At 59.8% G+C, this 56,092-nt stretch carries 56 protein-coding genes; 32 read left to right on the forward strand and 24 right to left on the reverse strand.

What is annotated here, in order from left to right; all coding sequences use genetic code 11:
* Positions 1-233 precede the first annotated feature (233 nt).
* Complete coding sequence (locus tag ACRC4F_RS11585; RefSeq protein ID WP_438659447.1) at positions 234-425, reverse strand: hypothetical protein; 192 nt, start codon at positions 423-425, stop codon at positions 234-236.
* Positions 426-439: 14 nt separating this feature from the next.
* On the reverse strand, positions 440-1,741 hold the full coding sequence (locus tag ACRC4F_RS11590) for a phospholipase (protein WP_438659448.1): 1,302 nt from the start codon (positions 1,739-1,741) through the stop codon (positions 440-442).
* Positions 1,742-1,977: 236 nt separating this feature from the next.
* Here ACRC4F_RS11590 and kdgD point away from each other — a divergent pair, with 236 nt between their 5' ends.
* The 5 genes from kdgD (at position 1,978) to ACRC4F_RS11615 (ending at position 8,615) form a co-directional block, all read left to right on the forward strand.
* Complete coding sequence (kdgD, locus tag ACRC4F_RS11595) at positions 1,978-2,889, forward strand: 5-dehydro-4-deoxyglucarate dehydratase (protein WP_046052865.1); 912 nt, start codon at positions 1,978-1,980, stop codon at positions 2,887-2,889.
* A gap of 61 nt (positions 2,890-2,950) precedes the next feature.
* Positions 2,951-4,396, forward strand: coding sequence for an aldehyde dehydrogenase family protein (locus ACRC4F_RS11600; protein WP_438659449.1), 1,446 nt, complete (start codon positions 2,951-2,953; stop codon positions 4,394-4,396).
* A 153-nt stretch (positions 4,397-4,549) separates the two neighbouring features.
* The gene (locus tag ACRC4F_RS11605; RefSeq protein ID WP_438659450.1) at positions 4,550-5,917 is read left to right on the forward strand and encodes an MFS transporter; all 1,368 of its coding nucleotides are present in this window, start codon (positions 4,550-4,552) and stop codon (positions 5,915-5,917) included.
* An 11-nt stretch (positions 5,918-5,928) separates the two neighbouring features.
* Positions 5,929-7,482: a galactarate dehydratase gene (gene garD / locus ACRC4F_RS11610; RefSeq protein WP_438659451.1), complete on the forward strand. Its 1,554-nt coding sequence runs from the start codon at positions 5,929-5,931 to the stop codon at positions 7,480-7,482.
* Between the two features lie 191 nt (positions 7,483-7,673).
* Positions 7,674-8,615 (forward strand): AEC family transporter, encoded by a 942-nt coding sequence (locus ACRC4F_RS11615; protein WP_438659452.1) that lies wholly within the window; start codon positions 7,674-7,676, stop codon positions 8,613-8,615.
* Positions 8,616-8,744: 129 nt separating this feature from the next.
* Here the strand turns inward: ACRC4F_RS11615 and ACRC4F_RS11620 are convergent, their stop codons facing one another.
* The 6 genes from ACRC4F_RS11620 to gatC form a co-directional block, all read right to left on the reverse strand.
* The gene (locus ACRC4F_RS11620; protein WP_376739141.1) at positions 8,745-9,080 is read right to left on the reverse strand and encodes a carboxymuconolactone decarboxylase family protein; all 336 of its coding nucleotides are present in this window, start codon (positions 9,078-9,080) and stop codon (positions 8,745-8,747) included.
* 41 nt (positions 9,081-9,121) lie between these two features.
* Positions 9,122-10,180, reverse strand: a complete 1,059-nt coding sequence (locus tag ACRC4F_RS11625) for a calcium/sodium antiporter (protein ID WP_438659453.1) — start codon at positions 10,178-10,180, stop codon at positions 9,122-9,124.
* A 50-nt stretch (positions 10,181-10,230) separates the two neighbouring features.
* Complete coding sequence (locus ACRC4F_RS11630; protein WP_438659454.1) at positions 10,231-10,605, reverse strand: septal ring lytic transglycosylase RlpA family protein; 375 nt, start codon at positions 10,603-10,605, stop codon at positions 10,231-10,233.
* A gap of 149 nt (positions 10,606-10,754) precedes the next feature.
* Entirely contained in the window at positions 10,755-12,200 is a 1,446-nt protein-coding gene (gene gatB, locus ACRC4F_RS11635) for an Asp-tRNA(Asn)/Glu-tRNA(Gln) amidotransferase subunit GatB (protein WP_438659455.1), read from the reverse strand.
* A 10-nt stretch (positions 12,201-12,210) separates the two neighbouring features.
* Positions 12,211-13,662, reverse strand: coding sequence for an Asp-tRNA(Asn)/Glu-tRNA(Gln) amidotransferase subunit GatA (gene gatA / locus ACRC4F_RS11640; protein WP_438659456.1), 1,452 nt, complete (start codon positions 13,660-13,662; stop codon positions 12,211-12,213).
* Between the two features lie 16 nt (positions 13,663-13,678).
* Positions 13,679-13,966: an Asp-tRNA(Asn)/Glu-tRNA(Gln) amidotransferase subunit GatC gene (gene gatC / locus ACRC4F_RS11645; RefSeq protein WP_438659457.1), complete on the reverse strand. Its 288-nt coding sequence runs from the start codon at positions 13,964-13,966 to the stop codon at positions 13,679-13,681.
* A gap of 214 nt (positions 13,967-14,180) precedes the next feature.
* Between gatC and mreB the strand changes: the two genes are divergently transcribed.
* From mreB to tldD, 8 genes are all read left to right on the forward strand, one after another.
* Entirely contained in the window at positions 14,181-15,218 is a 1,038-nt protein-coding gene (gene mreB, locus ACRC4F_RS11650) for a rod shape-determining protein MreB (protein ID WP_002555108.1), read from the forward strand.
* 140 nt (positions 15,219-15,358) lie between these two features.
* The gene (gene mreC / locus ACRC4F_RS11655) at positions 15,359-16,516 is read left to right on the forward strand and encodes a rod shape-determining protein MreC (RefSeq protein WP_438659484.1); all 1,158 of its coding nucleotides are present in this window, start codon (positions 15,359-15,361) and stop codon (positions 16,514-16,516) included.
* Positions 16,516-17,007: a rod shape-determining protein MreD gene (gene mreD, locus ACRC4F_RS11660; protein WP_109627971.1), complete on the forward strand. Its 492-nt coding sequence runs from the start codon at positions 16,516-16,518 to the stop codon at positions 17,005-17,007. The genes mreC and mreD overlap by 1 nt, the downstream gene beginning before the upstream one ends.
* A 198-nt stretch (positions 17,008-17,205) precedes the next feature.
* A complete protein-coding gene (locus tag ACRC4F_RS11665; RefSeq protein ID WP_438659458.1) occupies positions 17,206-17,802 on the forward strand; it encodes a Maf family protein in 597 nt (198 codons plus the stop codon).
* A 57-nt stretch (positions 17,803-17,859) separates the two neighbouring features.
* Complete coding sequence (rng, locus tag ACRC4F_RS11670; protein WP_149418143.1) at positions 17,860-19,317, forward strand: ribonuclease G; 1,458 nt, start codon at positions 17,860-17,862, stop codon at positions 19,315-19,317.
* Positions 19,318-19,392: 75 nt separating this feature from the next.
* Positions 19,393-23,196 (forward strand): YhdP family protein, encoded by a 3,804-nt coding sequence (locus ACRC4F_RS11675; RefSeq protein ID WP_438659459.1) that lies wholly within the window; start codon positions 19,393-19,395, stop codon positions 23,194-23,196.
* Between the two features lie 232 nt (positions 23,197-23,428).
* Positions 23,429-24,289, forward strand: a complete 861-nt coding sequence (locus ACRC4F_RS11680; protein ID WP_438659460.1) for a carbon-nitrogen hydrolase family protein — start codon at positions 23,429-23,431, stop codon at positions 24,287-24,289.
* 4 nt (positions 24,290-24,293) lie between these two features.
* Positions 24,294-25,736, forward strand: a complete 1,443-nt coding sequence (tldD, locus tag ACRC4F_RS11685) for a metalloprotease TldD (protein WP_438659461.1) — start codon at positions 24,294-24,296, stop codon at positions 25,734-25,736.
* 48 nt (positions 25,737-25,784) lie between these two features.
* On the opposite strand, the gene yjgA is transcribed toward tldD, so the two are convergent.
* The gene (gene yjgA, locus ACRC4F_RS11690; protein WP_007901505.1) at positions 25,785-26,309 is read right to left on the reverse strand and encodes a ribosome biogenesis factor YjgA; all 525 of its coding nucleotides are present in this window, start codon (positions 26,307-26,309) and stop codon (positions 25,785-25,787) included.
* Positions 26,310-26,417: 108 nt separating this feature from the next.
* Between yjgA and pmbA the strand changes: the two genes are divergently transcribed.
* From pmbA to ACRC4F_RS11720, 6 genes are all read left to right on the forward strand, one after another.
* Positions 26,418-27,764 carry a metalloprotease PmbA gene (gene pmbA / locus ACRC4F_RS11695; RefSeq protein ID WP_438659462.1) on the forward strand — a complete coding sequence of 449 codons (1,347 nt, stop codon included), beginning with the start codon at positions 26,418-26,420 and terminating at the stop codon, positions 27,762-27,764.
* 247 nt (positions 27,765-28,011) lie between these two features.
* On the forward strand, positions 28,012-28,419 hold the full coding sequence (locus ACRC4F_RS11700) for a FagA protein (RefSeq protein ID WP_438659463.1): 408 nt from the start codon (positions 28,012-28,014) through the stop codon (positions 28,417-28,419).
* A complete protein-coding gene (locus ACRC4F_RS11705; RefSeq protein ID WP_438659464.1) occupies positions 28,400-29,776 on the forward strand; it encodes a class II fumarate hydratase in 1,377 nt (458 codons plus the stop codon). The genes ACRC4F_RS11700 and ACRC4F_RS11705 overlap by 20 nt, the downstream gene beginning before the upstream one ends.
* A 27-nt stretch (positions 29,777-29,803) precedes the next feature.
* The gene (locus ACRC4F_RS11710) at positions 29,804-30,232 is read left to right on the forward strand and encodes a hypothetical protein (RefSeq protein ID WP_438659465.1); all 429 of its coding nucleotides are present in this window, start codon (positions 29,804-29,806) and stop codon (positions 30,230-30,232) included.
* Position 30,233: 1 nt separating this feature from the next.
* On the forward strand, positions 30,234-30,845 hold the full coding sequence (locus ACRC4F_RS11715; protein WP_438659466.1) for a superoxide dismutase: 612 nt from the start codon (positions 30,234-30,236) through the stop codon (positions 30,843-30,845).
* A gap of 30 nt (positions 30,846-30,875) precedes the next feature.
* On the forward strand, positions 30,876-31,769 hold the full coding sequence (locus ACRC4F_RS11720) for a ZIP family metal transporter (RefSeq protein ID WP_438659467.1): 894 nt from the start codon (positions 30,876-30,878) through the stop codon (positions 31,767-31,769).
* A gap of 105 nt (positions 31,770-31,874) precedes the next feature.
* Here ACRC4F_RS11720 and ACRC4F_RS11725 read toward each other — a convergent pair whose 3' ends face one another.
* The 10 genes from ACRC4F_RS11725 to ACRC4F_RS11770 all read right to left on the reverse strand — a co-directional run bounded on the left by ACRC4F_RS11725 (position 31,875) and on the right by ACRC4F_RS11770 (position 38,902).
* Positions 31,875-32,150, reverse strand: coding sequence for an HPr family phosphocarrier protein (locus tag ACRC4F_RS11725; RefSeq protein WP_438659468.1), 276 nt, complete (start codon positions 32,148-32,150; stop codon positions 31,875-31,877).
* Positions 32,151-32,165: 15 nt separating this feature from the next.
* Positions 32,166-33,023 (reverse strand): RNase adapter RapZ, encoded by an 858-nt coding sequence (gene rapZ / locus ACRC4F_RS11730; protein WP_438659469.1) that lies wholly within the window; start codon positions 33,021-33,023, stop codon positions 32,166-32,168.
* A gap of 2 nt (positions 33,024-33,025) precedes the next feature.
* Positions 33,026-33,490 carry a PTS IIA-like nitrogen regulatory protein PtsN gene (gene ptsN, locus ACRC4F_RS11735; RefSeq protein ID WP_219095724.1) on the reverse strand — a complete coding sequence of 155 codons (465 nt, stop codon included), beginning with the start codon at positions 33,488-33,490 and terminating at the stop codon, positions 33,026-33,028.
* Between the two features lie 12 nt (positions 33,491-33,502).
* Positions 33,503-33,811, reverse strand: coding sequence for a ribosome hibernation-promoting factor, HPF/YfiA family (hpf, locus tag ACRC4F_RS11740; RefSeq protein ID WP_007941242.1), 309 nt, complete (start codon positions 33,809-33,811; stop codon positions 33,503-33,505).
* Positions 33,812-33,885: 74 nt separating this feature from the next.
* Positions 33,886-35,379 (reverse strand): RNA polymerase factor sigma-54, encoded by a 1,494-nt coding sequence (locus ACRC4F_RS11745; protein ID WP_401356199.1) that lies wholly within the window; start codon positions 35,377-35,379, stop codon positions 33,886-33,888.
* A 184-nt stretch (positions 35,380-35,563) separates the two neighbouring features.
* Positions 35,564-36,289 carry an LPS export ABC transporter ATP-binding protein gene (gene lptB, locus ACRC4F_RS11750; protein ID WP_438659470.1) on the reverse strand — a complete coding sequence of 242 codons (726 nt, stop codon included), beginning with the start codon at positions 36,287-36,289 and terminating at the stop codon, positions 35,564-35,566.
* The gene (gene lptA, locus ACRC4F_RS11755) at positions 36,289-36,837 is read right to left on the reverse strand and encodes a lipopolysaccharide transport periplasmic protein LptA (protein ID WP_438659471.1); all 549 of its coding nucleotides are present in this window, start codon (positions 36,835-36,837) and stop codon (positions 36,289-36,291) included. Before lptA ends, lptB begins: the two co-directional genes overlap by 1 nt.
* The gene (gene lptC / locus ACRC4F_RS11760; RefSeq protein ID WP_438659472.1) at positions 36,824-37,396 is read right to left on the reverse strand and encodes an LPS export ABC transporter periplasmic protein LptC; all 573 of its coding nucleotides are present in this window, start codon (positions 37,394-37,396) and stop codon (positions 36,824-36,826) included. Before lptC ends, lptA begins: the two co-directional genes overlap by 14 nt.
* A 7-nt stretch (positions 37,397-37,403) precedes the next feature.
* The gene (locus ACRC4F_RS11765; RefSeq protein WP_008037377.1) at positions 37,404-37,928 is read right to left on the reverse strand and encodes a KdsC family phosphatase; all 525 of its coding nucleotides are present in this window, start codon (positions 37,926-37,928) and stop codon (positions 37,404-37,406) included.
* Positions 37,928-38,902 carry a KpsF/GutQ family sugar-phosphate isomerase gene (locus ACRC4F_RS11770; RefSeq protein ID WP_403101191.1) on the reverse strand — a complete coding sequence of 325 codons (975 nt, stop codon included), beginning with the start codon at positions 38,900-38,902 and terminating at the stop codon, positions 37,928-37,930. Before ACRC4F_RS11770 ends, ACRC4F_RS11765 begins: the two co-directional genes overlap by 1 nt.
* Before the next feature lie 277 nt (positions 38,903-39,179).
* Here ACRC4F_RS11770 and ACRC4F_RS11775 point away from each other — a divergent pair, with 277 nt between their 5' ends.
* The 10 genes from ACRC4F_RS11775 (at position 39,180) to hisC (ending at position 47,236) form a co-directional block, all read left to right on the forward strand.
* A complete protein-coding gene (locus ACRC4F_RS11775) occupies positions 39,180-39,989 on the forward strand; it encodes an ATP-binding cassette domain-containing protein (RefSeq protein ID WP_109627990.1) in 810 nt (269 codons plus the stop codon).
* On the forward strand, positions 39,989-40,786 hold the full coding sequence (gene mlaE, locus ACRC4F_RS11780) for a lipid asymmetry maintenance ABC transporter permease subunit MlaE (RefSeq protein WP_219095728.1): 798 nt from the start codon (positions 39,989-39,991) through the stop codon (positions 40,784-40,786). The genes ACRC4F_RS11775 and mlaE overlap by 1 nt, the downstream gene beginning before the upstream one ends.
* Positions 40,786-41,253 carry an outer membrane lipid asymmetry maintenance protein MlaD gene (mlaD, locus tag ACRC4F_RS11785; protein ID WP_438659473.1) on the forward strand — a complete coding sequence of 156 codons (468 nt, stop codon included), beginning with the start codon at positions 40,786-40,788 and terminating at the stop codon, positions 41,251-41,253. The genes mlaE and mlaD overlap by 1 nt, the downstream gene beginning before the upstream one ends.
* A gap of 11 nt (positions 41,254-41,264) precedes the next feature.
* A complete protein-coding gene (locus ACRC4F_RS11790) occupies positions 41,265-41,921 on the forward strand; it encodes an MlaC/ttg2D family ABC transporter substrate-binding protein (protein ID WP_438659474.1) in 657 nt (218 codons plus the stop codon).
* Positions 41,918-42,223, forward strand: coding sequence for an STAS domain-containing protein (locus tag ACRC4F_RS11795; RefSeq protein ID WP_438659475.1), 306 nt, complete (start codon positions 41,918-41,920; stop codon positions 42,221-42,223). The genes ACRC4F_RS11790 and ACRC4F_RS11795 overlap by 4 nt, the downstream gene beginning before the upstream one ends.
* 114 nt (positions 42,224-42,337) lie before the next feature.
* Entirely contained in the window at positions 42,338-42,577 is a 240-nt protein-coding gene (locus ACRC4F_RS11800) for a BolA family protein (RefSeq protein ID WP_007912386.1), read from the forward strand.
* 22 nt (positions 42,578-42,599) lie between these two features.
* Positions 42,600-43,865 carry a UDP-N-acetylglucosamine 1-carboxyvinyltransferase gene (gene murA / locus ACRC4F_RS11805; protein WP_010463300.1) on the forward strand — a complete coding sequence of 422 codons (1,266 nt, stop codon included), beginning with the start codon at positions 42,600-42,602 and terminating at the stop codon, positions 43,863-43,865.
* 229 nt (positions 43,866-44,094) lie between these two features.
* Positions 44,095-44,730 carry an ATP phosphoribosyltransferase gene (gene hisG, locus ACRC4F_RS11810; RefSeq protein WP_007901570.1) on the forward strand — a complete coding sequence of 212 codons (636 nt, stop codon included), beginning with the start codon at positions 44,095-44,097 and terminating at the stop codon, positions 44,728-44,730.
* Between the two features lie 125 nt (positions 44,731-44,855).
* Positions 44,856-46,181 carry a histidinol dehydrogenase gene (gene hisD / locus ACRC4F_RS11815; protein ID WP_438659476.1) on the forward strand — a complete coding sequence of 442 codons (1,326 nt, stop codon included), beginning with the start codon at positions 44,856-44,858 and terminating at the stop codon, positions 46,179-46,181.
* Positions 46,182-46,183: 2 nt separating this feature from the next.
* Positions 46,184-47,236 carry a histidinol-phosphate transaminase gene (gene hisC, locus ACRC4F_RS11820; protein ID WP_438659477.1) on the forward strand — a complete coding sequence of 351 codons (1,053 nt, stop codon included), beginning with the start codon at positions 46,184-46,186 and terminating at the stop codon, positions 47,234-47,236.
* 73 nt (positions 47,237-47,309) lie between these two features.
* Here the strand turns inward: hisC and ACRC4F_RS11825 are convergent, their stop codons facing one another.
* From ACRC4F_RS11825 to algW, 4 genes are all read right to left on the reverse strand, one after another.
* Positions 47,310-47,714: a hypothetical protein gene (locus tag ACRC4F_RS11825; protein WP_438659478.1), complete on the reverse strand. Its 405-nt coding sequence runs from the start codon at positions 47,712-47,714 to the stop codon at positions 47,310-47,312.
* Between the two features lie 141 nt (positions 47,715-47,855).
* Positions 47,856-48,575 carry a DUF4198 domain-containing protein gene (locus ACRC4F_RS11830; RefSeq protein ID WP_438659479.1) on the reverse strand — a complete coding sequence of 240 codons (720 nt, stop codon included), beginning with the start codon at positions 48,573-48,575 and terminating at the stop codon, positions 47,856-47,858.
* A 12-nt stretch (positions 48,576-48,587) separates the two neighbouring features.
* A complete protein-coding gene (locus tag ACRC4F_RS11835) occupies positions 48,588-50,693 on the reverse strand; it encodes a TonB-dependent siderophore receptor (RefSeq protein ID WP_438659480.1) in 2,106 nt (701 codons plus the stop codon).
* An 86-nt stretch (positions 50,694-50,779) separates the two neighbouring features.
* Positions 50,780-51,940 (reverse strand): Do family serine endopeptidase AlgW, encoded by a 1,161-nt coding sequence (algW, locus tag ACRC4F_RS11840; protein ID WP_438659481.1) that lies wholly within the window; start codon positions 51,938-51,940, stop codon positions 50,780-50,782.
* 102 nt (positions 51,941-52,042) lie between these two features.
* On the opposite strand from algW, the gene ACRC4F_RS11845 reads away from it, so the two are divergent.
* The 3 genes from ACRC4F_RS11845 to cysN all read left to right on the forward strand — a co-directional run bounded on the left by ACRC4F_RS11845 (position 52,043) and on the right by cysN (position 55,883).
* A complete protein-coding gene (locus ACRC4F_RS11845) occupies positions 52,043-52,801 on the forward strand; it encodes a Nif3-like dinuclear metal center hexameric protein (RefSeq protein WP_438659482.1) in 759 nt (252 codons plus the stop codon).
* Between the two features lie 256 nt (positions 52,802-53,057).
* Positions 53,058-53,975, forward strand: a complete 918-nt coding sequence (gene cysD / locus ACRC4F_RS11850; protein ID WP_109628002.1) for a sulfate adenylyltransferase subunit CysD — start codon at positions 53,058-53,060, stop codon at positions 53,973-53,975.
* 9 nt (positions 53,976-53,984) lie between these two features.
* Positions 53,985-55,883: a sulfate adenylyltransferase subunit CysN gene (cysN, locus tag ACRC4F_RS11855; protein WP_438659483.1), complete on the forward strand. Its 1,899-nt coding sequence runs from the start codon at positions 53,985-53,987 to the stop codon at positions 55,881-55,883.
* Positions 55,884-55,963: 80 nt separating this feature from the next.
* Here cysN and ACRC4F_RS11860 read toward each other — a convergent pair.
* The coding region (locus ACRC4F_RS11860) for an integrase core domain-containing protein (RefSeq protein WP_438657738.1) at positions 55,964-56,092 on the reverse strand (129 nt) is incomplete at its 5' end.

Below are 56,092 nucleotides of genomic sequence, written 5' to 3' on the forward strand. Positions count from 1 at the left end.
CGACCAGAAACGGTTAATCGGGCATTTTTATGAGTGTTCACTCGGGGCCTCCAGGTACTTGGTTTGGTTCGCACCTCCAATTTCCCGGAAAAGCCCCGAGTGAACAACCTACAGAGAGATCACAGCTAGCTCCCACAGGAGATCTCAAGTGAACCCATTATGGATGTTCACCCTCGATTTAATGTGGAAGCTAGCCTGCTAGCGATTTGGCCCGCAGCTTTAGTTCTTAATTGTCAGCCTGAGCGCAGAATCGAACGATCCACCCGCACAGCCAATTCAGCCACCTCGGGCTTGGCATCAAACGTCACATCCCCACGTTCATCCACAATCGCCCGCGCAATCACCACGCCCTTGGACAACAACTCCAGCGGCGCCCCCTTCAGCGATTGCCCCGACGCCAGTTCCAGTTTCAGTTTGATAGTCATCATCGATCTCCTTATCAGGCCACGTTGCCAGTGGGTTTGTAGTCCTTGAGCAGCAAGTACGTGCTCCAGCCCCACCAGTCATCGACGGTGGCGGTGTCGTTCAGGTTGTTGACGTCCTTGCGCCGCAGCACTTTGCTGCCTTCAACCTGGAACAACGGTGAAAAGTTGTTCGCCGGGTTCAGCACGGCTTGCAGATCCGGCGACTTTTTCAAGGCTCCGTAGTCACTGGCCGGTGGAACGCTGCCATAGAGATACGTCGTAAACACTTCGTTCGCCGATGCTTGTACGGCCTGATTCACCTGGACGCGATTGGCGCTGTCGATGGCGTCGAAGTAGCGTTTGTCGCCATACGCGCGCCATTGTTCGCCGTTGCCGTTACGCACATTGAGGCCGAACTTGCTGTCTTCGTCGTGCATGAAGCGGGTAATCAGCGAGCCCAGGTCACTCGGCGTCACCACCGCTGCCAGTTGTTTACGCGGCACGCGCAAATGGCCGGCGGAAAACAGGTCGGTCAGGTAATGATCGGCAAATGCGTTCATCGCGTAGGCCAGTTCGAGCTGCTTTTCATCGCCGCTCACGTGAGCCTTCACTGCTTGTTGCAGCGCTGCGGCATGCCCGGCGATGTACGCCAGCAGCGCCCACTCGGCAAAGTGATCGGCATTGTTGGCGGCCAGTTTCAGATAGCGTCCCAATGGAAACAGCGCCGAGACGAAACTGCCGCCGCCGGTGATTTTGTTCCACTCTTCGGACAACGTATCTCCAAGAGAGTCATACGCCTCATGAGGCTGTTTGCCGTCCTTGATCGCCTGTTTAACGGCGGCGATTTCCTTCTGCATGACGCCGAGGATCAGTTTCGCCTCGGCATTGGACGCAGGCAGCACGGCCAGCGAGTTGAAGGCATCGGTAAACCGCTGGATGCGATCGGCAGCGCTGGCGCCTTCGCTGACCGGTTGATCGGGAATGCCATAAAAATCCCCGCCCAGCGCGACGATCTGGCCATAGGTCAGCGCCAGCCCATTCGGTAAATGCAGCTGTACCTGAGAGGCCGGGACTGCGGGCGCGTCCTTGGTGAAACGCAGCAGCGTGCTGTCACCGATGGCGGTGTGCTCGCCGCCCTCGAACTTCAGCTGCGGCTTGCCTTTCAAGGCTTTGACGGGCGCAGCTTTGATTGTTGGAGGGGCGTCGTGATGTTCGCTGAGCTGCAGCATCAACGAACTGTTGGGGGTGATGGCAATACCGTCTTCGGTAAAAAGATCATCCAGGTTCGCGATGATCTGTTCGGGTTTTTCCTGCGGTTGAGTGTGTAGACCTGACATTTCTGGCTCCTTGATATGTCGTCGGTATGATTCAAAAGTAACTGTATGTGCATACAGTTATTTGGAGCATAGAAGAGAATTTTCCTACGTCAAGAAAACCCCTTTCCGACACAAATTCCGGGGACACCGATGAAATGCAGTTGACGGTTATTATTTAAGTTGTACGATGACCTACAACTCGGCCAAAGGCTGAATGCTTTTCTCACACAAACGTCGCTACCCAGGGTGTTCGAATAATGAATCCACAAGAACTGAAGTCCATCCTCTCTTCTGGCCTGCTGTCTTTCCCGGTCACCGATTTCAATGCCCAAGGCGATTTCCATCGCGCTGGCTACATCAAGCGTCTCGAATGGCTGGCCCCATACGGCGCCACGGCATTGTTCGCCGCGGGCGGCACCGGTGAGTTCTTCTCTCTGGCGGCCAGCGAATATTCGGAAATCATCAAGACCGCCGTCGACACCTGCGAAACCAGCGTGCCGATCCTGGCCGGCGTGGGCGGTTCGACCCGTCAAGCCATCGAATACGCACAGGAAGCCGAGCGTCTGGGTGCCAAAGGCCTGTTGCTGCTGCCGCACTACCTGACCGAAGCCAGCCAGGACGGCGTTGCCGCCCACGTTGAAGCCGTGTGCAAATCGGTGAAAATCGGTGTGGTGGTTTACAACCGCAACGTCTGCCGCCTGACCGCTCCGTTGCTGGAACGCCTGGCCGAGCGCTGCCCGAACCTGATCGGCTACAAGGATGGTCTGGGCGATATCGAGTTGATGGTGTCGATCCGTCGCCGCCTCGGCGATCGTTTCAGCTACCTGGGCGGCTTACCGACCGCCGAAGTCTACGCCGCGGCTTATAAGGCGCTGGGCGTACCGGTCTACTCCTCGGCGGTGTTCAACTTCATCCCGAAAACCGCGATGGATTTCTACCACGCCATTGCCCGCGAAGATCACGCCACCGTCGGCAAGATCATCGACGACTTCTTCCTGCCGTACCTGGACATCCGTAATCGCAAAGCCGGTTACGCGGTGAGCATCGTCAAGGCCGGGGCAAAAATTGCCGGCTATGACGCAGGTCCTGTGCGTGCGCCGCTGACCGATCTGCTGCCAGAAGAGTACGAAGCTCTGGCCGCGCTGATCGACAAGCAAGGTGCGCAATAACACACCCGATTAATAAGGCCGCTGAGTAATCAGCGGCTTTTTGCGTGAGGAGATCTCCCCCGTGGCAGATACAAAGCGTTTCGATAACTACATCAACGGTGAATGGGTCGCGGGCAGTGATTACTGCGCCAACATCAACCCGTCCGAACTGACCGATACCATCGGCGACTACGCCAAGGCTGACCTCGCTCAAGTCCACGCCGCCATCGACGCCGCGCGCGCCGCGTTCCCGGCCTGGTCCACTTCGGGCATTCAGGCTCGCCACGATTCGCTGGATAAAGTCGGTACCGAAATCCTCGCCCGTCGCGAAGAACTCGGCACCTTGCTCGCTCGGGAAGAGGGCAAGACCCTGCCCGAAGCCATCGGCGAAGTGACCCGCGCCGGCAACATTTTCAAATTTTTCGCCGGTGAATGCCTGCGCCTGTCCGGCGACTACCTGCCGTCGGTGCGACCGGGTGTGAACGTCGAAGTCACTCGCGAAGCATTAGGCGTAATTGGCCTGATCACACCGTGGAACTTCCCGATCGCGATCCCTTCGTGGAAAATCGCCCCGGCCCTGGCCTATGGCAACTGCGTCGTGCTGAAACCGGCCGATCTGGTGCCGGGTTGCGCTTGGGCATTGGCCGAAATCATCTCCCGCGCGGGCTTCCCGGCCGGTGTGTTCAACCTGGTGATGGGCAGCGGTCGTGTGGTGGGTGATGCGCTGGTGCAGAGCCCGAAAGTCGACGGCATCAGCTTCACCGGTTCGGTCGGTGTCGGTCGTCAAATCGCGGTCAGCTGCGTCTCGCGTCAGGCCAAGGTTCAGCTGGAAATGGGTGGCAAGAACCCGCAGATCATTCTCGACGACGCCGACCTTAAACAAGCGGTCGAGCTGTCGGTACAGAGCGCGTTCTACTCCACCGGTCAGCGTTGCACGGCGTCGAGCCGCTTCATCGTCACCGCCGGCATCCACGACAAGTTCGTCGAAGCCATGGCCGAGCGCATGAAGTCGATCAAGGTCGGTCACGCGTTGAAAACCGGCACCGACATCGGTCCGGTCGTTTCGCAAGCCCAGCTTGAACAGGATTTGAAGTACATCGACATCGGCCAGTCCGAAGGTGCGCGTCTGGTCAGCGGCGGCGGCTTGGTGACTTGCGACACCGAAGGCTACTACCTCGCGCCCACCCTGTTTGCCGACAGCGAAGCCGCGATGCGCATCAGCCGCGAAGAGATTTTCGGCCCGGTGGCCAACATCGTTCGCGTCGCCGATTACGACGCCGCGCTGGCCATGGCCAACGACACGGAATTCGGTCTGTCGGCGGGCATCGCCACCACGTCGCTGAAGTACGCCAACCACTTCAAGCGCCACTCCCAGGCCGGGATGGTGATGGTCAACCTGCCGACGGCGGGCGTGGATTACCACGTTCCATTCGGAGGGCGTAAAGGTTCATCCTATGGATCACGTGAGCAAGGTCGCTATGCGCAAGAGTTCTACACCGTGGTGAAAACCTCCTACATCGGCTCCTGATACACCGCAATACCTGTGGGAGCTGGCCTGCCAGCGATGGCATCACCGCGGTGTGACTGACACACCGAGGTGTCCGCATCGCTGGCAGGCCAGCTCCCACAAAAACAACATCGTTATTACCCGCATAAAAATAATCAGTGGGAGTACATCTACATGCAAGCGACCAAGCCGACTCACGTCCGCTATTTGATTCTGCTCATGCTTTTCCTGGTGACCACGATCAACTACGCCGACCGGGCCACTATCGCCATCGCGGGCTCCAGCCTGCAAAAAGACCTCGGCATTGACGCGGTCACCCTCGGTTACATCTTCTCTGCATTCGGTTGGGCCTACGTGGCCGGGCAAATTCCCGGTGGCTGGCTGCTGGACCGTTTTGGCTCGAAAAAAATCTACGCACTGAGCATCTTCACCTGGTCGCTGTTCACTGTGCTGCAGGGTTATGTCGGTGAGTTCGGCATGTCCACGGCGGTGGTTGCGCTGTTCATGCTGCGCTTCCTGGTGGGCCTGGCCGAAGCGCCATCCTTCCCCGGCAACGCACGCATTGTCGCGGCCTGGTTCCCGACAGCTGAACGCGGTACGGCCTCGGCGATCTTCAACTCGGCGCAATACTTCGCCACCGTGTTGTTTGCACCGCTGATGGGCTGGATCGTCTACAGCTTCGGCTGGCAGCACGTGTTCATCGTCATGGGCGTGATCGGCATCATTTTCTCGGGGATCTGGCTGAAAGTGATTTACAGCCCGCGCCAGCACCCGATGATCAACGACGCCGAGTTCAAGCACATCGCCGACAACGGCGGCATGGTCGACATGGACCAGGACAAAGGCAAAGGCACCAAGGCTGACGGTCCGAAGTGGGACTACATCCGCCAGTTGCTGACCAACCGCATGATGCTCGGCGTGTATCTGGGCCAGTACTGCATCAACGGCATCACTTACTTCTTCCTCACCTGGTTCCCGGTGTACCTCGTACAAGAACGCGGCATGACCATCCTCAAGGCCGGTTTCATTGCCTCGTTACCCGCGATCTGCGGCTTCATCGGCGGGGTGCTCGGCGGGGTGATTTCCGATTACCTGCTGCGCAAAGGCCATTCCCTGACCTTCGCTCGCAAGGCGCCGATCATCGCGGGCTTGCTGGTCTCCAGCAGCATTGTGGCGTGCAACTATGTCGATGTTGAATGGATGGTCGTCGGCTTCATGGCCCTCGCATTCTTCGGCAAAGGCGTGGGTGCGTTGGGTTGGGCCGTGGTGTCCGACACCTCGCCAAAACAGATCGCCGGTCTCAGCGGTGGCTTGTTCAACACCTTCGGCAACATCGCTTCGATCACCACTCCAATCGTGATCGGCTACATCATCAGCTCCACCGGTTCGTTCAAATGGGCGCTGGTGTTTGTCGGTTGCAACGCACTGGTCGCGGTGTTCAGCTACCTGGTGATCGTTGGTCCGATCAAGCGTGTGGTGCTTAAAGAGCCGCCCGTCAGCGGCCCTGAAACCAACAACAAATTGTCTCAAGCGCATTCCTGAGGAGCGGCGTCATGCAGTTGATTGAACATTCCGACTCGCCGCGCTACATCCGCTTGCACGAGCGGGACAACGTCGTGATCGTGGTCAATGACCAGGGCGTCCCGGCCGGCACCGAGTTTCCCGATGGCTTGGTGACGGTGGACTTCGTGCCGCAGAGCCATAAAGTCACCCTCGAAGACATTCCCGAGGGCGGCCAGGTGATTCGTTACGGCCAGACCATTGGCTACGCGTTGCAGCCGATTCCGCGCGGCAGCTGGGTCAAGGAAGATCAACTGCGCATGCCCACCGCGCCACCGCTGGACAGCTTGCCGCTGTCTACCGAAGTGCCGGCGGCGCAGGCACCGCTGGAAGGCTTCACGTTCGAGGGATATCGCAACGCCGACGGCACCGTCGGCACGCGCAACATTCTGGGGATTACCACGACCGTTCAGTGCGTCACCGGCGTGCTGGACCATGCGGTCAAGCGCATCAAGGACGAGTTGCTGCCGCTTTACCCGAACGTCGATGACGTGGTGGCGTTGACCCACAGCTACGGCTGTGGCGTGGCGATTACCGCCACCGATGCGTACATCCCGATCCGCACTGTGCGTAATCTGGCGCGCAACCCGAACCTGGGTGGCGAAGCCTTGGTCATCAGTCTGGGCTGCGAGAAATTGCAGGCCGGACAGGTGATGCACGAGAACGACAGTTCGGTGGATTTGAGCGATCCGTGGTTGTACCGCTTGCAGGATTCGAGTCACGGTTTCACCGAGATGATCGAGCAGATCATGGCGCTGGCCGAGACCCGTTTGAAGAAGCTCGACCAGCGTCGCCGGGAAACCGTGCCGGCGTCCGAGCTGATTCTCGGCATGCAGTGCGGCGGCAGCGATGCGTTTTCCGGCATCACCGCCAACCCGGCGCTGGGCTATGCCTCGGACCTGTTATTGCGGGCTGGCGCGACGGTGATGTTTTCCGAAGTTACCGAAGTGCGTGATGCGATTTATCTGCTGACCTCCCGCGCGGAGACTGAGGAAGTTGCTCAGGAACTGGTGCGGGAAATGGATTGGTACGACCGCTACCTGGCCAAGGGCGAAGCGGACCGCAGCGCCAACACCACTCCGGGCAACAAGAAGGGCGGGTTGTCGAACATTGTCGAGAAGTCCCTCGGGTCGATCGTCAAATCCGGCAGCAGCGCGATCAACGGGGTGCTTGGCCCTGGTGAGCGCTTCAAGCGCAAAGGGCTGATTTTCTGCGCAACCCCGGCCAGTGATTTTGTCTGCGGGACGTTGCAGTTGGCGGCGGGGATGAACCTGCACGTGTTCACCACCGGGCGCGGCACGCCGTATGGTTTGGCGATGGCGCCCGTAGTGAAAGTGTCGACCCGGACGGAACTGGCGCAGCGCTGGCCGGACCTGATCGACATCGATGCCGGGCGGATTGCCACCGGGCGGGCTTCGATTGAAGACCTTGGCTGGGAGTTGTTCCACTACTACCTGGACGTGGCCAGCGGCAAGAAGCAGACGTGGGCAGAGCAGCATAAGCTGCATAACGACATCACCTTGTTCAACCCGGCGCCGATTACCTGATACCGCGTTTTCGTTCATCGCCAGCAGGCTGGCTCCCACAGGGATCTTCGGTGTTCACGCAGTTTGTGCCACACAGAAGCCCCCCTGTGGGAGCCAGCCTGCTGGCGATGGCGATCTAACAGGCGCCGAAGTTCTCAGTGGCTTATCATTAGCCACCTAACGACGCCCACCCTCAAGGTTCCCCCCCCGGCATGCTGGCTATCTTCCTCGAAACCCTGAACATCACCGCGCCGGTGTTTGCCATGCTGTTTCTGGGGGTGGTGCTCAAGCGCATCGACTGGATCAACGACAATTTCATCCACACCGCGTCGGCCCTGGTGTTCAACGTCACCATGCCGGCGTTGCTGTTTCTGGGCATCCTGCATGCCGACCTGCACGCCGCGCTGCAACCGGCGCTGCTGATCTATTTCTCGCTCGCCACCCTGGCGTGCTTCGCCATCGCCTGGGGCTGGGCGATCTGGAAGTGCCCGCGTGAAGACCGGGGGATTTACACCCAAGGCGCCTTTCGCGGCAACAACGGCGTCATCGGCCTCGCGCTGGCGGCGAGCATGTACGGCGATTACGGGATCTCCCTCGGGGCCATCCTCGCGGCGCTGGTGATCCTGTTTTACAACACGCTCTCGACCATCGTGCTGGCGGTGTATAGCCCGGTGATCAAATCCGATCCGTGGAGCATCTGCAAAAGCGTGATGGTCAACCCGCTGATCATCAGCGTGTTTGCGGCAGCCCCCTTTGCTTATTACAAGATCAGCCTGCCGGGATGGCTGGAAACCTCCGGTCAGTACCTGGCGCAGACCACGTTGCCATTGGCGCTGATTTGCATCGGTGGCACGTTGTCGCTGGCGGCGATGCGCAAGAGCGGCTCGATGGCGCTGAGTTCAAGCCTGGTGAAGATGATCGGCCTGCCGGTGCTGGCAACCCTCGGCGCGTGGCTTTGGGGCTTTCGCGGGGCAGAGTTGGGGATTCTGTTTCTGTACTTCGGCAGCCCGACGGCGGCGGCCAGTTTTGTCATGGCCCGTCAGGCCGATGGCAATCATGAACTGGCGGCGGCGATCATCGTCATCACCACGTTGATGGCGGCTGTCACCACCAATATCGGGATTTTTTTGTTGCAGTGGGGGGACTGGATCTAGCTTCAGAATTTACGGTGACTTATCGGGCCTCATCGCGAGCAGGCTCGCTCCCACATTTGGAATGCATTCCCCTGTGGGAGCGAGCCTGCTCGCGATAGCTATTTATCTAACACCAAAAAATTCTGGCTTTTACTCCGGCTTTTGGTAGGTATCAATCACTTCCTGTGCCGCGCGAAACGCATCGATCGCCGCCGGCACGCCGGCATACACCGCGCAATGCAGCAGCGCTTCGCGGATCTCATCCACGGTGCAGCCATTGTTCAACGCACCGCGCACGTGGCCTTTCAACTCCTGTGGACACTTCAACGCCGTCAGCGCCGCGAGGGTGATCAGGCTGCGGGTTTTCAGCGGCAGGCCTTCGCGATTCCACACGCCGCCCCACGCATGTTCATTGACGAAATCCTGCAGCGGCTGGGTGAACTCGGTGGCATTGCCCAGCGCGCGGTCGACGAAGGCATCGCCCATCACTTGGCGGCGGACTTCAACGCCAGGCTTTTTATTGTCGGTCACGGCATTTCCCTCTTGTGGTGTTGGCGACGCCAGGCGCGCAGCGACGTGAACAGCAGGTACGCCACCAGCGCCGGCAGGACGAAAAATAGCATCAGGTGTTCAAGCTTGCCGGCCAGGGGCATGCCGGTGGTGAACGACACCACGTGCAGGCCGTAAGCGAGATACAAACCCAGAAACAGCAGGCCTTCGGCGCGGGTCACCCGGTAGCCGGTGTAGAACAGCGGCAGACACAGCACCGCGACACCAAGCATCACTGGCAAGTCGAAATCCAGTGCATTGGGCGAGACCGACAGCGGCGAAGGTGCGACCAGCGCAGTCAGGCCGAGCACGCCCAACAGGTTGAACAGGTTGCTGCCGATCACGTTGCCCACGGCAATGTCCCGTTGACCGCGCAACGCGGCGATCAATGAGGTGGCCAGTTCCGGCAGGGACGTGCTGATGGCGACGATGGTCAGACCGATGACCCGCTCCGACAGCCCCAGATCGGTTGCGACCGCCACCGCGGCGCCCAGCAACAAGTGCCCGGCGTAGACCAGCATCGCCAGTCCGGCGACGATCATCAGCACGCTGCTGAACCACGGTGCCCGGGGTGTTCCGTCATGGGAGGGCGGACGGGTCGAATGCCGCGACTGGCGCAGCAGCAAGCCCAGATATAGCGCCAGGGCGCCCAGCAGAATCATGCCGTCGACACGGTTCAGCTCTTCATTCCATGCCAATAGAAACACCAGCAGGCTGGCACCGATCATCAGCGGGATGTCCAGGCGCACCAATTGTCGCGACACCCGCAGCGGAATAATCAGCGCCGAAAGCCCGAGGGTGACGAGGATGTTGAAGATGCTGCTGCCGATCACGCTGCCGACGGCGATGTCGGCGTTTTGCGCCAGGGTGGCTTGCAGGCTGACCGCCATTTGCGGCGCGCTGCTGCCCAGGGCGACGATGGTCAGGCCGATGATCAGCGGCCGCACCTGCAAGCGCGCGGCAAGCCGGACGGCGCCACGGACCATCAGCTCGGCGCCGGCGATCAGCAACAGCAGGCCGCCGAGCAATTCAATCACGCTGATCAGGGGTAAATCGGCAAGTCCGAAAATGGTCGGGGCTCCGTCTGTTAATCGTCGAGGGCTTGCACGCGAACCTTCGCGGTGCCGCTTCGGAGCATACCCAGTTGTTCGGCGGCCTCGTGTGAAAGATCAATCAGGCGTCCACGGGTATGCGGCCCGCGGTCGTTGATACGCACCACGCAGGACCTGTCGTTATTCAGATTGGTGACCTTCACCCGCGTGCCGAACGGCAACTGGCGATGGGCGGCGGTCAGGGAATTCTTGTTGAAACGCTCGCCACTGGCGGTGCGTTTACCTTGGTGTTTGGCGCCGTAATACGAAGCCATGCCGGTCTTGTCGTAGCCATGTGGATCGATGATGTCGTTGCTGGCGCAACCGGCCAGTAAAGTGAGCAGGGCGCAGGCAGTGAGCAGACGCTTCATTCAAAGGTTTCCCGAAAACAAATGTGGGAGCCAGCCTGCTGGCGATTGCGGAATGTCAGACACGGATATGTTGAATGTCAGACCGCTATCGCCAGCAGGCTGGCTCCCACAGGGAGTGGAGCCAGATTTGAAGGCTGGCTCCATTCGCATCAGCCTTCGAGCTTGCTTTTCAGCAGTTCGTTGACCTGTTGCGGGTTGGCCTTGCCTTTGGAAGCTTTCATGGCCTGGCCGACGAAGAAGCCGAACATCTTGCCGCGTTTGGCTTCGTCTGCCGCGCGGTATTGCTCGACCTGCTCGGCGTTGGCCGCAAGCATTTCGTCCAGCACTGCGGAGATCGCGCCGCTGTCGGTCACTTGCTTGAGGCCGCGCTTGTCGATGATCTCGTCTGCGCTGCCTTCGCCGTTGGCCATCGCTTCAAACACCACCTTGGCGATTTTGCCGGAGATGGTGTTGTCCTTGATGCGCAGCAGCATGCCGCCCAGTTGCTCGGCCGAGACTGGCGACTGGTCGATGTCCAGGCCCTGCTTGTTCAACAGGCTGCCCAGTTCAACCATGACCCAGTTGGCCGCCAGCTTGGCGTCGCCGCCGATGCTCACGACTTTCTCGAAGTAATCGGCTTGCTCGCGGCTGGTGGCCAGGACGCTGGCGTCGTATACCGACAGGCCGAACTGCGCCTGGAAGCGCTCGCGTTTCTGCGGTGGCAATTCCGGCAGGGTGGCGCGGACTTCGTCGAGGAACGAGTTCTCGATGACCACCGGCAGCAGGTCCGGATCGGGGAAGTAACGGTAGTCGTTGGCTTCCTCTTTGCTGCGCATCGGACGGGTTTCGTCCTTGTTCGGATCGTACAGGCGGGTTTGCTGGATCACTTTGCCGCCGTCTTCGATCAGTTCGATCTGACGTTGCACTTCGCTGTTGATCGCCTTTTCGATGAAGCGGAACGAGTTGACGTTCTTAATCTCGCAGCGGGTGCCGAATTCAACCTGGCCTTTCGGACGGATCGACACGTTGCAGTCGCAACGCAGCGAGCCTTCGGCCATGTTACCGTCGCAGATGCCCAGGTAACGTACCAGCGCGTGGATGGTCTTGACGTAGGCAACTGCTTCCTTGGCGCTGCGCATGTCCGGCTCGGAAACGATTTCCAGCAGCGGCGTGCCGGCACGGTTCAGGTCGATGCCGGTGGCGCCGTTGAACTCTTCGTGCAGGCTTTTACCGGCGTCTTCTTCCAGGTGCGCACGGGTGACGCCGACACGTTTGATCGTGCCGTCTTCCATGGCGATGTCCAGGTGGCCCTTGCCGACGATCGGCAATTCCATCTGGCTGATCTGGTAGCCCTTCGGCAGGTCCGGGTAGAAATAGTTTTTACGGGCGAACACGTTGTGCTGGCCGATTTCGGCATCGATGGCCAGGCCGAACATCACCGCCATGCGCACTGCTTCCTGGTTCAGCACCGGCAATACGCCGGGCATGCCGAGGTCAACCAGGCTGGCCTGGGTGTTCGGCTCGGAACCGAACGTGGTGGAGCTACCGGAAAAGATTTTCGACCGGGTGGTGAGCTGGGTATGAATCTCCAGCCCGATCACGACTTCCCATTGCATGTGTTTCTCCTCAGAAGCCGGTTGGGGTGCGGGTGTGCCAGTCAGTGTTCAACTGATACTGATGGGCAACGTTCAACAGGCGATCTTCCTGGAAATACGGGGCGAGCAGCTGCACGCCGACCGGCAGACCATCGACAAAACCGGCCGGCATGGACAAGCCCGGCAGGCCCGCGAGGTTGGCGGTGATGGTGTAGACGTCTTCCAGATAGGCAGCGACCGGGTCGCTGTTCTTGGCGCCGAGCTTCCAGGCCGGGTTCGGCGTGGTTGGGCCGAGGATGATGTCGACCTCATTAAAGGCTGCCATGAAGTCGTTCTTGATCAAGCGACGGATCTTCTGCGCCTTCAGGTAGTAGGCGTCGTAGTAACCGGCCGACAGCGCGTAGGCACCGACCATGATCCGACGCTGCACTTCCGGGCCGAACCCTTCGCCACGGGAACGCTTGTACAAGTCTTCAAGGTTTTTCGGGTCTTCGCAGCGGTGGCCGAAACGCACGCCGTCAAAACGCGACAGGTTGGAAGACGCTTCCGCCGGGGCGATCACGTAGTACGCCGGGATCGCGTGCTGCATGTTCGGCAGGCTGATTTCCTTGACCACGGCGCCAAGCTTTTCCAGCTCCTTGACGCTGTTGTGGATCAGCTCGGCGATGCGCGGGTCGAGACCGGCGCTGAAGTATTCCTTTGGCACGCCGATGCGCAGGCCTTGCAGCGAGCTGTTGAGGCTGGCGCTGTAGTCAGGCACAGGCTCGTCGATGCTGGTGGAGTCCTTGTTGTCGAAACCGGCCATGCCTTGCAGCAGGATCGCGCAGTCTTCGGCGGTGCGCGCCAGAGGGCCGCCCTGATCGAGGCTGGATGCGTAGGCGATCATGCCCCAGCGCGAAACACGACCGTACGTCGGTTTCAGACCAGTGAGGTTGGTCAGTGCGGCGGGCTGGCGGATCGAGCCGCCAGTATCGGTGCCGGTGGCCGCTGGCAACAGACGAGCGGCAACGGCCGCAGCCGAACCGCCCGACGAACCGCCCGGCACGTGTTCCAGGTTCCACGGGTTTTTCACCGGGCCGTAGTAGCTCGACTCGTTGGCCGAACCCATGGCGAATTCGTCCATGTTGGTCTTGCCCAGGGTCACGGCGCCGGCAGCGGCGAGCTTGGCGACGACGGTGGCATCGTACGGTGCTTTAAAGTTGTCGAGCATCTTCGAGCCGCAACTGGTGCGGATGCCCTGGGTGCAGAACAGGTCTTTGTGGGCGATCGGCGCGCCGAGCAGGGCGCCGCTCTCACCATTGGCGCGGCGTGCGTCGGCGGCTTTCGCCTGCTGGAGCGCCAGGTCTTCGGTGAGGCTGATGAAGCTGTTGAGCTGAGGATCGAGCTGGGCGATACGCGCCAGCAGGGTTTTGGTCAGCTCTTCGGAAGAAAACTTTTTATCGGCGAGTCCGCGGGCGATCTCGGCCAGAGTCAATTGATGCATTGCAGGCTCTTTCCCTTTAGTCGATGACTTTCGGAACCAGGTACAGGCCGTTTTCGACCGCTGGTGCGATGGACTGATAGGCCTCGCGATGATTGGTCTCGGTCACGACGTCTGCACGCAGGCGCTGGCTGGTTTCCAGTGGGTGGGCGAGCGGCTCGATACCGTCGGTATTGACCGCCTGCATTTCGTCGACCAGTCCCAGAATGCTGTTCAGGGCCGAAGTGATGTGTGGAAGATCGGCATCATTGAGGCCCAGACAGGCCAGATGAGCGATTTTTTCCACGTCGGAGCGTTCAAGCGTCATGGGATTCTCCAGTGGAAGGAAAACAGAACGGATGCTATCCGTGTGTTAGATTGTCGGAACACTACCGCATTTCTACGGTCATAAGGCCGCGATTGTGGGGGTTGGTGCACAGAAAAGCGGCCAATTTAACATATTGGCGCCTTGCCCAAAATCCCTGTCGTTGTTAGAGTTTGCCGCACTTTTTTACCCACGCGTTGCCTAGGGTCCCTTTCCCATGTTCAAGAAACTGCGTGGCATGTTTTCCAGCGATCTTTCCATTGACCTGGGCACTGCCAACACCCTTATTTACGTGCGCGAGCGCGGTATCGTCCTGAATGAGCCATCGGTTGTGGCTATTCGGACACACGGTAACCAGAAAAGTGTCGTTGCTGTCGGCACCGAGGCGAAGCGCATGCTCGGCCGTACGCCGGGCAACATTGCTGCCATTCGTCCGATGAAGGACGGCGTAATCGCCGACTTCAGCGTCTGCGAAAAGATGCTGCAATACTTTATCAACAAGGTTCACGAAAACAGCTTCCTGCAGCCAAGCCCGCGGGTGCTGATCTGTGTTCCATGCAAATCCACCCAGGTTGAGCGTCGCGCCATCCGTGAATCGGCCCTTGGTGCCGGTGCTCGCGAAGTGTTCCTGATCGAAGAGCCGATGGCTGCTGCGATCGGTGCCGGCCTGCCGGTTGAAGAAGCTCGCGGTTCGATGGTCGTCGATATCGGTGGCGGTACCACTGAAATCGCGCTGATCTCCCTGAACGGTGTGGTTTACGCCGAATCCGTACGGGTTGGCGGCGACCGCTTCGACGAAGCGATCATCACTTACGTGCGTCGCAACTACGGCAGCCTGATCGGCGAATCCACTGCCGAGCGCATCAAGCAGGAAATCGGTACGGCCTACCCGGGCGGCGAAGTTCGTGAAGTCGACGTTCGTGGCCGTAACCTGGCCGAAGGCGTTCCACGTGCCTTCACCCTGAACTCCAATGAAGTGCTGGAAGCTCTGCAAGAGTCCCTGGCCACCATCGTTCAGGCCGTGAAAAGCGCACTGGAACAGTCGCCTCCGGAACTGGCTTCCGACATCGCCGAGCGTGGCCTGGTGCTGACCGGTGGTGGCGCCTTGCTGCGTGACCTCGACAAGTTGCTGGCCCAGGAAACCGGTCTGCCGGTAATCGTTGCCGAAGACCCGCTGACCTGCGTTGCTCGCGGCGGTGGCCGTGCATTGGAAATGATGGATAAACACACCATGGATCTGCTTTCCAGCGAATAAGTCGCCGGATCGCCTCTATGCTGTTGAGCGCGCAGGCGGCACTTTGCAGTGCTGCCTGTTTGCGTTTACCTTCTGTCAGTCTGTATCCAGGCCGGTCTGCCGTATGAATAAACAAAACATTTGCCTGGGAGGAGCGGCTTATTAAACCGCTTTTCACCAAAGGGCCTTCACTGGGCGTGCGCTTGTTGGTGCTGGTCGTGCTATCGGTCGCGCTGATGGTGGTCGATGCCCGCTTCACACTGCTCAAGCCAGTGCGTAGCCAGATGTCGCTGGTGCTGATGCAGTCCTACTGGATCACCGACCTGCCGCAGCGGTTATGGCAGGGTGTGGCCAGCCAATTCGGCAGCCGTACCGAACTCGTCGCCGAGAACGAAAAACTCAAGACCGAAAACCTGCTGTTGCAGGGCCGCATGCAAAAGCTTGCCGCCCTCACCGAGCAGAACGTTCGGTTGCGCGAGTTGCTCAATTCCTCTGCGCTGGTCAACGAGAAGGTCGAAGTGGCCGAGCTGATCGGCATGGACCCCAACCCGTTCACCCATCGCATCATCATCAATAAAGGTGAGCGCGACGGTGTGGTCCTCGGTCAGCCGGTGCTCGATGCTCGCGGTCTGATGGGCCAGGTTGTCGAATTGATGCCGTATACCTCCCGCGTGCTGCTATTGACCGACACCACCCACAGCATTCCGGTGCAGGTGAACCGCAACGGGCTGCGGGCGATTGCCAGCGGCACCGGCAACCCGGAACGCCTGGAACTGCGTCACGTCGCTGACACGGCTGATATCAAGGAAGGCGATCTGCTGGTCAGTTCGGGCCTTGGTCAGCGGTTCCCTGCCGGGTATCCGGTGGCGACAGTCAAGGAAGTGATCCACGATTCCGGCCAGCCGTTTGCCATCGTGCGTGCCGTGCCGACTGCCGCGTTGAACCGCAGTCGTTACCTGCTGCTGGTGTTTACTGACGGTCGCACCGCTGAAGAACGCGCCAACGACGCGGCCCAGGCGCAAGAAGCGCTGGATCAGCACGGTGGTGGACCGATCATTCCGGCGACCGTGCCAAAACCAGTGCCTGCGACCGTGGTGGTACCCGCCGCAGCCGCTGCCGCTGCGCCTGCTGCCGCTCCGGCGACACCGGCGGTACCGGCGCCGGTGGCAACCCCGGCCAAACCTGCGCATCCCGCAGCCGCCAAGCCGCCCGCATCGCAACCTGCCGCAACCAAACCGCCAGCCACTCAACCGGCTGCGGTGAAACCTGCGGCCAAACCGCCTGTCTCCGCGCCGGCTTCCACTGGGGGACGAGAATAATGGTCGGTGCTACCGCATCCCGAAATGGCTGGATGATCTGGCTGACGTTTGCCATTGGCCTGCTGCTCAGCGTTTCGCCATTGCCGCAATTCATGGAAATCCTCCGTCCGCTCTGGCTGGCCTTGCTGCTGGCGTTCTGGGCGCTGTATTTGCCGCAGAAAGTCGGCATGGTCACCGCATGGTGCCTGGGCCTGGCCGAAGACGTGCTGTACGGCACGTTGCTGGGTCAGAACGCGTTGATTCTGTGCCTGATCACCTTCCTCGTGCTGTCGTTGCAACAGCGCCTGCGCATGTTCCCGATGTGGCAACAGAGCCTGGTGATCCTGGTGATCTTCGGCCTCGCGCAGCTGGTTCAACTATGGCTCAGCGCCCTGACCGGCAACCGTCAGCCAACCCTGGCACTGGTACTGCCGGCCTTGGTCAGCGCATTGCTCTGGCCATGGATCAGCTACGGTTTGCGCGGGTTGCGTCGACGCTACAAGATCAATTAATTCGGTCAGGCATTTGCCCGCGGTGCCTTGCCTCATAAGTACGTTCCTTTTTGGCGAGTGGCTGTTGTTGCCAGACAAGGCGCCGCGACGAGTCATAGCTCGCTATGGCGAGGAGCGGCAACGCAGTATGGCAACAACAGACGCCGCCAAAAAGGAACAGTACTTGTGAGGCAGGGCACTAAACAGGGAGATGTCTTGATGAGAAAGCTTTACCTCGCCTCAGGCTCGCCGCGTCGGCGTGAACTGCTCACGCAGATCGGCGTGCCGTTCTGCGCCATCAGCGCGGACATCGATGAAACTCCTTTAAAAGATGAATCCCCGTCGGCTTATGTCGAGCGCCTCGCGCGTGGCAAGGCCGAGGCCGGGCGCTGCACGGTCGTGTCCGACGAAGATTTCTGCGTGCTGGGCGCCGACACCGCAGTCGTGCTCAACGGGAAAATTCTCGGTAAACCGGTGGACGAAGCCGATGCGTGCGCCATGCTTATGATGTTGGCCGGTCAGGAACACGAAGTATTGACCGCCATCGCGGTGCTCGACGGTGAACGTTGTGAGTCGCGGGTAGTGCGCAGTCTGGTGCGTTTTCGCAACATCGCCCGCGATGAAGCGGCGGCCTACTGGGCCAGTGGCGAACCCCGGGACAAGGCCGGTGGCTATGGCATTCAAGGACTGGGCGCGGTGTTTGTCGCCGGGCTCAATGGCAGTTATTCGGCGGTGGTCGGATTGCCGCTGTGCGAAACCGCTGAGCTGCTCGGCCATTTCGGCATACCCTGTTGGCAAACCCTTAACGCGCGCTGAGCGTCGTACTGACAAGATGCGGCCATTATCGTGAACATGCCTGAACGAGACCCTGCCATGAGTGAAGAGATCCTGATCAACATCACGCCGATGGAATCGCGCGTGGCGGTGGTCGAAAACGGTGTCCTGCAAGAGGTCCACGTCGAGCGCACGCAAAAGCGCGGGATCGTCGGCAACATCTATAAAGGCAAGGTGGTGCGGGTATTGCCGGGCATGCAGGCGGCCTTCGTCGATATCGGTCTGGACCGCGCCGCGTTCATTCATGCCTCGGAAATTTCCCTGCGCGAAGGCCCGACGGTCGAAAGCATCAGCTCGCTGGTTCATGAGGGTCAGAGCCTGGTCGTCCAGGTCACCAAGGACCCGATCGGCTCCAAGGGCGCACGCCTGACCACTCAGCTGTCGATTCCGTCGCGCTATCTGGTGTACATGCCGCGTACGGCCCACGTTGGCATTTCGCTGAAGATTGAAGACGAAGCCGAGCGCGAACGTCTCAAGCAAGTGGTCACCGATTGCGTGGCCAAAGAAGGCATCAAAGAGGCGGGCGGTTTCATTCTGCGCACTGCCGCCGAAGGGGCCGGCGCCGATGAAATCCTTATGGACATCCGCTACCTGCGCCGCCTCTGGGATCAGATCAACGAACAGATCAAAACCATCAGCGCGCCGAGCGTGATCTACGAAGACCTCGGTCTGGCGCTGCGCACCTTGCGTGACCTGGTGAGCCCGAAGATTGAGAAGATCCGCATCGATTCCCGGGAAACTTTCCAGAAAACCACGCAGTTCGTCGCCGAACTGATGCCGGAAATCGCCGATCGTCTTGAACACTACCCTGGCGAGCGGCCGATTTTCGACCTGTACGGCGTCGAAGACGAAATCCAGAAAGCCCTCGAGCGCAAAGTGCCGCTCAAGTCCGGCGGTTATCTGGTGGTCGATCCGGCGGAAGCCATGAGCACCATCGACGTCAATACCGGGGCGTTCGTCGGCCATCGCAACCTCGAAGAAACCATCTTCAAGACCAACCTCGAAGCCGCGACCGCCATCGCCCGTCAGCTGCGCCTGCGCAACCTGGGCGGGATCATCATCATCGACTTCATCGACATGGAAGACGAAGAGCACCAACGCCAGGTGCTGCGTACGCTGGAGAAGCAGCTGGAACGCGATCACGCCAAGACCAACATCATCGGTATCACCGAGTTGGGCCTGGTGCAGATGACCCGCAAGCGCACCCGCGAAAGCCTTGAGCAAGTACTGTGCGAACCGTGCAGCAGCTGTCAGGGCCGCGGCAAGCTGAAGACGCCGGAAACGGTCTGCTACGAAATTTTCCGCGAAATCCTCCGCGAGGCGCGTGCCTATCAAGCGGAAGGCTATCGTGTATTGGCGAACCAGAAAGTCGTCGACCGTTTGCTCGATGAAGAGTCGGGAAATGTCGCCGAGCTGGAAGGATTTATCGGACGCACCATTCGGTTCCAGGTGGAAACCATGTATTCCCAGGAACAATACGACGTGGTGCTGCTCTGAATCGCTGTGTTTCACCCCTACTAGAACGGCTGGCCTCAGCTTTTTGCAGTATTTTCGCTATGGGAGCCAACTGACATGGAACGTCTGACACGCATTTTGGCCGCACTGACCCGCTGGGGTCTTGGCCTGTGCGCGTTGGTCCTGGTGTTGATGGCGTTATACGTCAGCCTCGGCCGGGAGCTAACGCCCCTGGTGGCCGAATACCGTGCCGACGTCGAAACCAAAGCCAGCGCCGCCTTGGGCATGCCGCTGCAAATCGGCAAGCTGGAAGGCAACTGGAGCGGTTTCGCGCCTATTTTGCTTGCCCACGACGTGACGGTCGGCGAAGGCGCCAATGCCCTGCACCTGGATCAGGTGCGAGCGGTGCCGGACCTCTGGGAAAGCCTGCTGGCTCGCGACGTTCGCATCGCCCACCTGGAACTCAATGGCCTGAAGATCAGCCTCAAGGAAGGCGCGGACGGTCATTGGGCGCTGGAAGGGTTACCGGTGCAGCAGGACCAGCCGCTTGATCCGGAGCAGTTGCTCAACCGCATGCAAATGGTCCAGCAGCTGTCAGTCATCGACAGCCAGGTGACCTTGCAGCCACTCGATCACCCGCCGCTGACCCTGACCTATGTTGGGTTGAATTTGAGAACCGGGGTTACCCGTCAGCGTCTCGATGCCCGCTTGACCCTGCCTGACGGCCAACCGGTGGCCATGAGTGTTCACACGCGTATTCGCGCCAGCCAGTGGAAGGACGGCGAAGCCGAGGCCTACTTGAGCCTGCCGCAAAGCGACTGGTCGAAATGGTTGCCCGAGCGTCTGACCCGGCAATGGAATTTCTCCGAACTCAAGGCCGGTGGCGAGCTCTGGGTAAATTGGGGCAAGGGCGCACTGCAAAGCGGCGCGATTCGCTTGAACGCGCCGCAACTCAAGGGTGCCTACGCCGAGCGCAAGCCGATCCAGATCAACAACCTGGCGCTCAACGGCTATTTCCAGCGCAGCGCCGAAGGCGTGCTGGTGACCCTGGATTCCCTTGCCATGAACGTCGGCGAGACCCGCTGGGAATCGCACCTGCAACTCAGGCAGACCGCCGCTACCGACACGTCGGAAGAACTCTGGCACCTGCAAGCCGACCGCCTCGACCTCACACCGCTGACCCCGCTGATAAATGCCTTGGGGCCGCTGCCCGAGGGCGTTGCTACGGCGGTCGAGCGCCTCAAGGTGACCGGTGTGCTGCGCAATGTGCTGATCGATCTGCGGCCCAATGCCACCGATGACAGCAAGTTCAGCTTTGCCGCCAACCTCGATCAGGTCGGCTTCGATGCCTACCACGGCGCGCCGGCAGCACGAAATGTCAGCGGCAGCATCAGCGGTGACCTCGGTCAGGGCGAACTGCGGATGGACAGCAAGGACTTTGTCCTGCACCTGGACCCGATTTTCGCCAAGCCGTGGCAATACATTCAGGCCAACGCCCGACTGACCTGGAAGCTCGACAAAGAAGGCTTCACCCTGATCGCGCCGTACCTGAAGGTGCTGGGCGAGGAGGGCAAGATTGCCGGTGACTTCCTGATCCGCCTGCATTTCGACCACACTCAGGAAGACTACATGGACCTGCGGGTCGGCCTGGTCGATGGCGACGGTCGCTACACCGCCAAGTACCTGCCGACCATGCTCAGCCCGGCGCTGGACGAATGGCTGCGCACGGCGATTCTCAAAGGCGCGGTAGACCAGGGTTTCTTCCAGTATCAAGGTTCGCTGAACCACGGCGCCGCCGAGACGGCGCGCAGCATCAGCCTGTTCTTCAAGGTCCACGATGCCGAACTGGCGTTCCAGCCGGGCTGGCCGCATGTCAGCAAAGTCACCGGTGATGTGTTTGTCGAAGACAGCGGCGTGCGCATCCTGGCGAGCAAGGGCCAGTTGCTCGACACGCAGGTACGCGATATCTACGTCAATATTCCCCATGCGCCGGAAGGGCAAAGCGTTCACCTGTTCCTCGACGGCGGGTTCTCCGGCGGGCTGGGTGACGGGCTGAAGATTCTTCAGACCTCGCCGATCGGCACCGCTGAAACCTTTGCCGGATGGGAAGGCGAGGGCGATCTGCAAGGCAAGCTGAAGCTGGATATTCCGTTGGTCAAAGGCGAGCAGCCGAAGATTCTCGTCGACTTCAAGACCGCCAAGGCGCGCTTGAAGCTGGCCGAGCCTTCCCTGGAGCTCACGCAACTCAAGGGTGATTTTCGCTTCGACAGCGCCAAGGGCTTGAGCGGCCAGAACATCACTGCGCGCGCTTTCGATAAACCGGTCACCGCGCAGATTTTTGCCGATGGCAGCGCGGGCAACCTCAAGACTCGCGTCACTGCATCCGGCCAGGTCGAGGTCAAGAAACTCACTGACTGGCTGAGCGTCACCCAGCCATTGCCGGTGTCCGGCGTGATCCCCTATCAACTGCAACTGAGCCTGGATGGCGCCGACAGCCAGTTGATGGTCAATTCCAGCCTCAATGGTGTGGCGATCGATTTGCCGGCGCCGTTCGGCATGGCCGCGGATGTCGGCCGCGACACCACGTTCCGCATGACCCTGCAGGGACCGGAGCGGCGCTACTGGGTCACCTACGGTGAGCTGGCAGACTTCACGTTTGCGGCGCCGTCCGGCAATTTTGCCGACGGTCGCGGTGAATTGTTCCTGGGCGGCGGCAATGCTGTGTTGCCCGGCGCCAAAGGCCTGCGAGTACGAGGCGTGCTGTCGGAACTGGACGTCGGCCCGTGGAAAGACCTGGTGGACAAGTACGCCGGCCAGGACCCGGGCGGCAGTGCCAAGCAGTTGCTCAGCAGCGCGGACTTCAAGGTTGGCAAGCTCAGCGGTATCGGTACGACGCTCGATCAGGCATCGGTGCAGTTGAACCGCAAAGCCGCGGCGTGGGCCTTGCAACTCGACAGTCAGCAGGTGAAGGGCAGCGCGAGCATTCCCGATGCGAAAGGCGCGCCGATTGCAATCAATCTGCAAACCGTGCGGTTGCCGGCACCGGACCCGACAGTGCTGGCCGACGAGAACTCACCGGACCCGCTGGCCACGGTGGACCCGACCAAGATTCCCGCGCTGGATATCACCATCAATCAGCTGTTCCAGGGGCAGGACCTTGTCGGCGCCTGGTATCTGAAAGTCCGTCCGACCGCCAAGGGCATTGCGTTCAATACGCTGGACCTGGGTCTCAAGGGCATTTTGTTGCAGGGTACTGGCGGCTGGGAAGGCATACCCGGCAGCTCCAGCAGTTGGTACAAAGGGCGGATCAGCGGCAAGAATCTCGCTGACGTGCTCAAAGGCTGGGGCTTTGCGCCGAGCGTCACCAGTGAAGAGTTCCACATGGATGTCGACGGTCGCTGGCCGGGTTCGCCGGCGTGGCTGGCCACCAAGCGTTTCTCCGGCTCCCTCGATGCATCGTTGAATAAAGGCCAGTTCGTGGAAGTCGAGGGCAGCGCCCAGGCCCTGCGGGTATTCGGCCTGCTCAACTTCAACTCCATCGGTCGCCGTCTGCGCCTGGACTTCTCCGACCTGTTCGGCAAAGGCTTGAGTTATGACCGGGTCAAAGGTCTGCTGGTCGCGACCAACGGGGTTTACGTGACGAAGGAGCCGATCCTGCTGACCGGCCCGTCGAGCAACATTGAACTGAACGGGACCCTGAACCTGGTGGCCGATCAGGTTGACGCGAAACTGCTGGTGACGTTGCCGGTGACCAACAACCTGCCGATTGCCGCGCTGATCGTCGGCGCACCGGCCATTGGTGGCGCGCTGTTCCTGATCGACAAGCTGATCGGTGACCGCGTGGCACGGTTCGCCAGCGTCAAATACACAGTCAAAGGCCCATGGAAAGAGCCGAAAATCACCTTCGACAAGCCTTTTTGACCACGCCACGCCTCGGGCCGATGGAGTAGCATGGCCGTAAGCAGGCTATCTGTAGCAGCTGGCGAAGGCTCGGGCCGCGTTCGGACGTTCGGCTGCGCAGCAGTCGTAAAATCAGTCACTGCGGTCCGTCAGATAAACCGTGCATACCGGATTTACGACTGCTGCGCAGCCGGACGCAGCGTTCGGCAGCTGCTACACAGCTCGGCGTACAGACTTCAAGTAAGGAGGGTCCATGTCTTTTGCGGTGATTCAAATGGTCAGCCAGAGTGATGTGCTGGCCAACCTGGCCCGGGCCCGGCGTCTGCTCGAAGAAGCGGCGGCCGGTGGCGCGCAACTGGCGGTGCTCCCGGAAAACTTCGCCGCCATGGGTCGTCGCGACATTGCCGACATCGGCCGCGCCGAGGCGTTGGGTGAAGGTCCGATCCTGCCATGGTTGAAACAGACCGCCCGCGCCCTCAAGTTATGGATAGTGGCCGGCACTTTGCCGTTGCCGCCGGTGGACCATCCGACGTCCAAAGCGCATGCCTGCTCGTTGCTGGTCGATGATCAAGGCGAGACGGTGGCGCGCTACGACAAGCTGCACCTGTTCGACGTGGATGTAGCGGACAATCGCGGGCGTTATCGCGAATCCGATGACTATGCTTATGGCAGTGGGGTTGTGGTGGCGGACACGCCTGTCGGGCGGGTCGGCCTGACGGTGTGTTACGACCTGCGCTTCCCGGAGCTGTATAGCGAGCTGCGCGCTGCGGGCGCGCAATTGATTACCGCACCGTCGGCGTTTACCGCGGTGACCGGCGCGGCGCATTGGGATGTGCTAATTCGCGCGCGGGCCATCGAGACCCAGTGTTATGTGCTCGCGGCCGCCCAGGGTGGGGCGCATCCGGGGCCGCGGGAAACCTGGGGCCATGCCGCGATCATCGACCCGTGGGGACGCGTGCTGGCCCAACAGGATCAAGGCGAAGCCGTGCTGCTGGCCGAACGCGATAGCAGCGAACAGGCGTCCATCAGGGCGCGGATGCCGGTGTCCAGTCACCGGCGCTTTTTCTCGCAGGGCGCACAGCGACCTGCCCGGAACGACGAATTTAAGGCGTAAACATATGAGCGAGTTGTTGTCCTCCGTCAGTGAACACCTCCTGGCGCCCGGTGGCGTAACGATCGAGAGCCTGCAAGGTGTACTCGGCGATCTGGCCGGCCCGGGCATCGATGCCGCGGACCTGTATTTCCAAGGGCAGATTTCCGAGTCCTGGGCGCTGGAAGACGGGATCGTCAAGGAAGGCAGCTTCAACCTCGACCAGGGTGTGGGCGTGCGTGCGCAATCGGGTGAAAAAACCGGTTTCGCCTACAGCAACGCCATCACCCTCGAAGCCCTCGGTGCAGCGGCCCGTGCAGCCCGTTCGATCTCCCGCGCCGGGCAGAACGGCACGGTGCAGGCCTTCACCACTGCGGATGTCGCCCAGTTGTACGGGCCGGACAACCCGCTGGAAGTGATGAGCCGCGCTGAAAAAGTCGAACTGCTCAAGCGTATCGACGTCGCGACTCGCGCCCTCGACCCGCGTATCCAGCAAGTGACCGTGAGCATGGCCGGGGTCTGGGAACGCATTCTTGTCGCTTCGACCGACGGCAGCCTGGCCGCTGATGTGCGGCCGCTGGTGCGCTTTAACGTCAGCGTGATCGTTGAGCAGAACGGTCGCCGCGAGCGCGGCGGTCATGGTGGCGGCGGTCGTACCGATTACCGTTACTTCCTCGCCGAAGACCGCGCCATGAGCTATGCCCGTGAAGCGTTGCGTCAGGCGCTGGTGAATCTGGAAGCCATTCCCGCGCCGGCCGGTACGTTGCCGGTGGTGCTGGGCTCAGGCTGGTCCGGCGTGCTGCTGCACGAAGCGGTCGGCCACGGCCTGGAAGGCGACTTCAACCGCAAGGGCAGTTCGGCCTATAGCGGGCGGATGGGCGAGATGGTTGCCTCCAAGCTGTGCACCATCGTCGATGACGGCACCTTGGCCGGTCGTCGCGGTTCCCTGAGCGTCGACGACGAAGGTACTCCGACCGAGTGCACCACGCTGATCGAAAACGGCGTACTCAAAGGCTACATGCAGGACAAGCTCAATGCGCGCCTGATGGGCGTAGCCCGCACCGGCAACGGTCGTCGCGAATCCTACGCGCACCTGCCGATGCCACGGATGACCAACACCTACATGCTGGCGGGCGAAAGCGACCCGGAAGAAATCATCGCCTCGGTAAAGCGCGGCATCTACTGCGCCAACCTTGGCGGCGGCCAGGTGGACATCACCAGCGGCAAGTTCGTGTTCTCCACCAGCGAGGCATACTTGATCGAAGACGGCAAAATCACTGCCCCGGTCAAAGGCGCGACGTTGATCGGTAACGGCCCGGAAGCCATGAGCAAGGTGTCGATGGTTGGTAATGACCTGGCGCTGGACAGCGGAGTAGGGACGTGTGGCAAGGATGGGCAGTCGGTGCCGGTGGGTGTCGGCCAGCCAACGCTGAAAATCGATGCGATCACTGTGGGTGGCACAGGATCTTGATGGATGGAGCTTCGGGCGAGTTGCGTGGCAACTCACCCGATTCGGGACTTAACGCAGACCGCGTTGAGTCTCGTCCAGCTCACGGATGTACTTGAAGATTTTACGGCTCGAAGCCGGTGGCTTGTTGGTCGCCAGTTCGTGCTGGGCCTGACGGATCAGGGAGCGCAACTGTTGACGGTCAGCCTCCGGGTAGTCGAGCACGAACTTCTCCAGGACTGCATCGTCGCCCGCGATCAAGCGATCGCGCCAGCGTTCCAGGCCATGGAAGCGTTCGTTGTACTGCCGGGTGGAGGCATCGAGTTGGTCGAGCAAAGTCAGAATGGCGTCAGTGTCCTGATCGCGCATCAACTTGCCGATGAACATAAGGTGCCGTTTACGCGCGATATTCGCGGTGTGCTTGGGCGCATCGGCCAGTGCCCGGCGCATAGCGTCGGTCAACGGCAGTTTTGCCAGCAAGTCAGGCTTGAGCGTTGTAAGGCGCTCGCCGAGGTCAACCAGAGCATGAAGCTCGCGTTTAACCTGGGATTTGCTTTTTTCTCCCGTATCGAGGGAGTCGTCGTAAGAATCAACCATGGTGGCCGTCCGCAAAGAAACGCCGCCATGATAACCAGTCGGGGGCCGCTTGTCCGGCCCGGTCGCTCGAAGGCCCCAGCCGAAAGCAGAATTTGAGTGGAGAACAGCATGAGTGCAGTTGAAAGCGTCGGCCCACAAGCGTTGCCGGCACTGCAAGAACAAGTCGAGCAGATCATCGCTGAAGCCCAGCGCCAAGGTGCCAGTGCCTGTGAAGTGGCGGTGTCCCTGGAGCAGGGCCTGTCCACCTCGGTGCGCCAGCGTGAAGTCGAAACCGTCGAATTCAACCGCGACCAGGGCTTTGGCATCACCTTGTACGTCGGCCAGCGCAAAGGCTCGGCCAGCACCTCGGCCAGCGGTCCTGAGGCGATTCGTGAAACCGTCGCCGCCGCGCTAGCCATCGCCAAGCACACGTCCGAAGACGAAGCTTCCGGCCTGGCAGATGCCGCGCTGATGGCCAGGGATCTGCAGGATTTCGACCTGTTCCATGAATGGGACATCACCCCGGAGCAAGCCATCGAACAGGCGCTGACCTGCGAAGCGGCGGCATTTGCTGCCGACAGCCGGATCAAGAACGCCGACGGCACCACCCTCAGCACCCATCAGGGCTGCCGCGTCTACGGCAACAGTCACGGTTTTATCGGCGGTTATGCGTCGACCCGTCACAGCCTCAGTTGCGTGATGATCGCCGAGGCAGACGGCCAGATGCAGCGCGATTACTGGTACGACGTGAACCGTCAGGGCAACTTGCTGGCCGACCCGGTGAGCATCGGTCAGCGTGCCGCGCAACGGGCCGCGAGCCGATTGGGCGCGCGTCCGGTGCCGACCTGCGAAGTGCCGGTGCTGTTTTCCGCGGAACTGGCCGGTGGTTTGTTCGGCAGCTTCCTCTCGGCGATTTCTGGCGGCAGCCTGTATCGCAAGTCTTCGTTCCTCGAAGGCACCCTGGGTCAGAAACTGTTCCCGGAATGGCTGACCATCGATGAGCGTCCGCACTTGATGCGCGCCATGGGCAGTTCGGCGTTTGACGGTGATGGCCTGGCGACCTACGCCAAACCGTTTGTCGAAAAAGGCGAGTTAGTGTCCTACATCCTCGGCACCTATTCCGGCCGCAAGCTGGGCATGCCGAGCACCGCCAATGCGGGTGGCGTGCACAACCTGTTCGTCACCCATGGCGATGAAGATCAGGCGGCGTTGCTGCGCCGCATGGGTCGCGGTTTGCTGGTCACCGAGCTGATGGGCCAGGGCCTGAACATGGTCACCGGCGATTACTCCCGTGGTGCGGCGGGTTACTGGGTCGAGAACGGTGAAATCCAGTTCGCGGTCCAGGAAGTCACTATCGCCGGGAACATGCGCGACATGTTCAAGCAGATCGTTGCCGTCGGTAATGACCTGGAACTGCGCAGCAACATTCGCACCGGTTCGGTGTTGATCGAGCGGATGACCGTCGCGGGCAGCTAACCCTTTCGGCCCCACAAAAAGGCGCGCCACCCATTAGGTGGCGCGCCTTTTTTATGCGCCTGCATCGGCCCCCTGTAGGAGCGAGCCTGCTCGCGATAGCGGAGTGTCAGGCAACACATATATTGAATATTGGACCGCCATCGCGAGCAGGCTCGCTCCCACAATGGATTTTGATGTGTTTTCTCGGGGTTGTTTTGGTTCTCATTATCATCTAATAATAAATCTCATTACCGAATGAGCCCGGATCATGAGTTCTGCCTTGCACGAGCAGCCTTACCTCGAAAGCTGGCGCTGGATGAGTCGCCAGATCCGTTGCGCGATGGACCCCGACGAACCGCGCCTGATCGAACATTATCTGGCTGAAGGCCGGTATCTGGCGTGTTGCACGTCTACTTCTCCCTGGACTATCGCCGAAACGTCCTTCCGTTTGTTGCTCGACACTGCCGCCGATGTCGCGCTGCCCTGGCACTGGCGGACCTACTGCCTGGACCAGGCCTGGCGCCCGCTGCGCGAACTCGAACGCCTCTCTCTGTGCAAATGCCGCCTCAAGCGCTGGCAAAGCTACACCTGGCAACTGGCGACCTGCGAGTTGCAGCCCTCGATTCCTCTTAAAGAACTGGTGCAAGGATTTTCTGATGACCAAGACACGTATTGAGCGCGACAGCATGGGCGAGCTTCAGGTCCCGGTGGAGGCGCTCTATGGCGCACAGACCCAGCGCGCGGTGGATAACTTCCCGATCAGCGGCAAGCCGATGCCGGTGCAGTTCATCCGCTCGCTGATCCTGGCCAAAGCCGCCGCTGCCCGTGCCAACGTCGAGCTCAAGCAGATCAGCGAATCCCAGGGCAAAGCCATCGTCGATGCGTCACTGGGCCTGCTTCAGGGCGACTTCATGCAGCACTTCCCGGTGGACATATTCCAGACCGGTTCCGGCACCAGTTCCAACATGAACGCCAACGAAGTGATCGCCACGCTGGCCAGCCGTCTGCTCGGCGAGCCGGTAAATCCAAACGACCACGTGAATTGCGGCCAAAGCAGCAACGACATCATCCCGACCACCATCCATGTCAGCGCTGCACTTGCGTTGCATGAGCAACTGCTGCCGGCGCTGGTGGGTCTGGTGCAGGTCATCGAACGCAAGGCCGAAGAGGTTCATCACCACGTCAAAACCGGTCGCACGCACCTGATGGACGCCATGCCGGTGCGCATGAGCCAGGTGCTCAATGGCTGGGCGCAACAGCTCAAGGCCAACATCGGCCATTTGCAGGACCTGCTGCCGAGCCTGCAATCCCTGGCTCAGGGCGGCACGGCGGTGGGCACCGGGATCAACGCGCATCCGCAATTCGCTGCGCGCTTCAGCCAACAGCTGAGTGAGCTGACCCATGTTCAATTCACGCCGGGCAAGGACCTGTTTGCGCTGATCGGCTCCCAGGACACCGCGGTGGCGGTCTCCGGCCAGCTCAAAGTAACAGCGGTGTCCTTGATGAAAATCGCCAACGACCTGCGCTGGATGAACTCCGGTCCGCTGGCCGGCCTCGGCGAAATCGAACTCGAAGCCTTGCAGCCGGGCTCGTCGATCATGCCCGGCAAGGTCAACCCGGTGATCCCGGAAGCTACCGCGATGGTCGCAGCACAGGTGATCGGTAATGACACGGTCATCACCATCGCTGGTCAGTCGGGCAATTTTGAATTGAACGTGATGCTGCCGATCATCGCCCAGAACCTGCTGAGCAGCATCGAGTTGCTGGCCAACGCCAGTCATCTGCTGGGCGAGAAGGCCATCGCCAGCTTCAAGGTCAACGAGGCGCGGATCAAGGAGGCGCTGTCGCGCAATCCGATTCTGGTAACCGCACTCAACCCGATCATTGGTTACCAGAAAGCCGCTGAAATCGCCAAGAAGGCCTATCAGCAGGGCCGGCCGGTGATTGATGTCGCCCTGGAATACACCGACCTGACGCGCAGCCAACTGGAAGAATTACTCAACCCAGAGAAGCTCACCGCAGGCGGCGTGTAATCACCGCTACCGCTTTGGAGGCTCACCATGGAGCACTGGAAACGCACGATCGAAAGGGCCAATCGCCATTTCATGCTGGGCGAATTGGTCGATGCCCGCGAGGCTTACTTGCAGGCCCTGGCTCTGGCCCAGGTGTTGTTCGAGCGCTGGGCAGATGCCGACGAAGCGGTGGCGGCCTGCGTGATTTCCCATCACAACCTGGCAGACCTGCATCTACGTCTGAACCAGCCTGAGGAGAGCGCCGAATATTTGTGCGCGATCCACCAGCGGTTGTTGCAAACCATACAGGACTCGCGCCTGGCCCCGGCCCTGCGTGAAGCTGCGTTGCGTCAAAGCAGCAAAACCTATGTCGAGCTGCTGAATTTCATCAGCGAACACGGTGAATATCCGCGCACACATCGCTTGCTGCACACCGATACCGCATCGCCCGCGCCTCTACATCATGGAGTCCATTGAAATGGCTTTTACCCTGCCTGCCTTGCCTTACGCTTACGATGCCCTGGAACCTCATATCGATGCGCAGACCATGGAGATCCACTACACCAAGCACCATCAGACCTACATCAATAATCTCAACGCAGCGGTCGAAGGCACCGAATTCGCCGAGTGGTCGGTGGAAAAACTGGTCGGCAGCGTTCAGCAGCTGCCGGAAAAGCTCCGGGCGGCGGTGATCAATCAGGGCGGCGGCCACGCCAACCATTCGCTGTTCTGGGAGGTGATGGCGCCTCACGGCGGCGGCAAACCCGAAGGTGCGCTGGCCAAGGCGATTGACGAGCAACTGGGTGGTCTGGAGAGTTTCAAGGAAGCGTTCACCAAAGCCGCGCTGACCCGCTTTGGCAGTGGCTGGGCCTGGCTGAGTGTCACGCCGCAGAAGACCCTGATCGTGGAAAGCAGCGGTAATCAGGACAGTCCGTTGATGAATGGCAACACGCCGATCCTCGGCCTCGATGTCTGGGAACACGCGTATTACCTGCAATATCAGAACCGCCGTCCGGAATACATCAACGCGTTCTACAACGTCATCAATTGGCCCGAAGTCGCTGCGCGGTATCAGGCTGCGCTGGTTTAAGTCCTCTATAAAAACAATCCAAGGCTGACTATGGGCACTGAAACACTGGCGATCGGAAGCGGACGAATGTTTCGTTACGCGTTGGGATCGCTGTTGCTGCTGGCGGGCATGACGTTGTTGGTCGCCCATGGACTGGCGTGGCTCGATCTCGAACCCAAACTGTTGCGCGCACTGCAGGGCGGGGCGATTTGCGCCCTGGGCACAGCGTTGGGCGCGGTGCCGGTGTTGGTGATTCGGCGGATGCCGCAGGCGGTCAGCGATACGCTGCTCGGTTTCGGTGCCGGGGTGATGCTGGCCGCGACAGCGTTTTCGCTGATCGTCCCGGGTATCTCCGCCGCTGAAAGCCTTGGGCTGACACCCTGGGCGGCCAGCGGCCTGATCAGCTTCGGCATCATGCTGGGCGCGTTCGGGCTGTTTCAGGTCGACCGGAAGGTCTCTGGCACCTCGCCGGAAATGCTCGTCGGAACGCTGGAACGGCCGGTCATCCCGCCACGGATCTGGTTGTTTGTGTTTGCCATCATTGCTCACAACATTCCTGAAGGCATGGCGGTCGGAGTTTCAGCCGGTGGTGGGATGCCCGATGCTGACAGCCTGGCCATGGGTATCGCGTTGCAGGATGTGCCGGAAGGGTTGGTAATTGCGCTGGTATTGGCAGGGGCGGGGATGTCGCGGGTCAAGGCTTTCCTGATCGGTGCGGCATCAGGTTTGGTCGAGCCGGTCTTCGCCTTGTTGTGCGCGTGGCTGGTGAGCCTGGCCGAATTGTTGCTGCCGTTGGGGTTGGCACTGGCGGCCGGGGCGATGCTGCTGGTCGTGACCCATGAAGTCATTCCCGAATCGCGACGCAATGGTCACGACAAGCTGGCGAGCCTTGGATTGTTGATCGGGTTTTGTTTGATGATGGTCATGGATACGGCGCTGGCTTGAAACATGATCAAAAGATCGCAGCCTCGTTTCACTCGACAGCTCCTGCAGGTCTATGCGAATTCTGTAGGAGCTGTCGAGTGAAACGAGGCTGCGATCTTTTGACGTTTACTCGCCTTCGTCGAAGAAGTTGTTGATCAATGCAACCAGTGCATCCATTGCTTCCTGCTCTTGCTCGCCTTCCGTGCTCAGATGGATTTTGGTGCCCTTGCCAGCCGCAAGCATCATCATCGCCATGATGCTTTTGCCATCGACCGTTGACTCCGGTGTGCGTCCTACTCTGATCGTACAATCCTTGAACTGGCCAGCGACACCAACGAATTTTGCCGAAGCGCGGGCATGCAGGCCCAGCTTATTGATGATTTCTATTTCCCGAGCAGGCATCGCGATGTGAATCCTTTAGCTGAGGTCGCGGTGGCGAACCTGGACGTTCTTCAGGGATTGTTGCAGGACCTGGCCCAGACGTTCGGTCAGGTAGACGGAGCGGTGATGCCCGCCGGTGCAGCCAATGGCAATGGTGACATAAGCGCGGTTGCTGGCAGCAAAGCGCGGTAGCCATTTGAGCAAGTAGGCGGAGATGTCCTGGAACATCTCCTCGACATCCGGTTGTGCTGCCAGGTACTCGGCCACCGGTTGATCAAGCCCGGACTGTTCGCGCAATTCCGGCTTCCAGTAAGGATTAGGCAGGCAGCGCACGTCGAACACCAGGTCCGCGTCGACCGGCATGCCTCGCTTGAATCCGAAAGACTCCACCAGGAACGCAGTGCCGTTATCTGGCTGGTTCAGCAGGCGCAACTTGATGGTATCGCGTAGCTGATACAGGTTCAGGTTGGTCGTATTGATCTTGAGGTCGGCCAGGTCGGCGATCGGCCCCAGCAAGTTGGTTTCGTCCTGAATCGCTTCGGCCAGCGAGCGATTGGCGGTGCTCAGCGGGTGACGGCGGCGAGTTTCAGAGAAACGCTTGAGCAGGGTTTCCTCATCGGCATCGAGATACAACACATCGCATTTGATGTGCCGACTGCGTACCTCTTCCAGCAACTCCGGAAATCTCGACAGGTGACTCGGCAAGTTGCGCGCGTCGATGGACACGGCGACCAGCGGTTGTGCCAGTTCGGTATGAATCAGTGCGCGTTCGGCCAGTTCCGGCAGCAGGCCGGCGGGCAGGTTGTCGATGCAGTAGTAGCCGTTGTCCTCGAGAACATCGAGTACGGTACTTTTACCTGAGCCGGAGCGGCCACTGACGATGATCAAGCGCATGATTAGTGCCCGTTTTGCTCGTCCAGGACAACCTGATACAAGGCTTCATTGCTCGGGGCGCTGCGCAGTTTTTCGCGCACTTCCTTGCGATCGAGCATGCTGGCGATCTGGCGGAGCAGTTCCAGGTGCGCATCGGTGGCCGCTTCCGGGACCAGCAATACGAACAGCAGGTCAACCGGAGCGCCGTCGATGGCGTCGAAATCGATGGGGGCGTCGAGGTGCATCAGTGCACTGACAGGCGATGTACAACCTTTCAGGCGACAGTGGGGAATGGCGATGCCGTTGCCAAAACCGGTCGAGCCGAGTTTTTCACGAGCGATCAGAGCCTCGAAGACATCTTGCATCTCCAGATCCGGAACTTCTTTATGGATAAGGTTGGCAATTTGCTCGAGGGCTTTCTTTTTGCTGCCGCCCGGCACGTTCACGAGGGAACGGCCGGGGGTCAGGATGCTTTCAAGTCGGATCATGGGTTGGGGGTGTTAACGACCGGTCGCGCCCTGGAGGAGGCTCTGGGTCTTTTCCTTATGCTTTTTGAGTTGTTTATCGAGCTTGTCGGTGAGTGCGTCGATCGCCGCGTACATATCAGTATGTTCCGCGTTGGCGACCACTTCATTCCCGGGAATATGCAGCGTGGCTTCGATTTTCTGCTTCAGCTTTTCGACCGTCATCGTGACCTGCACGTTGGTGATCTTGTCGAAATGTCGCTCCAATCGTTCGAGTTTTTCGCCGATGTAGGTGCGAAGAGGTTCGGTCACTTCCAGTTGGTGTCCACTGATGTTGACTTGCATACAGCTTCTCCTTCGTTGCCAGTGCATAAAGCGGTAGATCAGATGATCTACCACTGGAACGCTGTGGCGTGGCCCTACATCAACCGCTTGCGTTCGCTCGAAGGCGCGATCCCGAGAGATTCGCGGTACTTGGCGACGGTGCGGCGAGCCACCTGAATGCCTTGTGCCTCCAGTAAACCAGCGATCTTGCTGTCACTCAACGGCTTTTTCTGATTTTCCGCGGCAACCAGTTTTTTGATGATCGCGCGGATCGCCGTGGACGAGCATTCACCGCCTTCGGAGGTGCTGACGTGGCTGGAGAAAAAGTATTTCAGTTCATATATGCCCCGAGGGGTATGCATGAATTTCTGTGTGGTCACCCGGGAAATCGTCGATTCGTGCATGCCCACCGCTTCGGCGATGTCATGCAGCACCAGCGGTTTCATCGCTTCGTCGCCGTATTCCAGGAAGCCGCGCTGATGCTCGACGATCTGGGTGGCCACTTTCATCAGGGTTTCGTTGCGGCTTTGCAGGCTCTTGATGAACCAGCGGGCCTCTTGCAACTGATTACGCATGAAGGTGTTGTCGGCGCTGGTGTCGGCGCGGCGCACAAAACCGGCGTATTGGGCGTTGACCCGCAGGCGTGGTACCGATTCCTGGTTCAGCTCGACCAGCCAGCGCTCGTTGTCCTTGCGCACGATCACGTCAGGGACAACGTACTCGGCTTCACTGGACTCGATTTGCGAGCCCGGACGCGGGTTGAGACTCTGTACCAGCTCGATCACCTGGCGCAGTTCATCTTCCTTGAGCTTCATGCGGCGCATCAACTGGCTGTAGTCGCGGCTGCCGAGCAGGTCGATGTAGTCGCTGACCAGACGCTTGGCCTCTGCCAGCCAAGGCGTCTTGGCGGGCAGCTGGCGCAGTTGCAGCAGCAGGCATTCGCCCAGGTTGCGGGCGCCGATGCCGGCCGGTTCGAATTGCTGGATGCGGTGCAGGACGGCTTCGATTTCGTCCAGTTCGATGTCCAGTTCCGGATCGAAGGCTTCGAGAATTTCCTCGAGGGTTTCGTCCAGGTAGCCCTGATTGTTGATGCAGTCGATCAGGGTTACAGCGATCAGGCGATCGGTGTCGGACATCGGCGCCAGGTTCAGTTGCCACAGCAGATGGCTTTGCAGGCTTTCGCCGGCCGATGTGCGGGTGGTGAAGTCCCACTCGTCGTCATCGTTGCTTGGCAGGCTGCTGGCGCTGGTCTGGTAGACGTCTTCCCATGCAGTGTCGACGGGCAGTTCGTTGGGAATGCGCTCGTTCCAGTCACCTTCCTCAAGGTTATCCACCGTGGGTGCGGTTTCCTGGTAGGAGGGTTCCGAAACATCGGCGTTGGGGAGCTGTTCGGCTTTGTCGGCCAAGGGGTCGGCGTTATCGAAGTCGTCGCCTTCTTCCTGGCGTTCGAGCATCGGATTGGACTCCAGGGCCTCCTGGATTTCCTGTTGCAGGTCCAGGGTCGACAATTGGAGCAGGCGGATGGCCTGTTGCAGCTGCGGTGTCATCGTCAGCTGCTGGCCCATTCTCAAGACTAGCGATGGTTTCATGGCAGGGGCTTAACACCTTATTCGCCGGCGCACATGCGCCATCCACTACAGGGCGCCGGAGCGCCAAACATAAGCAAATTATATGCCCGAAACTGCAGTGTTTGCCTAGAGCGCTGTAACAATAAAAAAATGTTGATTTTTTATCGATACAAGCGCTTGGACAATCAGCCAGACACCTTGGTGCTTAAAGGCGGAACTCGTGGCCCAGATACACTTCCTTGACCAGTTCGTTGGCCAGGATGGTGGCGGAGTCACCTTCGGCGATCAGCTGTCCATCGTTGACGATGTAGGCGGTTTCGCAGATATCCAGGGTTTCACGGACGTTGTGGTCAGTGATCAGCACGCCAATGCCCTTGGCCTTGAGGTGGTAGATGATCTGTTTGATGTCGCCCACCGAAATCGGGTCCACACCGGCGAAAGGTTCGTCGAGCAGGATGAATTTCGGGCTGGTGGCCAGGGCGCGGGCGATTTCAACGCGGCGACGCTCACCACCGGACAGGCTCATGCCGAGGTTGTCGCGGATGTGGCTGATGTGGAATTCCTGCAGCAGGCTTTCCAGTTCCTTACGGCGATCAGCCTTGTCGAGTTCCTTGCGGGTCTCGAGGATAGCCATGATGTTATCGGCCACCGACAGTTTGCGGAAGATCGACGCTTCTTGCGGAAGATAGCCGATACCGGCTTTCGCACGACCGTGCATCGGCTGGTGGCTGACGTCCAGGTCGTCGATCAGTACGCGACCCTGGTCGGCCTGCACCAGGCCAACAATCATGTAGAAGCAGGTGGTCTTGCCGGCGCCGTTAGGACCCAGCAGGCCGACGATCTGACCGCTGTCGATGGACAGGCTGACGTCACGCACGACCTGGCGGCTCTTGTAGCTCTTGGCCAGATGCTGAGCTTTCAGAGTTGCCATTACTGCGCCTTTTTCGTGTCGTTTTTCGGCTTCGGCTGGATCACCATGTCGATGCGCGGACGCGCCTCGGTGACCTTGCTGCCCGTAGCACGCCCGGCGCTCGCAAGCTTTTTCTCAGTGTCGTAGACGATTTTTTCGCCTTGGGTGACGTTGTTGTCCTTGTCGACAACTTTTGCCTTGTCGATCAGCACGACGCGGTTTTGCGAGGCGTGGTACTGGATAGTTACACCCCAACCTTGTACAGGTTTGGTGTCGCCAGCGGTCTGCAGCTGCTCGAAGTAGGCGAGGTTGCCCACCGAAGTCACCACGTCAATGTCGCCAGCCGAGGTGCGAGTGATGGTCACGGTATTGCCGGTGACCTTCATCGAACCCTGAGTAATGATCACGTCACCCTTATAGGTGGCAACGCCATTCTTGTCGTCCAGTTGGGCGTCGTCGGCCTGAATGCGGATAGGCTGCTCTTGATCGTTCGGCAGAGCCCAGGCGCTCACGCTTCCCAGTGCTGCGCCCAGACTGAGCAAAATAGGGAGAGTTTTAACGAGCCTCATACTGTCCTCTTACGTTCGATAGCAGGTGTATCCTGCTTTCTTTCAAGTACGCTTTCATTCCGTTGCCTGTCGATACACCGCCAGCGCCGTCGATTCTAACGGGTTGATCGGTCTGCGCATATTGCTCCTTGGGGAACACAGTCATACGGGTGGTGGTAATCAGGGTTTTGCGGTTTTTCTCGTCGAAACGCGTGATGCGGACCGAGTCAATCAGCTCGACCTGCGTGCCGTCCGGGTTGACTTCGCCGCGCTCACTCTGGACGTGCCAGGGGAACTGCGTACCACGAAACATGTTCAGGTCGGGGTTGGTCAGCAACGTCACCTCGCTCACTTTCAGGTGTTCGACCTTGTCGGACGTCATTTCGTACTGCAATTTGCCGTCCGGCAGGTACTGCACGCTGTGGGCGTTGAGGGCGTAATAGTCGATCGCACTTTCATCGACCTTGGCCACTGGCTTGTCGAGGAAGCGTTCCGGGCTGATGTTCCAGTAGCCGACCGCGGCGAACAGCGCCGCGATGCAACCGAACATCAGGATGTTACGAATCTTTTTACTCAGCATATTGGGCTCACAGGTACGCGGCGTTGGCCGCATCGAGGCGGCCCTGGGCGCGCAGGATCAATTCACAGAATTCGCGAGCGGCACCCTCGCCACCACGGGCCTGGGTGATGCCATGGGCGTGTTCACGCACGAAACTGGCAGCGTTTGCTACCGCCATGCCCAAGCCGACGCGGCGAATCACCGGCAGGTCCGGCAAGTCGTCGCCCAGGTAGGCGACCTGTTCATAGCTTAGGTTGAGTTGGGCAAGAAGCTCGTCGAGCACCACCAGCTTGTCTTCACGACCCTGGTAAAGGTGCGGAATGCCGAGGTTCTTCGCCCGCCGTTCGACCACCGGGGTCTTGCGGCCGCTGATGATAGCGGTCTGCACGCCGGCTGCCATCAGCATCTTGATGCCTTGGCCGTCGAGCGTGTTGAACGTCTTGAACTCACTGCCGTCTTCGAGGAAGTACAGCCGCCCGTCGGTCAGCACGCCATCGACGTCGAATACCGCCAGTTTGATCTGTTTGCCGCGTTGCAGCAGGTCCGTGCTCATTACATTACTCCCGCACGCAGCAAGTCGTGCATGTTCAGGGCGCCGACCGGGCGGTCTTCGCTGTCGACCACGACCAGTGCGTTGATCTTGTGGTCTTCCATGATTTTCAGGGCTTCGGCGGCGAGCATCTCGGCGCGAGCGGTTTTGCCGTGCGCGGTCATGACCTGGTCGATGGTGGCGCTGTGAATGTCGATGCTGCGGTCCAGCGTACGGCGCAAATCACCGTCAGTGAAGATTCCGGCCAGTTTGCCATCGGCTTCCAGGATCACGGTCATGCCCAGGCCCTTGCGGGTCATTTCCATCAGCGCATCCTTGAGCAGCGTGCCGCGCTGGACCTGCGGCAGCTCCTGGCCGGCGTGCATGACGTTTTCGACTTTCAGCAGCAGGCGTCGGCCCAGGGCGCCGCCCGGGTGGGAAAAGGCGAAGTCTTCAGCGGTAAAGCCGCGGGCTTCCAGCAGCGCAACGGCCAGGGCATCGCCCATGACCAGCGCGGCGGTGGTCGACGAGGTCGGTGCCAGGTTCAGCGGGCAGGCTTCATGCTCGACGTGAACGTTGAGATTGACCTCGGCAGCCTTGGCAAGGGCCGAGTCCGGGTTGCCGGTCACGCTGATCAACTTGATGCCCAGACGCTTGATCAGGGGCAGCAGGGTGACGATTTCATTGGTGGAGCCGGAGTTCGACAGGGCCAGGATGATGTCGTCGCGCGTGATCATGCCCATGTCGCCGTGGCTGGCCTCGGCCGGGTGCACGAAAAACGCCGTGGTGCCGGTGCTGGCCAGGGTCGCGGCAATCTTGTTGCCGATGTGCCCCGATTTGCCCATGCCGACCACGACCACGCGGCCTTTGCTCTCCAGAATCATCTCGCAAGCGCGTACGAAATCTGCGTCGATATGGGGCAGCAAGCCTTGTACGGCTTCCAGTTCGAGGCGGATGGTGCGTTGTGCTGATTGAATCAGGTCGCTGGATTGGCTCATGTCAGAAATCGTATAGCCTGATGAAAAGGCGGCGATTATAGCGGTAATGATCAAAACCCTCACGCAAGTTCGTCACGCTTTGTCATTCCCTGTTACCTAATCCCCTCCGGACAAGGCTTTTTGCCTGTCATGTTGCTGAACATGGGCCGGCTTGGGCCTTGGGCGCTTGGCCTTTGCAGTGATATAGTTCGCCGCCAGTTCGGCCTGCCCGGGGAGGTATGTGCTTTCGTCAGAAAGCCAGGCGTCCGAGTGTGAGGCTGCATCGCAAGGAGTTTAGATGAGTGCCGATAACGCCTACGCGGTCGAGCTGAAGGGACTGTCCTTCAAGCGCGGTGCGCGCAGCATTTTCAATAACGTCGATATCCGTATCCCGCGCGGCAAGGTCACCGGCATCATGGGGCCTTCCGGGTGTGGCAAAACCACGCTGTTGCGTCTGATGGGCGCACAGTTGCGTCCTACCAAGGGCGAAGTCTGGGTCAACGGCCAGAACCTGCCAAAGCTGTCGCGCAGCGATCTTTTCGATGCGCGCAAGCACATGGGCGTGCTCTTCCAGAGCGGCGCGCTGTTTACCGACCTCGATGTCTTCGAGAACGTCGCCTTTCCCCTGCGCGTTCATACCGAGCTGCCGGAAGAAATGATCCGTGACATCGTCCTGCTCAAATTGCAGGCCGTGGGTTTGCGTGGCGCCATCGACCTGATGCCCGACGAACTGTCCGGTGGCATGAAACGCCGTGTCGCGCTGGCGCGGGCGATTGCCCTCGATCCGCAGATCCTCATGTATGACGAACCCTTTGTCGGCCAGGACCCTATCGCCATGGGCGTGTTGGTGCGCCTGATCCGTTTGCTCAACGATGCGCTGGGCATCACCAGCATTGTGGTTTCCCATGATCTGGCCGAGACCGCCAGCATTGCCGACTACATCTATGTGGTGGGCGAGGGGCAAGTCCTGGGGCAGGGCACTCCCGAGGAACTGATGAACTCGCAGGAACCGCGGATTCGTCAATTCATGACCGGCGAGCCCGACGGTCCGGTTGCATACCACTTTCCAGCGACGGATTACCGCGCAGATCTCCTGGGGAAGCGTTGATGCGCAAGATTTCACTATTAGAACGCGTGCGGCGATTCGGCCACGGCGGCATCGATGTGCTGGCGGTATTCGGGCGTTCGGCGATTTTCCTGTTTCATGCCTTGCTCGGCCGTGGTGGTATCGGCGGCGGGTTTGGCCTGCTGATCAAGCAGCTGCATTCGGTGGGCGTGATGTCCCTGGTGATCATTGTGGTCTCCGGGGTGTTCATCGGCATGGTGCTGGCGCTGCAAGGCTTCAACATTCTGTCCAGCTACGGTTCGGAGCAGGCAGTCGGGCAGATGGTTGCACTGACGCTGTTGCGTGAACTCGGCCCGGTGGTCACGGCATTGCTGTTTGCCGGGCGCGCGGGTTCGGCGCTGACCGCCGAAATCGGCAATATGAAGTCCACCGAACAGTTGTCCAGTCTGGAAATGATTGGTGTCGACCCGCTCAAGTACATCATTGCCCCACGCCTGTGGGCCGGCTTCATTTCCCTGCCGGTGCTGGCGATGATTTTCAGCGTGGTGGGCATCTGGGGCGGTTCATGGGTGGCCGTCGACTGGCTGGGTGTCTATGAAGGTTCCTACTGGTCCAACATGCAGAACAGCGTGACGTTCACTGACGATGTGCTCAACGGCATCATCAAAAGCATCGTCTTCGCCTTCGTCGTGACCTGGATCGCCGTATTCCAAGGCTATGACTGCGAGCCCACTTCCGAGGGGATCAGTCGTGCCACTACCAAGACCGTGGTGTATGCCTCTTTGGCTGTACTCGGCCTGGACTTTATTCTGACCGCCTTGATGTTTGGAGATTTCTGATGCAAAACCGCACCCTGGAAATCGGTGTCGGCCTTTTCTTGCTGGCTGGCATCCTGGCTTTGCTGTTGCTAGCGTTGCGGGTCAGTGGCCTGTCCCCGAGTGCCACCACCGATACTTATAAACTTTATGCCTATTTCGACAATATCGCCGGTTTGACGGTCAGAGCTAAAGTGACCATGGCCGGTGTGACCATCGGCAAGGTCACTGCGATCGATCTGGACCGCGACAGTTTCACCGGTCGAGTGACCATGCAGCTGGAGAAGCGCGTAGATAACCTGCCGAATGACTCCACTGCATCTATCCTGACTGCTGGCCTGTTGGGCGAGAAGTACATCGGTATCAGCGTGGGCGGCGAAGAAGGCTTGCTCAAGGATGGTGGAACCATTCACGACACCCAGTCGTCGCTGGTGCTCGAGGACCTGATCGGTAAATTTCTGCTCAATACCGTTAGCAAAGACGCCAAATGAGGAGCTTTTGAATGATCTCTACCTTGCGACGTGGCCTGTTGGTATTACTCGCGGCCCTGCCGCTGATGGCTAACGCCGTGGCGGCGCCTTCAGCGCACGATATCGTGAAAGACACCACTGATCGGCTGCTCGCCGATCTGGCGGCGAACAAAGAGAAGTACAAGCAGGACCCGCAAGACTTCTACACGGCGCTGAACACCATTGTCGGACCGGTCGTGGATGCCGAGGGCATTTCCAAAAGCATCATGACGGTCAAATACTCACGCAAAGCCACGCCGGCGCAGATGAAGACCTTTGAAGAAAACTTCAAAAAGGGCCTGTTCCAGTTCTATGGCAATGCCTTGCTCGAGTACAACAACCAGGGCATCACCGTCGATCCTGCCAAGGATGAGTCCGGAGACCGTACCAGCGTTGCCATGACAGTCAAAGGCACCAACGGCTCGATCTATCCTGTGTCGTACACGCTCGAGAAGATCAATGGCGAGTGGAAGCTGCGCAACGTGATCATCAACGGCATCAACATCGGCAAGCTGTTCCGCGATCAGTTCGCAGATGCGATGCAGCGCAATGGCAATGACCTGGACAAGACCATCAACGGTTGGGCCGGGGAAGTCGCCAAGGCCAAGGAAGCCAGTAAGACTCAAGCTCCAGAGAAGCAAGCCCAATGAGTGTGTCGGCCATTCGCATGAGCGAAACCGGCGAGCTGCGACTCAGTGGCATGCTGGATTACCGCACCGGCCCCGGCTTGCGCAAGCAGGGGCAGGCGTTGATCAACTCCAGCACGGCTGCCGAAGTGGTGGTCGATTGTTCGGCAGTGTTGAAGTCCAGCAGCGTAGGCTTGTCCCTGCTGCTGTGCTTCATGCGCGATGCACAGGCGGCCGGCAAGGCGCTGAGCATTCGCGGGATGCCAGAAGACATGCGCGAAATCGCTCAGGTCAGCGAATTGACCGAGCTGTTGGCGCATCCCTAACCAGCATCTATAAAGAAGCCCCCCGTCAGAGTCCTGCATCGCGGGGTTCGCAGGCGCGGGGCTTTTTTGTATGATGTCCGACCCGCGCGCACAGGGCGCCGATTGAGGTTGAGCATGCAGGCCGTAGAAGTGAAGAGCTTCCTTGAAGGAAAGCTGCCCGGAACGTTGGTAGAAGTTGAGGGCGAAGGCTGCAATTTCCAGCTGAACGTGATTAGCGATGAACTGGCGGCGTTGAGCCCGGTGAAGCGTCAGCAGCAGATCTATGCCCATTTGAACCCATGGATCACCGATGGCAGCATCCATGCGGTCACTATGAAATTTTTCAGCAGCGCGGCCTGGGCCGAGCGCACCTGAGCCCAAGGGCGTCGAGATTCTTATGGATAAATTGATTATTACTGGCGGCGTTCGTCTTGATGGCGAAATCCGTATCTCCGGGGCAAAGAACTCTGCCCTGCCGATCCTGGCTGCAACCCTGCTGTGCGATGGCCCGGTAACCGTTGCCAACCTGCCGCACCTGCACGACATCACCACGATGATCGAGCTGTTCGGTCGCATGGGCATCGAGCCGGTGATCGACGAGAAGCTCAGCGTTGAAATCGATCCGCGTACCATCAAGACCCTGATCGCACCGTACGAACTGGTGAAAACCATGCGTGCGTCGATCCTGGTGCTGGGCCCGATGGTTGCCCGATTCGGTGAAGCCGAAGTTGCACTGCCTGGCGGTTGCGCCATCGGTTCGCGTCCGGTTGACCTGCACATCCGTGGTCTCGAAGCCATGGGCGCGGTCATCGACGTCGAAGGCGGCTACATCAAGGCCAAGGCGCCAGAAGGCGGCCTGCGCGGTGCGCACTTCTTCTTCGATACCGTCAGCGTAACCGGTACCGAGAACATCATGATGGCCGCCGCTCTGGCCAAGGGCCGCAGCGTGTTGCAGAACGCCGCTCGCGAACCTGAAGTCATCGACCTGGCGAACTTCCTGATCGCCATGGGTGCCAAGATCACTGGCGCCGGCACCGACACCATCACCATCGATGGCGTTGAGCGTCTGCACCCGACCACTTACAAAGTGATGCCTGACCGTATCGAAACCGGCACCTACCTGGTGGCGGCAGCCGTGACCGGCGGCCGTGTGAAGGTCAAGGACACTGATCCGACCATCCTCGAAGCCGTCCTTGAGAAACTCAAGGAATCGGGCGCGGAAATCACCTGCGGCGAAGACTGGATCGAGCTGAACATGCACGGCAAGCGGCCAAAAGCCGTCAACGTGCGGACCGCTCCTTACCCGGCATTCCCGACTGACATGCAGGCGCAGTTCATCTCCCTCAACGCCATTGCCGAAGGCACCGGTGCCGTGATCGAGACGATTTTCGAAAACCGCTTCATGCACGTTTACGAACTGCACCGCATGGGCGCCAAGATCCAGGTCGAAGGCAACACGGCCATCGTCACCGGCACCGAAAAGCTCAAAGGCGCGCCAGTAATGGCCACCGACCTGCGTGCTTCGGCCAGCCTGGTGATCTCGGCACTGATCGCGGAAGGCGACACTCTGATCGACCGCATCTACCACATCGACCGTGGTTACGAGTGCATCGAAGAGAAACTGCAGATGCTCGGCGCCAAGATCCGCCGCGTTCCGGGCTAGTTCCCCGGGGCTGCGAACACTGTCATTGTGGCGAGGGAGCTTGCTCCCGTTGGGCGCGAAGCGGCCCGAAAAATGGGACTGCTACGCAGTCCAGCGGGAGCAAGCTCCCTCGTCACAGTAGGGTGTCTGCTGTTACTGATTTGTTTCAAATCGAGGCTGTAATGGCCTCGATCTGTGTCTGGCGCCAATTGTGACCGGGCACGTACCTTGATAAGGACTGACGTTTCCCATGTTGACCATCGCACTGTCCAAGGGCCGCATCCTTGACGACACCCTGCCGCTTCTGGCTGAAGCGGGCATCGTGCCGACCGAGAATCCGGACAAGAGCCGCAAGCTGATCATCCCCACGACTCAGGCCGACGTGCGTCTGTTGATCGTGCGCGCCACCGATGTGCCGACTTATGTCGAGCATGGTGCCGCGGACCTGGGCGTCGCCGGTAAAGATGTGCTGATGGAATATGGCGGCCAGGGTTTGTACGAGCCTCTGGACCTGCGAATTGCCTTGTGCAAGCTGATGACCGCCGGCCGTGTCGGCGATGTCGAGCCCAAGGGCCGCCTGCGCGTTGCGACCAAGTTCGTCAACGTCGCCAAGCGTTACTACGCCGAGCAGGGCCGTCAGGTCGACATCATCAAGCTTTACGGCTCGATGGAACTGGCGCCGCTGATCGGTCTGGCAGACAAGATCATCGACGTGGTCGACACCGGTAACACCTTGCGTGCCAATGGCCTGGAGCCCCAGGATTTCATTGCCGACATCAGCTCCCGGCTGATCGTCAACAAAGCTTCGATGAAAATGCAGCACGCCCGTATCCAGGCGTTGATCGACACCCTGCGCAAGGCAGTGGAGTCTCGACACCGCGGCTGATTCACCTGCGCGACGTTAAGTCGCGCCGTCTATCCGCCTCATAGCCAGAATTCTCAGGTGCCCAAGCGGATCGAATGTTAGCTTCGGGCGCCTGAGTTTTTTGCCATTCCTATGAGGCTCTCGCTATGACCGCACCGACTGCAATTCGCCGACTCAACGCTGCTGACCCGGATTTCGCGCATCATCTGGATCATCTGCTGAGCTGGGAAAGTGTGTCTGACGACTCGGTCAATCAGCGCGTGCTGGACATCATCAAAGCCGTGCGCGAGCGTGGCGATGCGGCGCTGGTGGACTTCACCCGGCAGTTCGACGGCCTCGACGTTGCGTCCATGGCGGACCTGATCCTGCCGCGCGAACGCCTGGAACTGGCCCTGACCCGGATCACCGTGCCCCAGCGCGAAGCCTTGGAAAAAGCTGCGTCCCGCGTGCGCAGCTACCACGAAAAACAGAAGCAGGATTCCTGGAGCTACACCGAAGCCGACGGTACGGTGCTCGGCCAGAAGGTCACGCCGCTGGACCGCGCCGGCCTGTACGTGCCAGGCGGCAAGGCGTCGTACCCGTCCTCCGTACTGATGAACGCGATTCCGGCCAAGGTCGCCGGTGTGACCGAAGTGGTCATGGTGGTGCCGACTCCGCGCGGTGAAATCAACGAATTGGTGCTGGCCGCAGCCTGCATCGCCGGCGTCGACCGCGTCTTCACCATTGGCGGCGCCCAAGCGGTGGCCGCCCTGGCCTACGGCACCGAAAGCGTGCCGAAAGTCGATAAAGTGGTCGGCCCGGGCAACATCTATGTCGCCACCGCCAAGCGCCACGTATTCGGCCAGGTTGGCATCGACATGATCGCCGGTCCGTCGGAAATCCTCGTGGTCTGCGATGGCCACACCGATCCGGACTGGATCGCCATGGACCTGTTCTCCCAGGCCGAGCACGACGAAGACGCCCAGGCGATTCTGGTCAGCCCGGACGCCGAGTTCCTCGACAAGGTCGCCGCCAGCATCGCTAAACTGCTGCCGACCATGGAACGCGCCGAGATCATCGAAACCTCGATCAACGGCCGTGGCGCGCTGATCAAGGTTCGCGACATGGAGCAAGCCATCGAAGTGGCCAACCGCATTGCGCCGGAGCACCTGGAGTTGTCGGTCGCCGATCCGCAAGCCTGGCTGCCGCTGATCCGTCACGCGGGTGCGATCTTCATGGGGCGCCACACCTCCGAAGCCCTGGGCGATTACTGCGCAGGTCCGAACCACGTTTTGCCGACGTCTGGCACTGCGCGCTTTTCCTCACCGCTGGGTGTGTACGACTTCCAGAAACGCTCATCGATCATCTTCTGCTCCGAGCAGGGTGCGTCCGAACTGGGCAAAACCGCTTCCGTGCTGGCCCGTGGCGAGTCGTTGACCGCCCACGCCCGCAGCGCCGAATACCGCATCGTTGACGAGCAAAAGGGGAACTGAAGATGAGTAAATTCTGGAGCTCGTTCGTCAAGGATCTGGTGCCTTACGTGCCGGGTGAGCAGCCGAAACTGGCGAAACTGGTAAAGCTCAACACCAACGAAAACCCGTACGGCCCATCGCCAAAAGCCTTGGCGGCGATGCAAACCGAACTGAACGACAACTTGCGCCTTTACCCGGACCCTAATAGCGATCTGCTGAAAAACGCCGTGGCGACGTATTACGGCGTGCAAGCCAATCAGGTGTTCCTCGGCAACGGTTCGGACGAAGTACTGGCGCACATCTTCCACGGCTTGCTGCAACACGACAAAGCGGTGCTGTTCCCTGACATCAGCTACAGCTTCTATCCGGTCTACTGCGGGTTGTATGGCATCCAGTTCGACGCGGTGCCGCTGGACGAACAATTCCAGATCAACCCGGCGGACTACGCCAAACCGAACGGCGGGATCATCTTCCCGAACCCGAACGCGCCGACCGGTTGCCTGTTGGCGCTGGACGCTGTGGAGCAAATCCTCAAAGCCAGCCCGGATTCGGTCGTGGTGGTTGATGAGGCTTACATCGACTTTGGCGGCGAGACGGCGATCACCTTGGTGGACCGTTATCCAAACCTGCTGGTGACTCAGACCCTGTCCAAGTCTCGCTCGCTGGCTGGCCTGCGGGTCGGTCTGGCGGTGGGGCATCCGGATTTGATCGAGGCGCTGGAGCGGATCAAGAACAGCTTCAACTCCTATCCGCTGGATCGCCTGGCGAATGTCGGAGCTGCGGCGGCGTTCGAGGATCGCGAGTACTTCGACAAGACCTGCCGGTTGGTCATCGAGCATCGCGAGTGGGTCGTTGCGCAACTGGAAGGGAAGGGCTTTGAAGTGCTGCCGTCAGCGGCTAACTTCATTTTCGCGCGGCATCCGAAGCACGATGCGGCCGGGCTGGCGGCGAAGTTGCGCGAGCAAGGTGTGATCGTCCGGCACTTCAAGCAGGAGCGAATTGCACAGTTCTTGCGGATCTCCATCGGTACACCTGAACAGAATCAGGCACTGATCGACGGCCTCGGCGACCTTTAAATCAACACCATTTTGTGGGAGCGTGGCTTGCCCTTCACACGCTCCCACAAATATCATCATGTGATGTGACAGATCATTTTTGCCAACGAATAGCGAATGTTCCAGTGTAATTTTTACCGTTCTTATCGATGAGTTCAAATGAACCCGTGGCCTCTAGATTGCGTGAGAAACTAACTGTAACTTTCCCTGTTTCTACGTAATGGCGCTCCCCTGCATTATCGAAAACCCACGTAACGTATGGTTTGTTTTGGAAGTCAGCCGGGTAATGATAGGTTTCTGTTGTTTGTGGTTGAGCTTCCTTTGCGTACCCGATCCAGATACCTGCTTCATTACCCCGAATGCCTCTTAAATAACCTCCGTTGTCCTCAGGAAAAGGATGGCGCTGAACATCGGTGAACGTCACTGAGGTCGGGTTGCCTTGAATGTTTACGACGAATTCGCCGACTTGTTGTAAGTTTTCCTGTTTTTCTGGATTCATGTTGGATCTCTCAATGAGTTAACTGCTTTTAGCAGAGTGGCCGTGCTGGAAACTCTGTCCTGGCAAAGTTAATCTCGTTCCTATTGGGGGACTACTGTCAGAAATGACAGTTGATTAGAACTTTTGGAAATAGCTCATTCATCATTCGTGATGCGGTTCGCCCAGGAACGTCAACGAACTAAACACCCCGCGCGTCGCCACATCCGGATTGTCCTTCAGCACAATCTCCATTTGCGCCGAAATCACATTCAACCCCTCATTTCGCACTACCACCTGCGCGCGGCCGTCCTTATCCGTCTCGGTGCTCAACGTGTTCGGTGCACTTCGATAGTCGCCAATCAACTTCACCCCCGCCGCCGGTTTCCCATCGAGTAGCACTCGTACGGGCAGCAACTTGCCCGGCCCGACCGTCAGCGGATCGACCTCCGGCAGAATCAGCAGTTTCATCTGATCAAGCTTCGGCAACTTCGCTCCTGGCTGATAAATCGCCAGGCTGTATTTGAACGTCTGCGTCGACTCGATCGCCCCCGGCACTTTGCTGCGTCCTTCGTTGATCCATTTTTTATCCGCGGTCTGCGACCACATGCCGTTGTCCAGCGCCACCGCCATCACGGCGGGAGGCTTCAGCGGTTGCAGACGGGCGTGATCGGCCAAGCGTTGCACGGTCACCGGGATCATTTTGCCGTTGGCGTCATAGGCCCAGGCACCGCTGATTTTCTGCGCCTTGAAGGCGTTGTCTTCGGCACCATGGCCGTAAATCACTTCGATGTTGCCGCGACGCTGTTCGGTCCAGAGGCCATGGGCCGAGACTTGGGTGGCAAATAGCAGGCCGAGCAGTGCGAGAGGTTTGAGGTGTTGCATGGGCACTTCCTTTTACAGATTGAGGGTGAGGCTGACGGTGAAATTGCGCGGCTCGCCGGGGTTGACCCAGTAATTGCTGTACGAGCGCTCGTAGTATTTCTCGTCGAACAGGTTGTTCAGGTTCAGGCCGACAGTGACGTTTTCGCTGGCCTTGTAATGGGCCAACAGGTCGATGGTGTGGTAAGCCGGTAGCTCGAAATCGCTACCGGATTCGCCCGAGCGATCGCCGACGTAAGTGAACGCCGCGCCGACGTCCGAGCCTCGTAAACGGCCATCCTGAAATTCATAAACGCCCAGCAGACTGCCGCTGTGCTTGGCGACGCCGAGGATGCGGCTGCCGGTAGGAATCACCTTGTCGCCTTGAGTGACCTCGGCGTCGATGTAAGCGAAGGCTCCGATCACCCGCACGGCGTCGGTCAATTGCCCGGTGACTTGCAGGTCGAATCCCTGGCTGCGGGCCTTGCCCATGGCGCGGCTGGTGTCGGTGGCCGGGTCGAGTGCGAGGACGTTTTCCTTTTCGATATGGAAGGCGGCGAGGGTGGTGCTCAAGCGGTCGTCGAACAGTTCGCTCTTGATCCCGACTTCGTAACCGACACCTTCTTCCGGGTCGAAGGATTTGCCACCGGCGTCCAGGCCGTTGTTCGGTTTGAACGAGGTGGAGGCGTTGGCGAACAGCCCGACTTCGGGTGTCAGTTGATAAAGCAGGCCGGCTCGCTGGGTCAACGCATCGTGGCTCTGGCGGCTGGTGGCGCCGCGGCTGTGATCGTCGATGCGTTGCTCAAAGTGTTCGAAACGAGCACCGAGCATGCCGCGCAGTTTGTCGGTGAAGACAATCTGATCCTGCAGGTTCAGCGCCCGGCTTTCGACGTGTTCAAAAAGGTCCGTGCCGGAGCGCGCGCCGTTGGGTTTCGGCTGACCGTAGATGGGCTGATAAATGTCGATGGCGTAGGGGCCGCCGGCAATGGTCGTGACCCGTTCGTTCTTGCGGAAGTTTTCGTACTCGGTGCCAATCAGCAGTTCGTGCTGCCAGCTGCCGAGGTCGAACAGACCACGCAATTCAAGTTGGGTGATGCTGTCGTGCCAATTGGTATCGCGCTCGCGGTAGCGTCGGTTGACGGTGTGGCCGTCGGCATTCAACGGGCGGTTTTCGGAGGCGTAGCCCCAGAGTTTGCCTTCCTTGTAATGGCTGGCCAGGCGCAGTTTCCAACGGTCATTGAGATGATGTTCGAGCGTGGCCTGCAGCAGGTTGTTGTGGTTGTCGATGTTGCCGTCATTGGGTTCGCCAAGAAAGGTCGAACGAGAAACGCCACTCCATTTATTGTTCGGCGCGACGATGCCGCGATCGAACGTAGAGCTGTGACGCACGAATTCGCTCTCCACCAGAAGGCTGGTGTCCGGGTTCAATTGCCAGCTGAAGGAGGGCGCGACGAACACGCGCTGGCTGTCGATATGGTCACGGAAGCTGTGGTTGTCTTCGACCGCCAGATTGATCCGGGACAGCACGTTAGCGTCGTTGTCCAGCGGTGTATTGACGTCGAGGGCGGTGCGATAGCGGTCCCAACTGCCGGCGCTGGTTTGCAGGGTAGTGAAGGCTTCGGGCTGCGGTTTTTTGGTGACGATGTTCACCGTGCCGCCAGGATCGCCGCGTCCATAGAGACTGGCAGCGGGGCCCTTGAGTACTTCAATGCGCTCGATGTTGGCCGCGTCCGGTGTGCTCGGATAGCCACGGTTGGCGCTGAAGCCGTCCTTGTAGAACTCCGATGTGGTGAAGCCGCGCACGCTGTATTCGTAAAGCGTCAGGCCGCCGAAGTTGTTCTGCTTCGAGACGCCGCCGGCAAAATCCAGGGCGCGCTCGACGCTGTTGCTGCCCAGGTCGTTGAGCACACTGACGGGAATGACGCTGATGGATTGCGGGATATCGCGGATTGCGGTGTCGGTTTTGGTCGCGCTGGAGGATCGCGTAGCGCGGTAGCCCTGGACCGGGCCGGTAGGCGATTCATAGTCGGAGGTGACGCTGATGGCGTCCAGTTCGAGAGTGCCGGGCTCTTCGGCGAAGACCGGATCTCCCAGCAGGCCAAGGGCAAGACTTGCCACGGAAGCCATTGTTCGAGACGACATGTTATGTTGTTCCAATTGAGTAATTGAAACAATATAACATGCCTAATGAGAATGTCTTCCATTAGCCCGAGATTCTCGGGCGGATGTCAGTTTTCTTCTTTCTCTTTGACCGGCGCCGGTGGCGGGCGCAGGCCGATTTCAGCGGTGAGCTTCAGCTCTTTGCCGTTACGCATCACCTGAATCGTGACCTTGTCGGTCGGTTTGATACGCGCCACCTGGTTCATCGAACGACGACCATCGCCGGCCGGTTCGCCGTCGATGCTGAGAATCACGTCACCGAGTTGCAGGCCCGCTTTCTGCGCCGGACCGTCACGGAAAATCCCCGCAACCACAATACCCGGGCGTCCCGACAGGCCAAACGACTCCGCCAGTTCCTGCGACAACGGTTGCACTTCGATACCCAGCCAACCGCGAATCACCTGACCGTGTTCGATGATCGACTTCATCACTTCCATCGCCAGTTTCACCGGGATCGCAAAACCGATGCCTTGCGAGCCGCCGGATTTGGAGAAGATCGCCGTATTGATGCCGGTCAGGTTGCCATTGGCGTCCACCAGTGCACCGCCGGAGTTGCCGGGGTTGATCGCGGCGTCGGTCTGAATGAAATCTTCGTAGTTGTTCAGGCCCAACTGGTTACGCCCGGTGGCGCTGATGATGCCCATGGTTACGGTCTGGCCGACGCCGAACGGGTTGCCGATGGCCAGGGCGACGTCGCCGATGCGGATGTTGTCGGAGCGGCCGACGGTGATCGACGGAAGATTCTTCAAGTCGATCTTCAGGACCGCGAGGTCGGTTTCCGGGTCGCTGCCGATGACGCGGGCCAGGGTTTCACGACCATCCTTGAGCGCGACCACAATCTGGTCGGCACCGCTGGTGACGTGGTTGTTGGTCAACAAATAACCTTCCGGGCTCATGATCACGCCCGAACCGAGGCTCGACTCCATGCGCTTCTGCTTGGGCGAGTTGTCGCCGAAGAAACGGCGGAACTGCGGATCTTCGAACAGCGGATGGTTCGGTTTGTTGATGACTTTGGTGGTGTACAGGTTCACCACCGACGGCGCGGCGGTGGTGACCGCGTCGGCATAGGACACCGGACCTTGCTGCATCGTGGTGGTTTGCGGGGCTTGCTGCAGGTTGACGTCGAGGCTCGGAAGCCCGACCCACTGCGGGTAACGCTGGATGATCAACAGAGCGATAAGCACGCCGGCCAACAACGGCCAGCCGGAAAAACGCAGCGCCTTGAGCATTAAGCACGTCCTGAGAGGTTGCAGGCGGTATGAGACCGCCCATAATGTCGCGCATTATACGAGGCGCAGCTCGCCTCTGAACGGGATATTTAGGAGTCTTTTATGGCCGTCGCCTTGAGCACCCTGGTCGAAGAAGCCGACCGTTACCTTAACAGTGCCCGGATTGCCGATTACTGCCCCAACGGCTTGCAGGTCGAAGGCCGGCCACAGGTGATGCGCATCGTCAGTGGCGTCACTGCCAGCCAGGCGTTGCTGGACGCCGCCGTCGAAGCGCAGGCCGATCTGGTGCTGGTGCATCATGGCTATTTCTGGAAGGGCGAGAACCCGTGCATCACCGGCATGAAGCAGCGTCGGTTGAAAACCCTGCTCAAGCACGACATCAGCCTGCTGTCCTATCACTTGCCGCTGGACCTGCACCCGGACGTCGGCAACAACGTGCAGCTGGCGCGACAGCTCGACATCACGGTCGAAGGCCCGCTGGACCCGGACAACCTCAAGGTGGTCGGCCTGGTCGGCTCGTTGAGCGAACCGATGACGCCGCGGGATTTCGCCCGTCGTGTGCAGGAAGTCATGGGTCGCGAACCGCTGCTGATTGAAGGCAGCGAGATGATTCGCCGCGTTGGCTGGTGCACCGGTGGCGGTCAGGGTTACATCGACCAGGCGGTGCTGGCCGGCGTCGATCTTTACCTCAGCGGCGAGGCCTCCGAGCAAACCTTCCACAGCGCCCGGGAAAACGACATCAGCTTCATCGCCGCCGGTCACCACGCCACCGAGCGCTACGGCGTTCAGGCGTTGGGTGATTACCTGGCGCGACGATTTGCCGTTGAGCACATCTTCATCGATTGCCCGAATCCAATCTGAAATCACCGCCCATCCACTGTGGGAGCGAGTCCGGCTTGCCTGCGATGGCTGCATCACATGCGACATCGATGTGACCGATACACCGCAATCGCGAGCAGGCTCGCTCCCACAATGGTCCTCGGCGCCCGAACAGGCAGGTATATTCATATACCCTTTCGATCTAGCCAGCGTCCTGATTAGAAGAGGTCGCTGTGCTAGGATTCCCCGCTCGAACACGGCCCGCTGGCCGTCCATAAGATCGTTTTCGTGAGTAGCCATGGTCGACAAACTGACGCATCTGAAACAGCTGGAGGCCGAAAGCATCCACATCATCCGCGAGGTCGCCGCCGAGTTCGATAACCCGGTGATGCTGTACTCCGTCGGTAAAGACTCCGCCGTGATGCTGCACCTTGCGCGCAAGGCATTCTTCCCGGGCAAACTGCCGTTCCCGGTGATGCACGTCGACACCCGGTGGAAGTTCAAGGAAATGTACGCGTTCCGCGACCGCATGGTCGAAGACCTCGGCCTGGACCTGATCGTGCACGTGAACCCCGATGGCGTCGCGCAAGGCATCAACCCGCTGACCCACGGCAGTGCCAAGCACACCGACATCATGAAGACCGAAGGCCTGAAACAAGCCCTCGACAAGTACGGTTTCGACGCCGCTTTCGGTGGCGCTCGCCGCGACGAAGAGAAGTCCCGTGCCAAAGAGCGCGTGTATTCATTCCGCGACACCAAGCACCGCTGGGACCCGAAAAACCAGCGCCCTGAGTTGTGGAACGTCTACAACGGCAACGTCAACAAGGGCGAATCCATTCGTGTGTTCCCGTTGTCGAACTGGACCGAACTGGACATCTGGCAGTACATCTACCTCGAAGGCATCCCGATCGTGCCGCTGTATTTCGCCGCCGAGCGCGACGTCATCGAGATGAATGGCACCTGGATCATGATCGACGACGAACGTCTGCTCAATCACTTGAGCGATGAAGACAAGGCGCGCATCGTCAAGAAAAAGGTCCGTTTCCGTACGCTCGGCGACTACCCGCTGACCGGTGCGGTCGAGTCCGAGGCCACCAGCCTGACCGACATCATTCAGGAAATGCTCCTGACGCGAACTTCCGAACGCCAGGGCCGGGTCATCGACCACGATGGCGCAGGCTCGATGGAAGAAAAGAAACGTCAGGGTTATTTCTAAGGGGTTGTCATGTCGCACGCATCTGATTTGATCAGCGAGGACATCCTCGCCTACCTGGGCCAGCACGAACGCAAGGAAATGCTGCGCTTTCTGACTTGTGGCAACGTCGACGACGGCAAGAGCACCCTGATCGGGCGCCTGCTGCACGACTCCAAGATGATCTACGAAGATCACCTGGAAGCCATTACCCGCGACTCGAAAAAAGTCGGCACCACCGGCGAAGACATCGACCTGGCGTTGCTGGTCGACGGCTTGCAGGCCGAGCGTGAGCAGGGCATCACCATCGATGTCGCCTACCGCTATTTCTCTACCGCCAAGCGCAAATTCATCATCGCCGACACCCCTGGCCATGAGCAGTACACCCGCAACATGGCCACCGGTGCGTCCACCTGTGACCTGGCGATCATCCTGGTCGACGCCCGCTACGGTGTGCAGACCCAGACCCGCCGCCACAGCTTCATCGCCTCGTTGCTCGGCATCAAGCACATCGTGGTCGCGATCAACAAGATGGACCTCAATGGTTTCGATGAGACCGTGTTCGAGTCGATCAAGGCCGATTACCTGAAGTTCGCCGAAGGCATCGCGTTCAAGCCGACCACCATGGCGTTCGTGCCGATGTCCGCTCTCAAGGGCGACAACGTGGTGAACAAGTCCGAGCGCTCGCCGTGGTACACCGGCCAGTCGCTGATGGAAATTCTCGAGACCGTCGAGATCGCCAACGACCGCAACTACACCGACCTGCGTTTCCCGGTGCAGTACGTCAACCGTCCGAACCTGAACTTCCGTGGTTTCGCCGGCACCCTGGCCAGCGGTGTCGTGCACAAGGGCGACGAAGTCGTTGTGCTGCCGTCGGGCAAGAGCAGCCGCGTGAAATCCATCGTCACCTTTGAAGGTGAGCTGGAACACGCCGGTCCCGGTCAAGCGGTGACGCTGACCATGGAAGACGAGATCGACATCTCTCGCGGCGATTTGCTGGTGCACGCCGACAACCTGCCGCAAGTGACCGACGCGTTCGACGCCATGCTGGTGTGGATGGCCGAAGAACCGATGCTGCCGGGCAAGAAATACGACATCAAGCGCGCCACGAGTTACGTGCCGGGCTCGATCACCAGCATCGTCAACCGCGTTGACGTGAACACCCTGGAAGAAGGTCCGGCCAGTTCGTTGAACCTGAACGAGATCGGTCGGGTCAAGGTCAGCCTTGACGCGGCGATCGCGCTGGACGGGTACGCCAGCAACCGCACCACCGGTTCGTTCATCGTCATCGATCGTTTGACCAACGGCACCGTCGCCGCCGGCATGATCATCGCTCAGCCGTTGGCGCATGGCAGCAGCACGCACCACGGCAAACTGGCCCACGTTGCCACCGAGGAACGCGCGCAGCGTTTCGGACAACAACCGGCCACCGTGTTGTTCAGCGGCTTGTCGGGCGCGGGCAAAAGCACCCTGGCGTATGCGGTTGAACGCAAGCTGTTCGACATGGGCCGTGCGGTGTTTGTACTCGATGGCCAGAACCTGCGTCACGACCTGAACAAAGGTCTGCCACAGGATCGCGCCGGGCGTACCGAGAACTGGCGCCGTGCCGCGCACGTTGCGCGTCAGTTCAACGAAGCGGGTCTGTTGACGCTGGCTGCGTTTGTTGCGCCGAGTGCTGAAGGGCGTGAGCAGGCCAAGGACTTGATCGGCAAGGAGCGTCTGCTGACGGTGTACGTCCAGGCCTCGCCGACAGTCTGTGCAGAGCGTGATCCACAAGGCCTGTACGCGGCGGCCGGGGATAACATCCCGGGCGATTCCTTCCCGTACGACGTGCCGCTGGACGCCGACCTTGTGGTCGACACCCAGTCGTTGTCGCTGGAAGAAAGCGTCAAGCAAGTGTTGGATCTGCTGCGCAAGCGCGGCGCGATCTAAGCGTTAGCCGCAATAAAAAACCCGCCGATGAGTGATCATCGGCGGGTTTTTTTATGGGTCAACTCGGTCAACTGTGGGAGCTAGCTGTGTAAACCCACCACGTTGTTCACGGATGCTATTCGGCTAATCGGTGGCAAATAACTCAGGCTGGCATGCGGGCGATGCCAGTTGTACTCGTGCAACCACGACGTCAGGTAGGTCGCGCGTTG

This window comes from Pseudomonas sp. (genome assembly GCF_051660785.1).
Lineage (GTDB): Bacteria > Pseudomonadota > Gammaproteobacteria > Pseudomonadales > Pseudomonadaceae > Aquipseudomonas.

Bases quoted from the DNA above. Each gene is read 5' to 3' on its own strand.
- lptC (WP_438659472.1), bottom strand. From the start codon at position 37,396: ATGCTGAGTAAAAAGATTCGTAACATCCTGATGTTCGGTTGCATCGCG.
- garD (WP_438659451.1), top strand. From the start codon at position 5,929: ATGCAGTTGATTGAACATTCCGACTCGCCGCGCTACATCCGCTTGCAC.
- rng (WP_149418143.1), top strand. From the start codon at position 17,860: ATGAGTGAAGAGATCCTGATCAACATCACGCCGATGGAATCGCGCGTG.
- ACRC4F_RS11830 (WP_438659479.1), bottom strand. From the start codon at position 48,575: ATGCAACACCTCAAACCTCTCGCACTGCTCGGCCTGCTATTTGCCACC.
- ACRC4F_RS11720 (WP_438659467.1), top strand. From the start codon at position 30,876: ATGGGCACTGAAACACTGGCGATCGGAAGCGGACGAATGTTTCGTTAC.
- cysN (WP_438659483.1), top strand. From the start codon at position 53,985: ATGTCGCACGCATCTGATTTGATCAGCGAGGACATCCTCGCCTACCTG.
- gatC (WP_438659457.1), bottom strand. From the start codon at position 13,966: ATGACGCTTGAACGCTCCGACGTGGAAAAAATCGCTCATCTGGCCTGT.
- ACRC4F_RS11765 (WP_008037377.1), bottom strand. From the start codon at position 37,928: ATGAGCACGGACCTGCTGCAACGCGGCAAACAGATCAAACTGGCGGTA.
- ACRC4F_RS11775 (WP_109627990.1), top strand. From the start codon at position 39,180: ATGAGTGCCGATAACGCCTACGCGGTCGAGCTGAAGGGACTGTCCTTC.
- cysD (WP_109628002.1), top strand. From the start codon at position 53,058: ATGGTCGACAAACTGACGCATCTGAAACAGCTGGAGGCCGAAAGCATC.
- gatA (WP_438659456.1), bottom strand. From the start codon at position 13,662: ATGCATCAATTGACTCTGGCCGAGATCGCCCGCGGACTCGCCGATAAA.
- ACRC4F_RS11585 (WP_438659447.1), bottom strand. From the start codon at position 425: ATGACTATCAAACTGAAACTGGAACTGGCGTCGGGGCAATCGCTGAAG.
- ACRC4F_RS11790 (WP_438659474.1), top strand. From the start codon at position 41,265: ATGATCTCTACCTTGCGACGTGGCCTGTTGGTATTACTCGCGGCCCTG.
- murA (WP_010463300.1), top strand. From the start codon at position 42,600: ATGGATAAATTGATTATTACTGGCGGCGTTCGTCTTGATGGCGAAATC.
- ACRC4F_RS11675 (WP_438659459.1), top strand. From the start codon at position 19,393: ATGGAACGTCTGACACGCATTTTGGCCGCACTGACCCGCTGGGGTCTT.
- ACRC4F_RS11715 (WP_438659466.1), top strand. From the start codon at position 30,234: ATGGCTTTTACCCTGCCTGCCTTGCCTTACGCTTACGATGCCCTGGAA.
- ACRC4F_RS11665 (WP_438659458.1), top strand. From the start codon at position 17,206: ATGAGAAAGCTTTACCTCGCCTCAGGCTCGCCGCGTCGGCGTGAACTG.
- ACRC4F_RS11710 (WP_438659465.1), top strand. From the start codon at position 29,804: ATGGAGCACTGGAAACGCACGATCGAAAGGGCCAATCGCCATTTCATG.
- ACRC4F_RS11590 (WP_438659448.1), bottom strand. From the start codon at position 1,741: ATGTCAGGTCTACACACTCAACCGCAGGAAAAACCCGAACAGATCATC.
- ACRC4F_RS11770 (WP_403101191.1), bottom strand. From the start codon at position 38,902: ATGAGCCAATCCAGCGACCTGATTCAATCAGCACAACGCACCATCCGC.
- ACRC4F_RS11795 (WP_438659475.1), top strand. From the start codon at position 41,918: ATGAGTGTGTCGGCCATTCGCATGAGCGAAACCGGCGAGCTGCGACTC.
- algW (WP_438659481.1), bottom strand. From the start codon at position 51,940: ATGCTCAAGGCGCTGCGTTTTTCCGGCTGGCCGTTGTTGGCCGGCGTG.
- hpf (WP_007941242.1), bottom strand. From the start codon at position 33,811: ATGCAAGTCAACATCAGTGGACACCAACTGGAAGTGACCGAACCTCTT.
- ACRC4F_RS11745 (WP_401356199.1), bottom strand. From the start codon at position 35,379: ATGAAACCATCGCTAGTCTTGAGAATGGGCCAGCAGCTGACGATGACA.
- ACRC4F_RS11835 (WP_438659480.1), bottom strand. From the start codon at position 50,693: ATGTCGTCTCGAACAATGGCTTCCGTGGCAAGTCTTGCCCTTGGCCTG.
- hisD (WP_438659476.1), top strand. From the start codon at position 44,856: ATGACCGCACCGACTGCAATTCGCCGACTCAACGCTGCTGACCCGGAT.
- ACRC4F_RS11845 (WP_438659482.1), top strand. From the start codon at position 52,043: ATGGCCGTCGCCTTGAGCACCCTGGTCGAAGAAGCCGACCGTTACCTT.
- tldD (WP_438659461.1), top strand. From the start codon at position 24,294: ATGAGCGAGTTGTTGTCCTCCGTCAGTGAACACCTCCTGGCGCCCGGT.
- rapZ (WP_438659469.1), bottom strand. From the start codon at position 33,023: ATGCGCTTGATCATCGTCAGTGGCCGCTCCGGCTCAGGTAAAAGTACC.
- pmbA (WP_438659462.1), top strand. From the start codon at position 26,418: ATGAGTGCAGTTGAAAGCGTCGGCCCACAAGCGTTGCCGGCACTGCAA.
- hisC (WP_438659477.1), top strand. From the start codon at position 46,184: ATGAGTAAATTCTGGAGCTCGTTCGTCAAGGATCTGGTGCCTTACGTG.
- ACRC4F_RS11700 (WP_438659463.1), top strand. From the start codon at position 28,012: ATGAGTTCTGCCTTGCACGAGCAGCCTTACCTCGAAAGCTGGCGCTGG.
- mreB (WP_002555108.1), top strand. From the start codon at position 14,181: ATGTTCAAGAAACTGCGTGGCATGTTTTCCAGCGATCTTTCCATTGAC.
- ACRC4F_RS11605 (WP_438659450.1), top strand. From the start codon at position 4,550: ATGCAAGCGACCAAGCCGACTCACGTCCGCTATTTGATTCTGCTCATG.
- ACRC4F_RS11620 (WP_376739141.1), bottom strand. From the start codon at position 9,080: ATGGGCGATGCCTTCGTCGACCGCGCGCTGGGCAATGCCACCGAGTTC.
- ACRC4F_RS11725 (WP_438659468.1), bottom strand. From the start codon at position 32,150: ATGCCTGCTCGGGAAATAGAAATCATCAATAAGCTGGGCCTGCATGCC.
- ACRC4F_RS11680 (WP_438659460.1), top strand. From the start codon at position 23,429: ATGTCTTTTGCGGTGATTCAAATGGTCAGCCAGAGTGATGTGCTGGCC.
- ACRC4F_RS11615 (WP_438659452.1), top strand. From the start codon at position 7,674: ATGCTGGCTATCTTCCTCGAAACCCTGAACATCACCGCGCCGGTGTTT.
- yjgA (WP_007901505.1), bottom strand. From the start codon at position 26,309: ATGGTTGATTCTTACGACGACTCCCTCGATACGGGAGAAAAAAGCAAA.
- mlaE (WP_219095728.1), top strand. From the start codon at position 39,989: ATGCGCAAGATTTCACTATTAGAACGCGTGCGGCGATTCGGCCACGGC.
- ACRC4F_RS11800 (WP_007912386.1), top strand. From the start codon at position 42,338: ATGCAGGCCGTAGAAGTGAAGAGCTTCCTTGAAGGAAAGCTGCCCGGA.
- ACRC4F_RS11630 (WP_438659454.1), bottom strand. From the start codon at position 10,605: ATGAAGCGTCTGCTCACTGCCTGCGCCCTGCTCACTTTACTGGCCGGT.
- kdgD (WP_046052865.1), top strand. From the start codon at position 1,978: ATGAATCCACAAGAACTGAAGTCCATCCTCTCTTCTGGCCTGCTGTCT.
- ACRC4F_RS11705 (WP_438659464.1), top strand. From the start codon at position 28,400: ATGACCAAGACACGTATTGAGCGCGACAGCATGGGCGAGCTTCAGGTC.
- hisG (WP_007901570.1), top strand. From the start codon at position 44,095: ATGTTGACCATCGCACTGTCCAAGGGCCGCATCCTTGACGACACCCTG.
- ptsN (WP_219095724.1), bottom strand. From the start codon at position 33,490: ATGATCCGACTTGAAAGCATCCTGACCCCCGGCCGTTCCCTCGTGAAC.
- lptB (WP_438659470.1), bottom strand. From the start codon at position 36,289: ATGGCAACTCTGAAAGCTCAGCATCTGGCCAAGAGCTACAAGAGCCGC.
- gatB (WP_438659455.1), bottom strand. From the start codon at position 12,200: ATGCAATGGGAAGTCGTGATCGGGCTGGAGATTCATACCCAGCTCACC.
- lptA (WP_438659471.1), bottom strand. From the start codon at position 36,837: ATGAGGCTCGTTAAAACTCTCCCTATTTTGCTCAGTCTGGGCGCAGCA.
- mreD (WP_109627971.1), top strand. From the start codon at position 16,516: ATGGTCGGTGCTACCGCATCCCGAAATGGCTGGATGATCTGGCTGACG.
- ACRC4F_RS11825 (WP_438659478.1), bottom strand. From the start codon at position 47,714: ATGAATCCAGAAAAACAGGAAAACTTACAACAAGTCGGCGAATTCGTC.
- mlaD (WP_438659473.1), top strand. From the start codon at position 40,786: ATGCAAAACCGCACCCTGGAAATCGGTGTCGGCCTTTTCTTGCTGGCT.